At 72.1% G+C, this 55,795-nt stretch carries 54 protein-coding genes, 1 tRNA gene, 2 pseudogenes and 1 riboswitch (1 of these 58 cut by a window edge); of the genes and pseudogenes, 45 read left to right on the top strand and 12 right to left on the bottom strand.

The annotated features are described in order from the left end of the window. A protein-coding gene (locus tag ACFV9J_RS15100; RefSeq protein WP_385354198.1) for an ABC-F family ATP-binding cassette domain-containing protein crosses the window boundary here: on the top strand, positions 1 to 74 show its 3' end. 1,573 nt of this gene lie to the left of the window's left edge; the window shows 74 of its 1,647 coding nt (coding positions 1,574–1,647); its start codon lies off the left edge, out of view; it ends in the stop codon at positions 72 to 74. Positions 75 to 228: 154 nt separating this feature from the next. On the opposite strand, the gene ACFV9J_RS15095 is transcribed toward ACFV9J_RS15100, so the two are convergent. The 3 genes from ACFV9J_RS15095 to ACFV9J_RS15085 form a co-directional block, all read right to left on the bottom strand. Beyond that, positions 229 to 2,571: a Tex family protein gene (locus tag ACFV9J_RS15095; protein WP_385354196.1), complete on the bottom strand. Its 2,343-nt coding sequence runs from the start codon at positions 2,569 to 2,571 to the stop codon at positions 229 to 231. 115 nt (positions 2,572 to 2,686) lie between these two features. Further along, positions 2,687 to 2,818: an LPFR motif small protein gene (locus tag ACFV9J_RS15090; protein WP_007389050.1), complete on the bottom strand. Its 132-nt coding sequence runs from the start codon at positions 2,816 to 2,818 to the stop codon at positions 2,687 to 2,689. A 111-nt stretch (positions 2,819 to 2,929) separates the two neighbouring features. Next, positions 2,930 to 3,799 (bottom strand): hypothetical protein, encoded by an 870-nt coding sequence (locus tag ACFV9J_RS15085; RefSeq protein WP_385354194.1) that lies wholly within the window; start codon positions 3,797 to 3,799, stop codon positions 2,930 to 2,932. 115 nt (positions 3,800 to 3,914) lie between these two features. Here ACFV9J_RS15085 and ACFV9J_RS15080 point away from each other — a divergent pair, with 115 nt between their 5' ends. Both ACFV9J_RS15080 and ACFV9J_RS15075 read left to right on the top strand, forming a co-directional pair. After that, on the top strand, positions 3,915 to 4,892 hold the full coding sequence (locus ACFV9J_RS15080) for a GlxA family transcriptional regulator (RefSeq protein WP_385354192.1): 978 nt from the start codon (positions 3,915 to 3,917) through the stop codon (positions 4,890 to 4,892). A 49-nt stretch (positions 4,893 to 4,941) separates the two neighbouring features. Continuing rightward, positions 4,942 to 5,577, top strand: coding sequence for a DJ-1/PfpI family protein (locus ACFV9J_RS15075; protein WP_385354190.1), 636 nt, complete (start codon positions 4,942 to 4,944; stop codon positions 5,575 to 5,577). Here the strand turns inward: ACFV9J_RS15075 and ACFV9J_RS15070 are convergent. Further along, positions 5,564 to 6,319: an enoyl-CoA hydratase/isomerase family protein gene (locus tag ACFV9J_RS15070; RefSeq protein ID WP_385354188.1), complete on the bottom strand. Its 756-nt coding sequence runs from the start codon at positions 6,317 to 6,319 to the stop codon at positions 5,564 to 5,566. The two genes, ACFV9J_RS15075 and ACFV9J_RS15070, sit on opposite strands and share 14 nt — an antisense overlap. 195 nt (positions 6,320 to 6,514) lie before the next feature. Between ACFV9J_RS15070 and ACFV9J_RS15065 the strand changes: the two genes are divergently transcribed. After that, positions 6,515 to 6,967 (top strand): ATP-binding protein, encoded by a 453-nt coding sequence (locus ACFV9J_RS15065; RefSeq protein WP_385354511.1) that lies wholly within the window; start codon positions 6,515 to 6,517, stop codon positions 6,965 to 6,967. A gap of 29 nt (positions 6,968 to 6,996) precedes the next feature. On the opposite strand, the gene idi is transcribed toward ACFV9J_RS15065, so the two are convergent. Next, on the bottom strand, positions 6,997 to 7,590 hold the full coding sequence (gene idi, locus ACFV9J_RS15060) for an isopentenyl-diphosphate Delta-isomerase (protein ID WP_385354186.1): 594 nt from the start codon (positions 7,588 to 7,590) through the stop codon (positions 6,997 to 6,999). A gap of 274 nt (positions 7,591 to 7,864) precedes the next feature. Continuing rightward, the gene (locus tag ACFV9J_RS15055) at positions 7,865 to 8,803 is read right to left on the bottom strand and encodes a cation diffusion facilitator family transporter (protein WP_385354184.1); all 939 of its coding nucleotides are present in this window, start codon (positions 8,801 to 8,803) and stop codon (positions 7,865 to 7,867) included. 420 nt (positions 8,804 to 9,223) lie between these two features. On the opposite strand from ACFV9J_RS15055, the gene ACFV9J_RS15050 reads away from it, so the two are divergent. The 20 genes from ACFV9J_RS15050 to ACFV9J_RS14955 all read left to right on the top strand — a co-directional run bounded on the left by ACFV9J_RS15050 (position 9,224) and on the right by ACFV9J_RS14955 (position 30,428). After that, positions 9,224 to 11,056, top strand: a complete 1,833-nt coding sequence (locus ACFV9J_RS15050; RefSeq protein ID WP_385354182.1) for a DUF5941 domain-containing protein — start codon at positions 9,224 to 9,226, stop codon at positions 11,054 to 11,056. Next, the gene (locus tag ACFV9J_RS15045) at positions 11,053 to 11,805 is read left to right on the top strand and encodes a sugar phosphate nucleotidyltransferase (protein WP_385354180.1); all 753 of its coding nucleotides are present in this window, start codon (positions 11,053 to 11,055) and stop codon (positions 11,803 to 11,805) included. The genes ACFV9J_RS15050 and ACFV9J_RS15045 overlap by 4 nt, the downstream gene beginning before the upstream one ends. After that, complete coding sequence (locus ACFV9J_RS15040) at positions 11,793 to 12,854, top strand: iron-containing alcohol dehydrogenase family protein (protein ID WP_385354178.1); 1,062 nt, start codon at positions 11,793 to 11,795, stop codon at positions 12,852 to 12,854. Before ACFV9J_RS15045 ends, ACFV9J_RS15040 begins: the two co-directional genes overlap by 13 nt. Then, on the top strand, positions 12,832 to 13,611 hold the full coding sequence (locus tag ACFV9J_RS15035; RefSeq protein ID WP_198601752.1) for a CDP-alcohol phosphatidyltransferase family protein: 780 nt from the start codon (positions 12,832 to 12,834) through the stop codon (positions 13,609 to 13,611). The genes ACFV9J_RS15040 and ACFV9J_RS15035 overlap by 23 nt, the downstream gene beginning before the upstream one ends. 8 nt (positions 13,612 to 13,619) lie before the next feature. Continuing rightward, positions 13,620 to 14,492, top strand: a complete 873-nt coding sequence (locus ACFV9J_RS15030; RefSeq protein ID WP_385354509.1) for a glycosyltransferase family 2 protein — start codon at positions 13,620 to 13,622, stop codon at positions 14,490 to 14,492. Between the two features lie 98 nt (positions 14,493 to 14,590). Next, positions 14,591 to 15,520, top strand: coding sequence for an ABC transporter permease (locus ACFV9J_RS15025; protein ID WP_385354175.1), 930 nt, complete (start codon positions 14,591 to 14,593; stop codon positions 15,518 to 15,520). Then, a complete protein-coding gene (locus tag ACFV9J_RS15020) occupies positions 15,513 to 16,301 on the top strand; it encodes an ABC transporter ATP-binding protein (protein ID WP_385354173.1) in 789 nt (262 codons plus the stop codon). The genes ACFV9J_RS15025 and ACFV9J_RS15020 overlap by 8 nt, the downstream gene beginning before the upstream one ends. A gap of 359 nt (positions 16,302 to 16,660) precedes the next feature. Then, positions 16,661 to 17,581, top strand: coding sequence for a squalene synthase HpnC (gene hpnC / locus ACFV9J_RS15015; protein ID WP_385354171.1), 921 nt, complete (start codon positions 16,661 to 16,663; stop codon positions 17,579 to 17,581). Next, on the top strand, positions 17,578 to 18,528 hold the full coding sequence (hpnD, locus tag ACFV9J_RS15010) for a presqualene diphosphate synthase HpnD (RefSeq protein ID WP_385354169.1): 951 nt from the start codon (positions 17,578 to 17,580) through the stop codon (positions 18,526 to 18,528). Before hpnC ends, hpnD begins: the two co-directional genes overlap by 4 nt. After that, positions 18,528 to 18,686: a DUF6380 family protein gene (locus tag ACFV9J_RS15005; RefSeq protein WP_115745372.1), complete on the top strand. Its 159-nt coding sequence runs from the start codon at positions 18,528 to 18,530 to the stop codon at positions 18,684 to 18,686. Before hpnD ends, ACFV9J_RS15005 begins: the two co-directional genes overlap by 1 nt. Beyond that, the gene (gene hpnE, locus ACFV9J_RS15000) at positions 18,683 to 20,119 is read left to right on the top strand and encodes a hydroxysqualene dehydroxylase HpnE (protein WP_385354166.1); all 1,437 of its coding nucleotides are present in this window, start codon (positions 18,683 to 18,685) and stop codon (positions 20,117 to 20,119) included. Before ACFV9J_RS15005 ends, hpnE begins: the two co-directional genes overlap by 4 nt. 68 nt (positions 20,120 to 20,187) lie before the next feature. Continuing rightward, complete coding sequence (locus ACFV9J_RS14995; protein ID WP_385354507.1) at positions 20,188 to 21,252, top strand: polyprenyl synthetase family protein; 1,065 nt, start codon at positions 20,188 to 20,190, stop codon at positions 21,250 to 21,252. A 116-nt stretch (positions 21,253 to 21,368) separates the two neighbouring features. Next, complete coding sequence (gene shc, locus ACFV9J_RS14990) at positions 21,369 to 23,411, top strand: squalene--hopene cyclase (RefSeq protein WP_385354164.1); 2,043 nt, start codon at positions 21,369 to 21,371, stop codon at positions 23,409 to 23,411. After that, complete coding sequence (locus ACFV9J_RS14985) at positions 23,411 to 24,052, top strand: 1-hydroxy-2-methyl-2-butenyl 4-diphosphate reductase (RefSeq protein WP_385354162.1); 642 nt, start codon at positions 23,411 to 23,413, stop codon at positions 24,050 to 24,052. Before shc ends, ACFV9J_RS14985 begins: the two co-directional genes overlap by 1 nt. Before the next feature lie 6 nt (positions 24,053 to 24,058). Beyond that, the gene (gene hpnH, locus ACFV9J_RS14980) at positions 24,059 to 25,081 is read left to right on the top strand and encodes an adenosyl-hopene transferase HpnH (RefSeq protein ID WP_003972231.1); all 1,023 of its coding nucleotides are present in this window, start codon (positions 24,059 to 24,061) and stop codon (positions 25,079 to 25,081) included. Positions 25,082 to 25,085: 4 nt separating this feature from the next. Continuing rightward, complete coding sequence (gene ispG / locus ACFV9J_RS14975; RefSeq protein WP_385354159.1) at positions 25,086 to 26,240, top strand: flavodoxin-dependent (E)-4-hydroxy-3-methylbut-2-enyl-diphosphate synthase; 1,155 nt, start codon at positions 25,086 to 25,088, stop codon at positions 26,238 to 26,240. A gap of 28 nt (positions 26,241 to 26,268) precedes the next feature. Further along, the gene (dxs, locus tag ACFV9J_RS14970) at positions 26,269 to 28,242 is read left to right on the top strand and encodes a 1-deoxy-D-xylulose-5-phosphate synthase (RefSeq protein ID WP_385354157.1); all 1,974 of its coding nucleotides are present in this window, start codon (positions 26,269 to 26,271) and stop codon (positions 28,240 to 28,242) included. Continuing rightward, positions 28,239 to 29,624, top strand: coding sequence for an aspartate aminotransferase family protein (locus ACFV9J_RS14965; protein WP_385354155.1), 1,386 nt, complete (start codon positions 28,239 to 28,241; stop codon positions 29,622 to 29,624). Before dxs ends, ACFV9J_RS14965 begins: the two co-directional genes overlap by 4 nt. 73 nt (positions 29,625 to 29,697) lie before the next feature. Further along, a complete protein-coding gene (locus ACFV9J_RS14960) occupies positions 29,698 to 30,312 on the top strand; it encodes a helix-turn-helix domain-containing protein (protein WP_385354153.1) in 615 nt (204 codons plus the stop codon). Then, a complete protein-coding gene (locus tag ACFV9J_RS14955) occupies positions 30,309 to 30,428 on the top strand; it encodes a DUF6126 family protein (protein WP_356863610.1) in 120 nt (39 codons plus the stop codon). Before ACFV9J_RS14960 ends, ACFV9J_RS14955 begins: the two co-directional genes overlap by 4 nt. A 21-nt stretch (positions 30,429 to 30,449) precedes the next feature. Here the strand turns inward: ACFV9J_RS14955 and ACFV9J_RS14950 are convergent, their stop codons facing one another. Next, entirely contained in the window at positions 30,450 to 31,247 is a 798-nt protein-coding gene (locus ACFV9J_RS14950) for a tyrosine-protein phosphatase (protein WP_385354150.1), read from the bottom strand. A gap of 424 nt (positions 31,248 to 31,671) precedes the next feature. Beyond that, positions 31,672 to 31,828: riboswitch (cyclic di-AMP (ydaO/yuaA leader) on the top strand. Between the two features lie 4 nt (positions 31,829 to 31,832). On the opposite strand from ACFV9J_RS14950, the gene ACFV9J_RS14945 reads away from it, so the two are divergent. Both ACFV9J_RS14945 and ACFV9J_RS14940 read left to right on the top strand, forming a co-directional pair. After that, entirely contained in the window at positions 31,833 to 32,786 is a 954-nt protein-coding gene (locus ACFV9J_RS14945; protein WP_385354148.1) for a peptidoglycan DD-metalloendopeptidase family protein, read from the top strand. Positions 32,787 to 33,029: 243 nt separating this feature from the next. Continuing rightward, complete coding sequence (locus tag ACFV9J_RS14940; RefSeq protein ID WP_385354505.1) at positions 33,030 to 33,815, top strand: SGNH/GDSL hydrolase family protein; 786 nt, start codon at positions 33,030 to 33,032, stop codon at positions 33,813 to 33,815. A 79-nt stretch (positions 33,816 to 33,894) separates the two neighbouring features. On the opposite strand, the gene ACFV9J_RS14935 is transcribed toward ACFV9J_RS14940, so the two are convergent. Next, positions 33,895 to 34,515 (bottom strand): TetR/AcrR family transcriptional regulator, encoded by a 621-nt coding sequence (locus ACFV9J_RS14935; protein ID WP_385354146.1) that lies wholly within the window; start codon positions 34,513 to 34,515, stop codon positions 33,895 to 33,897. A 150-nt stretch (positions 34,516 to 34,665) separates the two neighbouring features. Between ACFV9J_RS14935 and ACFV9J_RS14930 the strand changes: the two genes are divergently transcribed. Next, positions 34,666 to 35,859 (top strand): MBL fold metallo-hydrolase, encoded by a 1,194-nt coding sequence (locus ACFV9J_RS14930; RefSeq protein ID WP_385354144.1) that lies wholly within the window; start codon positions 34,666 to 34,668, stop codon positions 35,857 to 35,859. Between the two features lie 190 nt (positions 35,860 to 36,049). Here ACFV9J_RS14930 and ACFV9J_RS14925 read toward each other — a convergent pair whose 3' ends face one another. Together ACFV9J_RS14925 and ACFV9J_RS14920 are read right to left on the bottom strand one after the other, a co-directional pair. Continuing rightward, positions 36,050 to 36,913, bottom strand: coding sequence for a helix-turn-helix domain-containing protein (locus tag ACFV9J_RS14925; RefSeq protein WP_385354142.1), 864 nt, complete (start codon positions 36,911 to 36,913; stop codon positions 36,050 to 36,052). Between the two features lie 32 nt (positions 36,914 to 36,945). Further along, complete coding sequence (locus ACFV9J_RS14920; protein ID WP_385354140.1) at positions 36,946 to 37,824, bottom strand: helix-turn-helix domain-containing protein; 879 nt, start codon at positions 37,822 to 37,824, stop codon at positions 36,946 to 36,948. 203 nt (positions 37,825 to 38,027) lie between these two features. Between ACFV9J_RS14920 and ACFV9J_RS14915 the strand changes: the two genes are divergently transcribed. The 4 genes from ACFV9J_RS14915 to ACFV9J_RS14900 all read left to right on the top strand — a co-directional run bounded on the left by ACFV9J_RS14915 (position 38,028) and on the right by ACFV9J_RS14900 (position 42,165). Beyond that, complete coding sequence (locus tag ACFV9J_RS14915; RefSeq protein ID WP_385354138.1) at positions 38,028 to 38,795, top strand: SDR family oxidoreductase; 768 nt, start codon at positions 38,028 to 38,030, stop codon at positions 38,793 to 38,795. Positions 38,796 to 38,843: 48 nt separating this feature from the next. Continuing rightward, on the top strand, positions 38,844 to 39,776 hold the full coding sequence (locus ACFV9J_RS14910; RefSeq protein ID WP_385354503.1) for an alpha/beta hydrolase: 933 nt from the start codon (positions 38,844 to 38,846) through the stop codon (positions 39,774 to 39,776). 116 nt (positions 39,777 to 39,892) lie between these two features. Continuing rightward, complete coding sequence (locus ACFV9J_RS14905) at positions 39,893 to 41,059, top strand: low temperature requirement protein A (protein WP_385354136.1); 1,167 nt, start codon at positions 39,893 to 39,895, stop codon at positions 41,057 to 41,059. A 188-nt stretch (positions 41,060 to 41,247) separates the two neighbouring features. Next, positions 41,248 to 42,165, top strand: coding sequence for an alpha/beta hydrolase family protein (locus tag ACFV9J_RS14900; protein WP_385354134.1), 918 nt, complete (start codon positions 41,248 to 41,250; stop codon positions 42,163 to 42,165). 160 nt (positions 42,166 to 42,325) lie between these two features. Here ACFV9J_RS14900 and ACFV9J_RS14895 read toward each other — a convergent pair. Beyond that, positions 42,326 to 42,953, bottom strand: a pseudogene (locus ACFV9J_RS14895) (acyl-CoA dehydrogenase family protein); the annotation flags it as partial. Between the two features lie 73 nt (positions 42,954 to 43,026). Here ACFV9J_RS14895 and ACFV9J_RS14890 point away from each other — a divergent pair. Continuing rightward, positions 43,027 to 43,623, top strand: coding sequence for a TetR/AcrR family transcriptional regulator (locus tag ACFV9J_RS14890; RefSeq protein WP_385354132.1), 597 nt, complete (start codon positions 43,027 to 43,029; stop codon positions 43,621 to 43,623). On the opposite strand, the pseudogene ACFV9J_RS14885 reads toward ACFV9J_RS14890, so the two are convergent. Then, a pseudogene (locus ACFV9J_RS14885) lies at positions 43,596 to 44,701 on the bottom strand (aldehyde dehydrogenase family protein); the annotation flags it as partial. The gene ACFV9J_RS14890 and the pseudogene ACFV9J_RS14885 sit on opposite strands and share 28 nt — an antisense overlap. 387 nt (positions 44,702 to 45,088) lie before the next feature. On the opposite strand from ACFV9J_RS14885, the gene ACFV9J_RS14880 reads away from it, so the two are divergent. The 13 genes from ACFV9J_RS14880 to ACFV9J_RS14820 all read left to right on the top strand — a co-directional run bounded on the left by ACFV9J_RS14880 (position 45,089) and on the right by ACFV9J_RS14820 (position 55,733). Next, positions 45,089 to 46,957 carry an ATP-binding protein gene (locus ACFV9J_RS14880; protein ID WP_385354130.1) on the top strand — a complete coding sequence of 623 codons (1,869 nt, stop codon included), beginning with the start codon at positions 45,089 to 45,091 and terminating at the stop codon, positions 46,955 to 46,957. 145 nt (positions 46,958 to 47,102) lie between these two features. Further along, entirely contained in the window at positions 47,103 to 47,537 is a 435-nt protein-coding gene (locus ACFV9J_RS14875) for a roadblock/LC7 domain-containing protein (protein ID WP_030189437.1), read from the top strand. Positions 47,538 to 47,539: 2 nt separating this feature from the next. Next, a complete protein-coding gene (locus ACFV9J_RS14870) occupies positions 47,540 to 47,914 on the top strand; it encodes a DUF742 domain-containing protein (RefSeq protein ID WP_385354501.1) in 375 nt (124 codons plus the stop codon). Beyond that, positions 47,892 to 48,521 carry an ATP/GTP-binding protein gene (locus ACFV9J_RS14865; RefSeq protein WP_385354128.1) on the top strand — a complete coding sequence of 210 codons (630 nt, stop codon included), beginning with the start codon at positions 47,892 to 47,894 and terminating at the stop codon, positions 48,519 to 48,521. The genes ACFV9J_RS14870 and ACFV9J_RS14865 overlap by 23 nt, the downstream gene beginning before the upstream one ends. After that, the gene (locus ACFV9J_RS14860) at positions 48,518 to 49,093 is read left to right on the top strand and encodes a GAF domain-containing protein (RefSeq protein WP_385354126.1); all 576 of its coding nucleotides are present in this window, start codon (positions 48,518 to 48,520) and stop codon (positions 49,091 to 49,093) included. Before ACFV9J_RS14865 ends, ACFV9J_RS14860 begins: the two co-directional genes overlap by 4 nt. A gap of 186 nt (positions 49,094 to 49,279) precedes the next feature. Next, positions 49,280 to 50,308, top strand: a complete 1,029-nt coding sequence (gene tdh, locus ACFV9J_RS14855; protein ID WP_385354124.1) for an L-threonine 3-dehydrogenase — start codon at positions 49,280 to 49,282, stop codon at positions 50,306 to 50,308. A gap of 31 nt (positions 50,309 to 50,339) precedes the next feature. Continuing rightward, positions 50,340 to 51,533 (top strand): glycine C-acetyltransferase, encoded by a 1,194-nt coding sequence (locus tag ACFV9J_RS14850; protein ID WP_385354122.1) that lies wholly within the window; start codon positions 50,340 to 50,342, stop codon positions 51,531 to 51,533. A gap of 30 nt (positions 51,534 to 51,563) precedes the next feature. Continuing rightward, on the top strand, positions 51,564 to 52,466 hold the full coding sequence (locus tag ACFV9J_RS14845; protein ID WP_385354120.1) for a LysR family transcriptional regulator: 903 nt from the start codon (positions 51,564 to 51,566) through the stop codon (positions 52,464 to 52,466). 46 nt (positions 52,467 to 52,512) lie between these two features. Then, positions 52,513 to 53,103, top strand: a complete 591-nt coding sequence (locus ACFV9J_RS14840) for a helix-turn-helix domain-containing protein (RefSeq protein WP_385354118.1) — start codon at positions 52,513 to 52,515, stop codon at positions 53,101 to 53,103. After that, positions 53,100 to 53,693, top strand: a complete 594-nt coding sequence (locus tag ACFV9J_RS14835; protein ID WP_385354116.1) for a GNAT family N-acetyltransferase — start codon at positions 53,100 to 53,102, stop codon at positions 53,691 to 53,693. Before ACFV9J_RS14840 ends, ACFV9J_RS14835 begins: the two co-directional genes overlap by 4 nt. A 30-nt stretch (positions 53,694 to 53,723) precedes the next feature. After that, positions 53,724 to 54,083 (top strand): MmcQ/YjbR family DNA-binding protein, encoded by a 360-nt coding sequence (locus ACFV9J_RS14830; RefSeq protein WP_385354114.1) that lies wholly within the window; start codon positions 53,724 to 53,726, stop codon positions 54,081 to 54,083. A gap of 151 nt (positions 54,084 to 54,234) precedes the next feature. Next, positions 54,235 to 55,539, top strand: coding sequence for an MFS transporter (locus ACFV9J_RS14825; RefSeq protein ID WP_385354112.1), 1,305 nt, complete (start codon positions 54,235 to 54,237; stop codon positions 55,537 to 55,539). Positions 55,540 to 55,659: 120 nt separating this feature from the next. Continuing rightward, a tRNA-Pro gene (locus ACFV9J_RS14820) sits at positions 55,660 to 55,733 on the top strand. Positions 55,734 to 55,795 lie beyond the last annotated feature (62 nt).

Here is a 55,795-nt window from a genome sequence, read left to right as displayed (position 1 = left end):
GCATGCTGAACGCGGTCAAGGTCACCCGCCGCCTGGAGGTAACGAACGGCAAGGTGACGGAGGCTCCCGCCTGACTGCGGGCAGCCGCCAGCCGCCGCAGCTGCGGGCAGTCGCCAGCCGCCGTAGCTGCGGGCAGTCGTGCCGCTGGGGCGGCACGGGTGGGCGCAGCGGCACCCCGCACCGCCGGGCCGCGCACCCACCCCCGCCCCGCCCCCAGCGCCGGACGGCCTACGCCAACCCGGCCCGCCGCAACGCGTCAGCCATCGCCCCGTTGGACGCGGCAGGCGCCGACGAAGGCCGCCCCTTCCCCCCACCGCCGGAGGCACCCCGCTGCTGCCGCTGCCGAGGCGGCTTCCCGCCCCGCTCCTTCTTCGGCTCCCCCTGCGGCGCGGCTTCGTCGTCCAACCGCAACGTCAACGAGATCCGCTTCCGCGGAATGTCGACGTCCATCACCTTCACCTTCACGATGTCCCCGGGCTTCACCACGTCCCGCGGATCCTTCACGAACGTCCTCGACATCGCGGACACGTGCACGAGCCCGTCCTGATGCACACCGACGTCCACGAACGCCCCGAACGCGGCGACGTTCGTGACGACACCCTCCAGCACCATCCCGGACGACAGGTCGGAGAGCTTCTCCACGCCCTCCTTGAAGGTGGCCGTCTTGAAGGCGGGCCGAGGGTCGCGCCCGGGCTTCTCCAGCTCCCGCAGAATGTCCGTGACCGTCGGCAGACCGAACGTCTCGTCCACGAACCGGTCCGGCTTCAGCGACCGCAGCACCGACGTGTTGCCGATCAGGCCGGTCACCTCCTGCCCGGCGGTGGTCACCATCCGCCGCACCACGGGATACGCCTCCGGGTGCACACTGGACGCGTCCAGGGGGTCGTCGCCGCCCCGGATCCGCAGGAAGCCCGCACACTGCTCGTACGCCTTGGGTCCGAGCCGGGACACCTTCTTCAGCGCGGTCCGCGAGGAGAACGGCCCGTTCGCGTCGCGGTGCGCCACGATGTTCTCCGCGAGCCCGGAGGTGATGCCGGAGACCCGGGCGAGCAGGGGCGCGGAGGCCGTGTTGACGTCCACCCCCACGCCGTTCACACAGTCCTCGACCACCGCGTCCAGCGAGCGGGACAGCTTCACCTCGGAGAGGTCGTGCTGGTACTGGCCGACGCCGATCGACTTCGGGTCGATCTTCACCAGCTCGGCCAGCGGGTCCTGCAGCCGCCGGGCGATCGACACCGCGCCGCGCAGCGAGACGTCCATGTCCGGCAGCTCCTGGGAGGCGAAGGCGGAGGCCGAGTACACGGAGGCGCCCGCCTCGGACACCATCACCTTGGTGAGCTGCAACTCGGGATGCCTGGTGATGAGTTCACCGGCGAGCTTGTCGGTCTCGCGGGAGGCCGTGCCGTTGCCGATGGCGATCAGGTCGACCGTGTGCTCCTTCGCCAGCCGTGCGAGCTTGGCGATGGCCTCGTCCCACCGGTTGGCCGGGACGTGCGGGTGGATCACGTCCGTGGCCACGACCTTGCCGGTCGCGTCGACCACGGCGACCTTCACACCGGTGCGGAAGCCGGGGTCGAGCCCGAGCGTCGCCCGGGTGCCCGCCGGGGCGGCCAGCAGCAGGTCGCGCAGATTGGCGGCGAACACGTCGACCGCCTCGTCCTCCGCGGCGGTGCGCAGCCGCAGCCGCAGGTCGATGCCCAGGTGCACCTGGATGCGGGTGCGCCAAGCCCAGCGGACGGTGTCGCCCAGCCACTTGTCCGCGGGCCGGCCGCGGTCCGCGATCCCGAAGCGGCTCGCGACGATCGCCTCGTACGACGACGGGCCCTCGGTTGGCTCCTCGGGCTCCAGAGCGAGGTCGAGCACGTCCTCCTTCTCGCCGCGCAGCATCGCGAGCACGCGGTGCGAGGGCAGGTCGGTGAACGGCTCGGCGAAGTCGAAGTAGTCGGCGAACTTGGCGCCGGCCTCCTCCTTGCCGTCCTTGACCCTGGCGGCGAGCCGCCCGCGCGTCCACATCCGCTCGCGCAGCTCACCGATCAGGTCGGCGTCCTCCGAGAACTTCTCCGTGAGGATCGAGCGCGCCCCGTCCAGGGCGGCCTGCGGATCGGCCACGCCCTTGCCGGCGTCGACGAACGCGGCCGCCGCGGCCTGCGGGTCCACCGACGTGTCGGCGAGCAGGCCCTCGGCCAGCGGCTCCAGACCCGCTTCGCGCGCGATCTGCGCCTTCGTCCGCCGCTTCGGCTTGAACGGCAGGTAGATGTCCTCCAGGCGCGCCTTGGTCTCCGCCGCGCGGATGCGCGCCGCCAGCTCCTCGGTGAGCTTGCCCTGCTCGCGGACCGAGTCGAGGATCGCCGCGCGCCGCTCCTCCAGCTCCCGCAGATAGCGCAGCCGCTCCTCGAGCGTGCGCAACTGCGCGTCGTCGAGCATCTCGGTCGCTTCCTTGCGGTAGCGGGCGATGAAGGGCACCGTCGAGCCGCCGTCGAGCAGCTCGACGGCGGCCTTCACCTGCCGCTCCCGTACGCCGAGCTCGTCGGCGATCCTGCTTTCGATGGACCCTACGTCGGGTGTCGTCACGATCCCGTACCGCCTTCTCACTGAGGTTGCGCGGCAATTGTGGCAGGTGGCACCGACAATCGGGGATCAGGGCACCGCCCCGGCCGGTCGGCAACCGGCGGGGAGGGGGCCGGGATCAGACCCGGCGGCCCCGGGTGGCGGACGAGGCCCCGCCGAAGAGCCGGGCCAGGGCCCGGAAGGGAAGCGTCACCACGGTGGCGACTGCGCCACCGATCTGGCGCAGTACGTCTGCGATGGCACGGAACACGAGTTGCCCCTTTCGTCTCCCGGCCGCTCCGGCCGGGAAACGAACGGGTACCTCCGTACCGGCTCCGCATGCCCGTTCGCGCACCTTCGGTGGACGCCCGGGCGTGTCGCGTCAGCGCCCGGCGAGCAGGTCCGCCGGGAAGGCGCCCGCGCCGAGCGCCGTACGCGCGAAGCCCGTCCCGAGCTCCGTGAGGCGCGCCACGCCCTCGGCCCCCAGGTGCGCGTACGGGGCCGCGTCCAGCCGGTCCGTCTCCCGTTCGATGCCCTCGCGAAGGGCCGCGCCGCCCTCGGTCAGCCCGCCGGCCGCGTCGAGCAGCCCGCGTCCCCGCAGCCGGTCGACGGCCGCGTCCCACTCCTCCTGCGTCCAGCCCCGGGTGCCGAAGACCCACTTCGGCGCCAGACCCTTGCCGGTCGCGGTGTGCGTGACCAGCGCCTCGAGCCCGTCCAGGTCGGCCGTCACGAGCGCGGTGAGGTGGCCGTCGCCGCGGTGCTCGCGCAGCAGGGTCGCCGCGTGCCAGAACGCCAGGTGCGGCGCGTCGGGCACCGGCAGGTCCGCGTGGGCCGAGTAGAGCGGGCGGGCGCCGCGCGTGCAGGCCTCGGCGGCGCGCAGCGCCAGCCCGGCCGCCTCCGCCATCCCGGCCGACGCCACGGCCTCCTCGCCCAGGAGACGGCGCAGCGTCGCGTCGACGGCGCGCAGTCGTGCCGCCAGGGCCTGCCCGGGGGTGACCTTCTCCCACACGGCGGGCACGTGCCGGGCGACCAGGTCGTGCTTGTAGTTGTAGAACGCCGCCGTCACGGCACCGGCGCCGACCGGGCCCAGCGCGGCGGCGCGGGCCGCGAAATTGACGGCCGGGGCCTCGGTGACCCCGAGGTCGCCCAGCTCCCGGCCCAGGTCGGGGGAGAAGTAGTGCGTCGAGTGCAGGGAGTTGAGCGCGTTGTGGCAGCGGCGGCCCGCGCGTGCGTCGATGGCGGCAGTTGTCATGCCACGCACGTTACCAACCGCTCAGTACGTTGCTTCGGGCCCGCGGGACGCATGGCAGGAAAGGAGGGGTTCTCGTCATTGCGGCCGTACCACGGCCGGGCGAAGAATCGACGGCATGGCGCACCGAACCGGCCGAACCGGCCGAACCGTTCTGGTCCTCCTCTTCGACGGGGTCCAGAGCCTCGATGTCACCGGCCCCGTGGAGGTCTTCGCGGGCGCCGAGCAGCACACGCCGGGGACGTACCGCATCCGCACGGCGTCGCTGGACGGCGCTCCCGTGCGCACCTCCAGCGGTCTGCACCTCGTACCGGACCAGGCACTGGGCGACGGGCCGCGGCCGGACACCCTGGTGGTCCCCGGCGGCCAGGGCACCCGCAACCCCGACCCGCGCCTGACCGAGTGGCTGCGCGAGCACGGAACGGGCGCCCGGCGCCTGGTCTCCGTCTGCACCGGGGCGATCCTGCTGGCCCGGGCGGGACTGCTGGACGGCCGCCGCGTCACCACCCACTGGGCCTGCAGCGACCGGCTCGCCCGCGACCACCCGGCCGTGCAGGTGGACCCCGACCCGATCTACATCCGGGACGGGAACGTGGCCACGTCGGCCGGTGTCACCTCCGGCATCGACCTCGCGCTCGCGCTGGTGGAGGAGGACCTGGGCCGGGACGTCGCGCTGACCGTCGCCCGGCACCTGGTGGTGTTCCTGCGCCGACCCGGGAACCAGGCCCAGTTCAGCGCCCAGCTCGCCGCCCAGACCGCCCGTCGCGAGCCGCTGCGGGAGCTGCAGCACTGGATCACAGAGCACCCCGGCGCCGACCTGAGCGTCGAGTCCCTCGCCGCCCGCGCCAGTCTCTCCCCGCGCCACTTCGCCCGCGCCTTCCAGGCCGAGACCGGCACGACGCCGGGCCGCTACGTCGACCGGGTCCGGCTGGAGCACGCCCGCCGGCTCCTGGAGGACACCGGCGACGGAGTCGAGGAGGTCTCCCGCGCCAGCGGCTACGGCACGCCGGAGGCCATGCGCCGCGCCTTCGTCAAGGCTCTCGGCACCTCACCGCTGGAGTACCGCCGCCGGTTCCGGCCCGCGCCGGTCTCCTGACCCACCGGGACACCCACCCGCCGTACCACCGAACCGAAAGAGGCAGCACGTGCGCACAGCCATCGTTCTCTTCGACCGCTTCACCGCCCTCGACGCCGTGGGCCCGTACGAGACCATGAGCCGCATCCCGGGCGCGGAGACCGTGTTCGTCGCCGAGCGGACCGGGCCGGTCCGCAACGACACGGGGAGCCTGGCGCTCACCGCCGACCGGACCCTGGCGGACGTGCCGGACCCGGACGTCGTGGTCGTGCCGGGCGGCCCCGGGCAGGACGCGCAGATGGGCAACGAGACCCTGCTGGACTGGCTCCGCGCCGCCGACGCCGCCAGTACCTGGACCGCCTCCGTCTGCTCCGGCTCGCTGCTGCTGGCCGCCGCGGGACTGCTGAGCGGCCGCCGCGCCACCTCGCACTGGCTGGCCCTGGACCTCCTGAAGCGGTACGGCGCCGAGCCGACCGGGGAGCGGGTCGTCACCGACGGCAAGTACGTCACCGCGGCCGGCGTCTCCTCCGGCATCGACATGGGCCTCACCCTGGTCGGCCGGATCGCCGGTGACGAGCACGCCCAGGCGGTCCAGCTGCTCACCGAGTACGACCCGCAGCCGCCCTACGACGCCGGGTCCCCGGACAAGGCGCCCGCGTACCTCGTCGAGGAGTTCCGCACGAGGAACCGGTTCATCCTGAAGTAGGCCCGTTCCAGCCGAACCGCGGCGGCCTGCGCTCCAGGAAGGCGGCGACCCCCTCCGCGGTGTCGCCGCTGCCCCGCGCCTGCGCGGCCCAGTGGGCGTCCCGGTCCGTGCGTCCGGCGGCGAACTCCTTCGCCGCGGCCTGCGTCAGCAGGGAACGGGACACCAGTACCCGGGTGAACTCCGCCACCCGCTTGCCGAGCTCGCCCTCCGGCAGCACCTCGTCCACCAGGCCGGTGCGCAGCGCCCGCGCGGCATCGATCAACTCGCCGCCGAACAGCAGGTACTTCGCCGTGGCGGGCCCCGTCAGCGCCACCAGCCGCCGGGTCGCGGAGGCCGGATACACGACCCCCAGCTTGGCCGGGGTCACGCCGAACAGCGCCGTCTCCTCGGCGAACCGCAGGTCGCACGCCGCCGCCAACTGCGCCCCGCCGCCCACGCAGTGACCCCGGACCGCCGCGAGCGTCGGCTTCGGAAACGCGGCGAGGGCCTCCTCGGCCCGCACCGCCAGCCCCTGCGCCTCCTCGGCCGACTCGCGCAGGGTCGAGATGTCGGCCCCGGCGCAGAAGGTCGCGCCCTCGCCGGTGAGCACCAGTGCCCGCACCCCGGGGTCGGCGGCCAGGCCGTCGAGGAGGCCGGGCAGCGCCCGCCACATCGCGGTCGTCATGGCGTTGCGCTTGGCCGGGTGGTGGACGACGACGGTGGCGACCGAGTCGGCGACCCGGTGCAGCAGCTGCGGCTCCATGGACCGGATGCTATCCACCGGCCTCGCCGCCTCGAACGGCCGGGCGGGCGGGACAGGAACGGTCGCGTCTCATGCGCCAACGGTCAGAAACCGCTCGATACATGCTGACTTGTGTTCAGTCCGTGGGGGCGGCGCGGCGCGGTACCAACACTCAGGGGTGTGGTGACAATCGAGCCCAGGGGTGGCGACCGGACGATGGACGAGACCGGGCCCGCCGGGCCGCTGCCGTACGAAGGTGTCTGGCGGTTCACCGCCCCCGCCGTGGACGCCTCGGTCCCGCAGGCCCGGCACGCCGTGCGCGACCTGCTGGTGCGCCAGGGCGTGCCGGTCTCCGACGAGGTGACGCAGGCCCTGCTGCTGATCGTCTCGGAACTGGTCACGAACGCGGTCCGGCACGCGGCCGTGCTCTCGCCGGTGCTCGCCGTGGAGGTCGCCGTCGGGCCCGAGTGGGTGCGGGTGGCCGTGGAGGACGACCACCCCTATCGCCCGACCGCCCTGGAGGCCGACCACGGCCGCACCGGTGGGCGCGGCCTGCTCCTGGTCCGCGAGACGACCCGCGAGGCGGGCGGGGCCTGCGACGTGGCCCACACCGCGAGCGGCGGCAAGGTGATCTGGGCGGCCCTGCCGCTCAAGCACGCCCCGCACTAGCTCGCGGTGGTCCGGCGCCGGGACGTCCCTCACCAGCCCGCGGAGGCGCCCGTCAGCTCGCGCACGGCCGGCCGGGCCGCGTCCAGCACCGTCATGAACCACGCCGAGAAGGTGTCCTTCGCGTGCCGCTCGGTCAGCTCGGCCGGGGACACGAAGGCCGTCCCCGCCACTTCCTCCGGGTCCGGGCGCAGCTCGGCCTGCACCAGGCCGACGAAGAGGTGGTTGTACTCCTGCTCGACCAGCCCGGAGGCCGGGTCGGGATGGTTGTAGCGCACCGTGCCCGCCTCGGCGAGCAGGGAGGGCGAGACCCCCAGCTCCTCGAACGTCCGCCGGGCCGCCGCGGCGAACGGCGCCTCGCCGGGGTAGGGGTGACCGCAGCAGGTGTTGGACCACACGCCGGGGGAGTGGTACTTGCCCAGCGCCCGCTGCTGGATCAGCAGCCGCCCCCGCTCGTCGAAGAGGAACACGGAGAAGGCGCGGTGCAGCCGCCCCGGCGGCTGGTGCGCGGAGAGCTTCTCCGCGGTGCCGATCGTCACGCCGTCCTCGTCGACCAGTTCCAGCAAAATCGCGTCTGCGGTGCCGTTCGACGAGCTGGGCGTCGCGGTGGCAGGAGTGATCGGCATACCCATCCTTCACATCGGTCCTCGCGCCCCAAGTGTGCCGTACGAATCCGGCACTCTCGGCACTTCCCGGCACACCCGCATGTCCTGCGTGCCCGTGCGGGCACCGGGGGCGGCCGGTCGGACACCGAGCAGGGGTCCGACGGTGAACCGTTCCCGGGGGCGCGCCGCGGGAACCGTCCGGTCCGCGCTTCCTCCGGTGGTGCGGCGGCGGAACGGGGCGTTCGGCGGCGCGTTCCGCTGCGTGCGCGCCCCCGGTCGTCCGCCGCGTCACGGCTCAGCGGCACAGCCGCGCCTCGTGCTCCGCGTGACCGCTGGGCTCCAGCTGGAACGTGCAGTGCTCCACGTCGAAGTGGTCGCCCAGACATCCCTGCAGCTCGTGGAGCATCTTCTCGTGGCCGATGGCGCTCAGCGCTTCGCCGTTCACCACCACGTGCGCCGACAGCACGGGCATGCCGGAGGTGATGGTCCAGGCGTGCAGGTCGTGCACGTCCTCGACCCCGTCGAGGGCCAGTATGTGGGCGCGTACCTCCGCGATGTCCACGCCCTTGGGAGCTGCCTCGAGCAGCACGTCCAGGGTCTCGCGCAGCAACCGCAAGGTACGCGGCACGATCATCAGACCGATCAGCAGGGACGCGATCGGGTCGGCGGGCTGCCAGCCCGTGCCCAGGATCACCAGCGCCGAGACGATCACCGCCAGGGAGCCCAGCGCGTCGGCCGCCACCTCCAGGAAGGCGCCCCGCACGTTCAGGCTCTCCTTCTGGCCGCGCATCAGCAGCGACAGCGACACCATGTTCGCCACCAGGCCGATCGCGCCGAAGACGACAGTCGGGCCGCCCGCGGTGTCGGCCGGCGTGACGAACCGGTCGATCGCCTCGTACAGGACGTAACCGCCGACCCCGAGCAGCAGCAGACAGTTGGCCAGCGCGGCGAGGATCTCGGCGCGGGCGTAGCCGAAGGTGCGGCGGTCGCTCGCCGGGCGGCTCGCGAAGTGCACGGCCAGCAGGGCCATGCCGAGTCCGAGGGCGTCGGTCGCCATGTGCGCGGCGTCGGCGATCAGCGCGAGGGAGTCGGCGACCAGACCGCCGACGATCTCGACCACCATGACGGTGAGGGTGATCGCCAGCGCCACCCGCAGCCTGCCCCGGTACGCGGCGGTCGCCGTCCCGCCGGCGTGCCCCCCGTGCGCGTGCCCGTGATCGTGCCCAGCCCCCATGAGAAAGCCGCCTCCCTATGTGTACCGGCGTCCGGCGACCCGGCGTCCGGATGCCAGTCAACTACGGGTAGGGGGTATCGGGCAACGCGGCACTGAAGACCGTTGTCATGTGCCTTGACCTGCGGAAACGTTCCGCAGGTCAAGGCACATCCTGACCCTGTGCGAACAAGCGCGGACACTGTGCGATGTCCGCGATGCCCGGTCTGGGGGCGCGGTTTGTCGGGCGGGCCCCGAATCCACGATGATGATCGCGGCAAAGGCGGGAGCAAGTGGCGTCGACCGACCGTCAAACGGGCGGTGAACACGGCGTTCCCGGCATCCGATACCCTCTGCCGACATGCCGCCCGGGTGCCCCAGGCACGGGCGTCCCACCATGCACAGGCCCGGCGTTCAGGCGCCGGCACCAGGGAGTGAGTTCGGTTGCCGACCGCCATCCTCACCGGTCAGCCGGTCCCGGGTTCGTCGATCGAGAGCGAGCTGCGGTCCCTGGGCTTCGACGTGCACCTCGCAGCCGGCGCCGCCGAGACCGAGACCCTCCTCGCCCGGGTCCCCGGCGCGGAGCGGGTCGCCGTCGTCGACGCCCGTTTCGTGGGCCACCCGCACGCGCTGCGCCTCGGCCTCACCGATCCCCGCTTCCCGCTCGCCGCGATCCCGGGCGCGGTGACCGCCCAGCCGGCCGCCCGCCAGACGCTGACCCGCGCGATGGCGCGCGAGAACTCCGCGGGCGGCGGCATCGCCGTGGACGTCGACAGCCTCGCCGACCGGATCACCGCCGCCCTCGACGCCGACGGCGCCGAGGTGCACCGGCCCGAACTCGGCAGCCTCGTAGCCGCCGTCCCGGCCGACCCGCAGGCCCGCAACGAGGCACGGCAGGCCGTCGCCGCCGTCGACGACGAGGCCGTACGCCTGAAGTCGGCGGTCAAGGCCCGCGACGGCTTCGTCACCACCCACTTCATCAGCCCCTACTCCCGCTACATCGCCCGCTGGTGCGCGCGCCGCGGCCTGACCCCCAACCAGGTCACCACCGCCTCGCTGATCACCGCGCTCATAGCGGCCGGCTGCGCCGCCACCGGCACCCGCGGCGGCTTCGTCGCCGCCGGCGTCCTGCTCATCGCCTCCTTCGTCCTCGACTGCACCGACGGACAGCTCGCCCGGTACTCCCTTCAGTACTCCACGCTCGGTGCCTGGCTCGACGCCACCTTCGACCGGGCCAAGGAGTACGCCTACTACGCGGGCCTCGCCCTCGGGGCGGCCCGCGGCGGCGACGACGTGTGGGCCCTGGCCCTCGGCGCGATGGTGCTCCAGACCTGCCGGCACGTCGTCGACTTCTCCTTCAACGAGGCCAATCACGACGCCTCGGCGCTCGGTGGATTGTCGCTGGCCAGCCCCACCGCCGCCCTCTCCGACAAGCTCGACGGCGTCGGCTGGACGGTGTGGCTGCGCCGCATGATCGTGCTGCCCATCGGCGAACGCTGGGCCATGATCGCCGTCCTGACCGCGCTCACCACGCCCCGGATCACCTTCTACGCGCTGCTGATCGGCTGTGCGTTCGCCGCGACGTACACCACCGCGGGCCGCGTCCTGCGCTCGCTGACCCGAAGGGCCACCCGCACCGACCGGGCGGCGAAAGCGCTGGCCGACCTCGCCGACTCCGGCCCGCTCGCCGAGGCCGGTGCCAAGGGCCTGCGCACCGCCGCCCGCCGGCTGCCCGGCTTCACCGCCCCCGCCGTCGCCCTCCTCGGCGGAGCGGCCGTCGTCGCCGCCGCCGCGCTCACCGACTTCGGCGGACCCTGGCCGCTGGTCGCCGCGCTCGGGTACGTGCTGACCTCCGCGCTCGCCGTCGCCCGCCCCCTCAAGGGCGCCCTCGACTGGATGGTCCCCCCGTTCTTCCGGGCCGCCGAGTACCTCACCGTCCTGTTCCTGGCCGCGAAAGCGGACGTGAACGGGGCCCTTCCGGCGGCTTTCGGGCTGGTGGCCGCGGTCGCCTACCATCACTACGACACGGTCTACCGCATCCGCGGCGACGCGGGCGCGCCGCCGCAGTGGCTGGTGCGGACGGTCGGGGGGCACGAGGGCCGCACGCTGGTGATCACCCTGCTGGCCGTGCTCCTCACCGCCACACAGTTCAAGGTCGCGCTCACGGCCCTCGCCGTGGTTGTGGCACTCGTGGTGCTCGTCGAGAGCATCCGCTTCTGGGTCGCCGCCCACCAGGTCGGCGCACCCGCCGTACACGACGAAGGAGAACCCGCATGATCGGCCTCGTGCTGGCGGCCGGCGCCGGACGCCGTCTGCGCCCCTACACCGACACCCTGCCCAAGGCACTGGTCCCGGTCGGCCCCGAGGGCACGGAGGACAGCATCACGGTCCTCGACCTGACGCTGGCGAACTTCGCCGAGGTCGGCCTGACGGAGGTCGGCATCATCGTCGGCTACCGCAAGGAGGCGGTGTACGACCGCCAGGCGGAGCTGGAGCAGAAGTACGGCGTCAAGCTCACCCTCATCGACAACGACAAGGCCGAGGAGTGGAACAACGCCTACTCCCTGTGGTGCGGCCGTGACGCCCTCAAGGACGGCGTGATCCTCGCCAACGGCGACACCGTGCACCCGGTCTCCGTCGAGAAGACCCTGCTCGCCGCCCGTGGCGACGGCAAGAAGATCATCCTCGCCCTCGACACGGTGAAGAACCTCGCCGACGAGGAGATGAAGGTCGTCGTCGACCCCGACAAGGGCGTGCAGCGCATCACCAAGCTCATGGACCCGGCCGAGGCGACCGGCGAGTACATCGGCGTCACCCTCATCGAGGGCGAGGCCGCCGCGGAGCTGGCCGACGCCCTGAAGACCACCTTCGAGCGCGACCCGCAGCTCTACTACGAGGACGGCTACCAGGAGCTGGTCAACCGCGGCTTCAAGGTCGACGTGGCGCCGATCGGCGACGTCAAGTGGGTCGAGATCGACAACCACGACGACCTCGCCAAGGGCAGGGAGATCGCGTGCCAGTACTGACGAGGCTCATCCCGTCGCCGGTCGTCGTCGACATCCGCGCGGGTGCCCTCGACGACCTGGGGGGTGTGCTCGCCGACGAGCGCATCTCCCACTCGGGCAAGCTCGCGGTCGCCGTCAGCGGCGGCTCCGGTGCCCGGCTGCGCGACCGCGTCGCCCCGTCCCTACCCGGCGCCGACTGGTACGAGGTCGGCGGCGGCACCCTCGACGACGCGATCAAGCTGGCCGGAGCCATGAAGGGCGGCCACTACGACGCGGTCGTCGGCCTCGGCGGCGGCAAGATCATCGACTGCGCCAAGTTCGCGGCCGCGCGCATCGGCCTCCCGCTGGTCGCCGTGCCCACCAACCTCGCGCACGACGGACTGTGCTCCCCGGTCGCCACCCTCGACAACGACGCGGGCCGCGGCTCCTACGGTGTGCCGAACCCGATCGCCGTCGTCATCGACCTGGACGTCATCCGCGCGGCACCGGCCCGCTTCGTACGCGCCGGAATCGGCGACGCCGTCTCCAACGTCTCCGCGATCGCGGACTGGGAGCTGGCCAACCGGATCAAGGGCGAGCGGATCGACGGCCTGGCCGCCGCGATGGCCCGCCAGGCCGGCGAGGCCGTCCTGCGCCACCCCGGCGGCATCGGCGACAACGACTTCCTCCAGGTGCTGGCCGAGGCGCTCGTCCTCAGCGGCATCGCCATGTCGGTCTCCGGCGACTCGCGGCCCTCCTCGGGCGCCTGCCACGAGATCAACCACGCCTTCGACCTGCTCTTCCCCGAGCGCGCGGCCGCCCACGGCGAGCAGTGCGGCCTGGGCGCGGCCTTCGCGATGTATCTGCGCGGTGCTCACGAGGAGTCCGCCCACATGGCCGAGGTCCTGCGGCGGCACGGGCTGCCGGTGCTGCCCGAGGAGATCGGGTTCACGCCGGAGGAGTTCTTCCGGGCCGTGGAGTTCGCCCCCCAGACGCGGCCCGGCCGCTACACGATCCTCGAGCACCTCGACCTCACCACCGACCAGATCAAGGACCTGTACGCCGACTATGTCAAGGCCATCGGTAGCTGAACTACGCCCGGTCGTCCATCCCGCGGGGGTCAAGGACCGGCGCAGCGGTGAGCACTGGGCGGGACGCCTCTACATGCGCGAGGTCTCGCTGCGGATCGACCGCTATCTGGTGAACACCAGGATCACGCCCAACCAGCTCACGTACCTGATGACCGTCTGCGGCGTGCTGGCGGCCCCGGCGCTGCTCGTGCCGGGCATCTGGGGCGCCGTGCTCGGCGTGGTCGCGGTCCAGCTGTACCTGCTCCTCGACTGCGTCGACGGCGAGATCGCGCGCTGGCGCAAGCAGTACTCGCTCGGCGGCGTCTACCTGGACCGGGTCGGCGCCTACCTGACCGACGCCGCGGTCCTGGTCGGCCTCGGCCTGCGCGCCGCCGACCTCTGGGGCACCGGACGCATCGACTGGCTGTGGGCCTTCCTCGGCACCCTGGCCGCGCTCGGCGCCATCCTGATCAAGGCCGAGACGGACCTGGTGGGCGTCGCCCGGCACCAGAACGGGATGCCGCCGGTCAAGGAGGCCGCCTCCGAGATCCGCTCCTCCGGCATGGCGCTGGCCCGCCGGGCCGCCGGCGCGCTCAAGTTCCACCGGCTGATCCTCGGCATCGAGGCGTCGCTGCTGATCCTGGTCCTCGCCATCGTCGACCAGGCGCGCGGCGACCTGTTCTTCACCCGCCTCGGCACCGCCGTACTCGCCGGCATCGCGCTGCTGCAGACCCTGCTGCACCTGGTGTCCATCCTCGCCTCCAGCAGGCTGAAGTGAGCGCGCCCGTGAAGGTCGGCGCGGTCGTCATCACGATGGGCAACCGCCCCGAGGAGCTGCGCGCCCTGCTCGACTCGGTCGCGGGGCAGGACGGCGACCAGGTCGAGGTGGTCGTGGTCGGCAACGGCTCGCCCGTCCCGGAGGTGCCCGAAGGTGTGCGCACCGTCGAGCTGCCCGAGAACCTGGGCATCCCCGGCGGCCGCAACGTCGGCATCGAGGCCTTCGGACCGGGCGGCAGCGACGTCGACATCCTGCTCTTCCTCGACGACGACGGCCTGCTCGCCCGCACCGACACCGCCGAGCTGTGCCGCGAGGCGTTCGCGGCCGACGACGAGCTGGGCATCATCAGCTTCCGCATCGCCGACCCGGACACCGGCGAGACCCAGCGCCGGCACGTCCCGCGGCTGCGCGCCGCCGACCCGATGCGCTCCTCCCGGGTCACCACCTTCCTCGGCGGCGCCAACGCGGTGCGCACCCGCGTCCTCACCCAGGTCGGCGGGCTGCCGGACGCCTTCTTCTACGCCCACGAGGAGACCGACCTGGCCTGGCGGGCCCTCGACGCGGGCTGGATGATCGACTACCGGTCCGACATGGTGCTGAACCACCCCACGACCGCGCCGTCCCGGCACGCGGTCTACCACCGCATGGTCGCCCGCAACCGCGTCTGGCTCGCCCGCCGCAACCTCCCCGCGCTGCTGGTCCCGGTCTACCTCGGCGTCTGGATGGCCCTCACGCTGCTGCGCCGGCCGTCGCGACCCGCGCTGAAGGCCTGGTTCGGCGGCTTCCGCGAGGGCTGGGCCACCCCGTGCGGTCCCCGTCGGCCCATGCGGTGGCGTACGGTGTGGCGCCTGACCCGGCTGGGCCGCCCCCCGGTGATCTGACAAGCTCGTACCCGAGAGTGTTCCGGCCCCGAACGGGGCCACCAGGTCCATGCCAGGCCCGCGCGGCCGAGCATTTTCGAAGACGAAAGTTTCCACCAGTGAGTGAGACAACGCACGACGGCACGGTCGCCATGACCAAGCCCGTGTCGCCCGACGAGGGCCTCACGCCGGCCCGGCTCGCCGCCAAGTACGGGCTGTCCGTGAGCGGTGCCCGACCGAGCCTCAAGGAGTACGTCCGTCAGCTCTGGGGGCGGCGGCACTTCATCCTCGCCTTCTCCCAGGCGAAGCTGACCGCCCAGTACAGCCAGGCCAAGCTCGGTCAGCTGTGGCAGGTGGTCACGCCGCTGCTGAACGCGCTCGTCTACTTCCTGATCTTCGGCCTGATCCTGAACGCGGGCAAGGGCATGCCGAAGGACGTCTACATCCCGTTCCTGGTGACCGGTGTGTTCGTCTTCACCTTCACCCAGTCCTCGGCGATGGCGGGCGTGCGCGCCATCTCCGGCAACCTCGGGCTGGTCCGGGCGCTGCACTTCCCGCGCGCCTCGCTGCCCGTCTCCTTCGCGCTCCAGCAGCTCCAGCAGCTGCTGGCCTCGATGATCGTGCTGTTCCTGGTGGTCGTCGGTTTCGGCAGCTACCCCTCGTTGTCCTGGCTGCTGGTCCTCCCGGTGCTGGTCCTGCAGTTCCTCTTCAACGTGGGTCTCGCGCTGGTCGTGGCGCGGATGGGGGCCAAGACGCCGGACCTGGCCCAGCTGATGCCGTTCATCATGCGCACCTGGATGTACGCCTCGGGCGTGATGTTCTCCATCCCGATCATGCTGGAGGACAAGCCGGCCTGGATCGCCGACGTGCTCCAGTGGAACCCGACCGCCGTCTACATGGACCTGATGCGCTTCGCGCTGATCGACGGCTACGGCTCCGAGAACCTGCCCCCGCACGTGTGGGCGGTCGCGCTCGGCTGGGCCGCGGTCCTCGCCGTGGGCGGCTTCGTGTACTTCTGGAAGGCGGAGGAGAGGTACGGTCGTGGCTGATCAGCAGCAGGACCAGCGGGTGCCGACGGTCATCGCGGACGAGGTGCACATCGTCTACCGCGTCAACGGCGCCAAGACCGGCAAGGGCAGCGCGACGGCCGCCCTGAGCCGGATACTCAAGAAGGGCTCCGACGACGCGAAGCGGGGTGTGCGCAAGGTGCACGCCGTGCGCGGCGTCTCCTTCACCGCCTACCGGGGCGAGGCCATCGGCCTGATCGGTTCCAACGGTTCCGGCAAGTCGACCCTGCTGCGGGCCATCGCCGGGCTGCTGCCCGCCGAGCGCGGCAAGGTTTACACCGACGGCCAGCCCTCCCTGCTCGGTGTGAACGCGGCCCTGATGAACGACCTGACCGGTGAGCGGAACGTCATCCTCGGCGGCCTGGCCATGGGCATGACCCGCGAGCAGATCAAGGAGCGCTACCAGGACATCGTCGACTTCTCCGGCATCAACGAGAAGGGCGACTTCATCACCCTGCCGATGCGCACGTACTCCTCCGGCATGGCCGCCCGGCTGCGGTTCTCCATCGCCGCCGCCAAGGACCACGACGTCCTGATGATCGACGAGGCGCTGGCCACCGGCGACCGCAAGTTCCAGACCCGCTCCGAGGCGCGCATCCGGGAGCTGAAGAAGGAGGCCGGCACCGTCTTCCTGGTCAGCCACAACAACAAGTCCATCCGTGACACCTGCAACCGGGTCCTGTGGCTGGAGCGCGGCGAGCTGCGCATGGACGGCCCGACCGACGAGGTGCTCAAGGAGTACGAGAAGTTCACGGGCAAGTAGCCCGACACGCCGGGGCCTGGCCGGAACTGTTCCGGCCAGGCCCCGCGTCTGCAAAGGAAACGTCAACTCCTGGCGTTCTCAGGAATCTTGAAGTCAATCGGTGTGTTGTTGTGATGCACCGTGCACCCCGACGGACGGCCGTGAGTTGTACAACGTAAGCTGTACCGGTCCCGAAACGCGGCACATGGGGCGATAATGCCCGACACCCTGGGGCGGGCCTGCCGCGCGGGTGGCGGGGCGGCGTGTCCGAAATAGTGTGTATTGGGTCGGCAGTGTAGAACGGGAGATGTGACGGCAATGGCGACGGAAACTCCCCAGCTCCGCGAAGCGTGCGCCGTCCCCGCCCAGGGCAGCCCGCGATGACGGTCACCGACACGGCGCACGCCGTCGACCCGGAGCGCGGCACCCTCGCCAAGGCCGCCGACGAGAACTTCCCCGTCGCCCCCTTCTTCCTGCCCCGCGCCTGGCGCACCGACCTCATGGCCGTCTACGGCTTCGCCCGTCTCGTCGACGACATCGGCGACGGCGACCTCGCCCCGGGCGGAGCCGACGCCCGCCTGCTCGGCGTCCCCGACGACCGCGCCGACGACCGACTGCTGATGCTGGACGCCTTCGAGGCGGACCTGCGTCGTGTCTTCGACGGCTCCGACGGCTCCGACGGTGCGCCCCGTCACCCGCTGCTGCGCCGTCTGCTGCCCACCGTGCGCCGCCGCGCGCTGACCCCCGAGCCCTTCCTCGGCCTGATCGCCGCCAACCGCCAGGACCAGCTGGTCGCACGGTACGAGACCTACGACGACCTCCTCGCCTACTGCGAGCTGTCCGCCAACCCCGTCGGCCGTCTCGTCCTCGCCGTCACCGGCACTTCCACCCCCGAACGGATCCGCCGCTCCGACGAGATCTGCACCGCCCTGCAGATCGTCGAGCACCTCCAGGACGTCGCCGAGGACCTCCAACGGGACCGTGTCTACCTGCCCGCCGAGGACATGAAGCGCTTCCACGTCCAGGAGACGGACCTCGCCGCGCCCAGCGCGAACGCCTCGGTGCGCGCACTGATCGCCTACGAGGCCGCCCGCGCCCGCGACCTGCTGAATGAAGGCGCCCCCCTGGTGGGTAGCGTCCACGGCAGACTGCGACTGCTCCTCGCGGGCTTCGTGGCGGGTGGCAGGGCGGCGCTGAACGCGATCGCCGCGGCGGATCACGACGTACTTCCCGGCCCGCCCAAGTCAGGCAAGGTCCACTTGCTGCGCGAGGCGGGCGTGGTCCTGCGAGGAGAGGGGTGATCGGGTCCGTGGAGTCGTCAGCGAACATGTCGGCACCGGTGCTCGCCGCCTACAGCTACTGCGAGGCCGTCACCGGTCAGCAGGCACGCAACTTCGCCTACGGCATCCGGCTGCTGCCCACGCCCAAGCGGCGGGCGATGTCCGCGCTGTACGCGTTCTCGCGCCGGGTCGACGACATCGGCGACGGCGTGCTGGCGGACGACGTCAAGGTCGCCCGGCTGGACGAGACCCGGGCCGTGCTCGCCCGGATCCAGGACGGCGCGGTCGACGAGGACGACACCGACCCGGTCGCCGTCGCCCTCGCCGACGCGGCCCGGCGGTTTCCCATCCCGCTGGGCGGCCTCGACGAGCTGATCGACGGCGTCCAGATGGACCTGCGCGGCGAGACCTACGAGACCTGGGACGACCTGAAGGTCTACTGCCGCTGCGTGGCGGGTGCCATCGGACGCCTCTCGCTCGGCGTGTTCGGCACCGAACCGGGGGCGCGTGGCACCGAGCGCGCGCCCGAGTACGCCGACACGCTCGGTCTCGCACTCCAGCTCACCAACATCCTGCGCGACGTCCGGGAGGACGCCGAGGGCGGGCGCACCTACCTGCCCGCCGACGACCTCGCCAAGTTCGGCTGCTCGGCCGGGTTCAACGGGCCCACCCCACCCGAGGGCTCCGACTTCGCGGGCCTCGTGCACTTCGAAGTGCGTCGGGCCCGCGCCCTTTTCGCCGAGGGCTACCGGCTGCTGCCCATGCTCGACCGGCGCAGCGGCGCCTGCGTGGCCGCCATGGCCGGCATCTACCGCCGTCTGCTGGACCGCATCGAGCGCGACCCCGAGGCCGTACTGCGCGGACGGGTCTCCCTGCCGGGACGCGAGAAGGCGTACGTCGCCGTGCGCGGCCTGTCCGGTCTCGACGCCCGGCACGTCACCCGGCGGGCCGTCAGGAGGCGCGCCTGATGGACACACCGGGCACACTCGACACCCGGGACCCGCACAAAACCGGCGGCGGGCAGCGGCGGGCAACCCTGCGGTGGCGGTCGGCGTCCCTGACTGAGACGGTCAGCCGTACGCCGTTCAAACACCGCGGCGGCCGGACAGGGAAGGGCGCACCATGACGCAGGGCAAGGGCACGCGCGAGGGCGGAGTGCTCGCGGACGTCTCGGCCCTCGGCCCCGGCGGGCATGCCGTCGTGGTCGGCGGCGGACTCGCGGGGGTCACCACGGCGCTGGCACTGGCGGACGCCGGCGTGCGCGTCACCCTGCTCGAAGGACGCCCCCGGCTCGGCGGGCTCGCCTTCTCCTTCCAGCGCGGCGACCTCACCGTCGACAACGGCCAGCACGTGTACCTGCGCTGCTGCACCGCCTACCGGTGGTTCCTCGACCGGATCGGCGGAGCCGCGCTCGCACCGGTGCAGGAACGTCTCGACGTGCCCGTGGTCGACCTGGCGCGGACCGAGGGCAACCGGCTCGGCAGACTGCGGCGCGACGCGCTGCCCGTCCCCCTGCATCTGGGGCGCAGCCTGGCGACCTACCCGCACCTCTCCCTCGCCGAACGCGCCTCGGTGGGGCGCGCCGCGCTCGCGCTCAAGGGGCTCGACCTCGCCGATCCGAGCCTGGACACCCAGGACTTCGGCAGCTGGCTGACCGCGCACGGTCAGTCGGCGCGTGCCATCGAGGCCCTGTGGGACCTGGTCGGGGTCGCCACCCTCAACGCGGTCGCGGGCGACGCCTCGCTGGGGCTCGCCGCGATGGTGTTCAAGACCGGTCTGCTGTCCGACCCGGGAGCGGCCGACATCGGGTGGGCCCGTGTCCCGCTGGGCGAACTGCACGACCGGCTGGCCCGCAAGGCGCTCGACTCCGCGGGCGTCCGTACCGAGGTCCGTACACGCGTCACCTCCGTCTCTGTAAACGAGAACGGCGGCTGGAGCGTTCAGGTTCCCGGCGAGACGCTCGAAGCCGACGCCGTCGTCCTCGCCGTACCCCAGCGCGAGGCCCACGACCTGCTGCCCGACGGTGCGCTGGACGCACCGGAAAATCTTCTGCGGATCGGCACCGCGCCGATCCTCAACATCCACGTGATCTACGACCGCAAGGTGCTCGCCACGCCGTTCCTCACGGCCCTCGGCACCCCGGTCCAGTGGGTGTTCGACCGCACCGAGGCCTCCGGGCTGAAGGACGGTCAGTACCTGGCGCTGTCCCAGTCGACCGCGCAGAACGACATCGACGAGCCCGTGACCGTGCTGCGCGAGCGGTACCTGCCCGAACTGGAGCGGCTGCTGCCGCGCACCCGGGGTGCCGAGGTGAAGGACTTCTTCGTGACCCGGGAGCGCACCGCCACCTTCGCCCCCGCCCCCGGCGTCGGCCGCCTGCGGCCCGGCGCCCGCACCAAGGCCCCCGGCCTCTACCTGGCCGGAGCGTGGACCGCCACCGGGTGGCCCGCGACCATGGAGAGTGCGGTTCGCAGCGGTGTCGGGGCGGCGGCCGCCGCGCTCGGCGCCCTGGGCCGGTCCCGCGGCCTCCTTCCCGATTTCTTCGAGGAGGCGGCGTGAAGGCCGATCCGCGCGGGACCGGCTCCCGCACTCCCGGCACCGCAACTGGAGGAATGACTGTGCCCACTGTGCCCCCGGCCCCGAAGGCCGATCGACGGACCACGGTGGACGTGACCGCGCTTCTGGAGCGCGGCCGGACCCTGGCCACGCCGGTCCTGCGGGCGGCGGTCGACCGCCTGGCCCCTCCCATGGACACCGTCGCCGCCTACCACTTCGGCTGGATCGACGCCCAGGGCAACCCCGCGGACGGCGACGGCGGCAAGGCCGTCCGCCCCGCGCTCGCCGTACTCTCCGCCGAGGTCACCGGCGCCGCGCCCGAGGCCGGCGTGCCCGGCGCGGTGGCCGTGGAACTGGTCCACAACTTCTCCCTCCTGCACGACGACCTGATGGACGGCGACGAGCAGCGCCGCCACCGCGACACCGTCTGGAAGGTGCACGGCCCCGCCCAGGCCATCCTGGTCGGCGACGCCCTGTTCGCCCTGGCCAACGAGGTGCTGCTCGAACTGGGCACCGCCGAGGCCGGGCGGGCCACCCGCCGCCTGACCAGGGCAAGCCGCTCTCTGATCGACGGCCAGGCCCAGGACATCTCCTACGAGCACCGCGACCGCGTCGGCGTCGAGGAGTGCCTGGAGATGGAGGGCAACAAGACCGGCGCCCTGATCGCCTGCGCCAGCTCCATCGGAGCGGTGCTCGGCGGTGCCGACGAACACACCGCCGACACCCTCGAGAAGTACGGCTACCACCTCGGTCTCGCCTTCCAGGCCGTCGACGACCTGCTCGGCATCTGGGGCGACCCGGACGCCACCGGCAAGCAGACCTGGAGCGACCTGCGCCAGCGCAAGAAGTCGCTGCCGGTCGTCGCCGCCCTCGCGGCCGGCGGGCCCGCCTCCGAGCGGCTCGGCGAGATCCTCACGGCCGACGCCAAGGCCAGCGACTTCGCGAACTTCTCCGAGGAGGAGTTCGCGGCCCGTGCCGCCCTCATCGAGGAAGCGGGCGGGCGGGAGTGGACCGCCGACGAGGCGCGTCGCCAGCACACCATCGCCATCGAAGCCCTCGACGCCGTCGACATGCCCGACCGGGTGCGGGACCGGTTCACGGCACTCGCGGACTTCGTCGTCGTACGAAAGAGATGATCATTATCGGTCGAATAGCCCTCGCGTAGTCGCCGGCCGGTGTCGTGGAGACACGAGCACCGGCCGACGGCGGACCCAGCAGACGCACCACATGCACACTGCACGAAGGGGAAGCCATGACAGCGACGACCGACGGAAGCACCGGAGCCTCCCTGCGGCCCCTGGCAGCCTCGGCCAGCGACACCGACATCACGATCCCCGCCGCGGCGGCCGGGGTACCCGAAGCCGCCGCCCGCGCCACCCGGCGTGCCACCGACTTCCTGCTCGCCCAACAGGACGCCGAGGGCTGGTGGAAGGGCGACCTCGAGACGAACGTCACGATGGACGCCGAGGACCTGCTCCTGCGTCAGTTCCTGGGCATCCAGGACGAGGCGACCACCCGCGCCGCCGCGCTGTTCATCCGCGGCGAGCAGCGCGAGGACGGCACCTGGGCCACCTTCTACGGCGGCCCCGGCGAACTGTCCACGACCATCGAGGCCTACGTCGCCCTCCGGCTGGCCGGGGACTCACCCGACGCGCCCCACATGACGCGGGCCGCCGAGTGGATCAGGTCCCGCGGCGGCATCGCCTCCGCCCGGGTCTTCACCCGGATCTGGCTGGCCCTGTTCGGCTGGTGGAAGTGGGACGACCTGCCCGAACTCCCGCCGGAGCTCATCTACTTCCCCACCTGGGTCCCGCTCAACATCTACGACTTCGGCTGCTGGGCCCGGCAGACCATCGTGCCGCTCACCATCGTCTCCGCGAAGCGGCCGGTGCGTCCCGCGCCGTTCCCGCTGGACGAACTGCACACCGACCCGGTCCGCCCCAACCCGGCGCGCCCCCTGGCCCCGGCGGCCAGCTGGGACGGCGCCTTCCAGCGCATCGACAAGGCCCTGCACGCCTACCGCAAGGTCGCCCCGCGCCGGCTGCGGAAGGCCGCGATGAACAGCGCCGCCCGCTGGATCATCGAGCGGCAGGAGAACGACGGCTGCTGGGGCGGCATCCAGCCCCCGGCCGTCTACTCGGTCATCGCCCTCTACCTGCTCGGTTACGACCTCGAACACCCCGTGATGCGCGCGGGCCTGGAGTCGCTGGACCGTTTCGCCGTGTGGCGCGAGGACGGCGCCCGGATGATCGAGGCCTGCCAGTCCCCGGTGTGGGACACCTGCCTGGCCACCATCGCGCTGGCCGACGCGGGCGTGCCCGAGGACCACCCGCAGTTGGTGAAGGCCTCGGACTGGATGCTCGGCGAGCAGATCGTGCGCCCCGGCGACTGGTCGGTGAAGCGCCCCGGACTCCCGCCCGGCGGCTGGGCGTTCGAGTTCCACAACGACAACTACCCCGACATCGACGACACCGCCGAGGTCGTCCTCGCCCTGCGCCGGGTCAGGCACCACGACCCGGAGCGGGTGGAGAAGGCGATCGGGCGCGGGGTGCGCTGGAACCTCGGCATGCAGTCGAAGAACGGCGCCTGGGGCGCCTTCGACGTCGACAACACCAGCGCCTTCCCCAACCGGCTGCCGTTCTGCGACTTCGGCGAGGTCATCGACCCGCCGTCCGCGGACGTCACCGCGCACGTCGTCGAGATGCTCGCCGTCGAGGGACTCGCCCACGACCCGCGCACCCGCCGCGGCATCCAGTGGCTGCTCGACGCCCAGGAGGCGGACGGCTCGTGGTTCGGCCGCTGGGGCGTCAACTACGTCTACGGCACCGGCTCCGTGATCCCCGCGCTGACCGCCGCCGGACTGCCCACCTCGCACCCGGCCATCCGCCGGGCGGTGCGCTGGCTGGAGTCCGTCCAGAACGAGGACGGCGGCTGGGGCGAGGACCTGCGCTCCTACCGCTACGTCCGGGAGTGGAGCGGCCGGGGCGCCTCGACCGCCTCGCAGACCGGCTGGGCGCTGATGGCCCTGCTGGCGGCGGGGGAGCGGGAGTCCAAGGCCGTGGCGCGCGGCATCGAGTGGCTGGCGGCCACCCAGCGGGAGGACGGCTCCTGGGACGAGCCCTACTTCACGGGCACCGGCTTCCCGTGGGACTTCTCCATCAACTACAACCTCTACCGCCAGGTCTTCCCGCTCACCGCTCTCGGCCGGTACGTCCACGGGGAGCCCTTCGCCAAGAAGTCCCGTACGGCCGAGGCCCTCACCGAGTCCGCACCGGCCGAGGTGAAGGGCAGCTGATGACCCCGCAGACCGGCCCGTCCCCGCTGCTGATCGCCTGCGCGCTCGGCATCGAGCACCTCGCCCTGCGCACCGGCGACCGCGCCGGCGCCGGCGGGCCGGTCACCGTCCTGCGCACCGGCATGGGCCCCAATGCGGCCGAAGGCTCGGTCACCCGGGTCCTCGCCGACCCGGCGCTCGAGGGCGCCGCCGTGCTCGCCACGGGCTTCTGCGCCGGACTCTCGCCCGGCATGCACCCCGGTGACCTGGTCGTCGCCGAGGAGACCCGGGACCCCCGCTCCACCGTCCCCTGCGTCGCGACCGACCGGCTCGTCAAGGAACTCGCGCGAGCCGTCCCCGGGCGCACCGTCCACACCGGGCCACTGACCGGCTCGGACCACGTCGTCCGCGGCCCCGAACGGGCCGACCTGCGCTCGACCGGCGCGATCGCCGTGGACATGGAGTCCGCGGCCACGCTCCTGAGCGCCGTCCGCACGGGCCCGCGCCCGGTTGCGGCCGTCCGGGTGGTCGTGGACGCTCCAGAACACGAACTCGTCCGGATCGGCACCGTGCGCGGTGGAATATCGGCTTTCCGCGTTCTTCGATCCGTTCTTCCCGCATTTTTCGAATGGCACCGTTCTTTGTTGCTTCCCCGGAGGTGAGCCCAGATGGCCATGCCGCTGCGCCAGTCCATCAAGGTCGCTACATACCTGGCCGAACAGAAGATTCGCCGACGGGACAAGTTCCCGCTCATCGTGGAACTGGAACCGCTCTTCGCCTGCAACCTGGCGTGCGAGGGATGCGGCAAGATCCAGCACCCCGCCGGTGTGCTCAAGCAGCGCATGCCGGTGGCGCAGGCCGTCGGGGCGGTGCTGGAATCGGGCGCGCCGATGGTCTCCATCGCCGGCGGCGAGCCCCTGATGCACCCGCAGATCGACGAGATCGTGCGGCAGTTGGTGGCCAAGCGGAAGTACGTCTTCCTCTGCACCAACGCCATGCTCATGCGCAAGAAGATGGACAAGTTCAAGCCCTCGCCGTACTTCGCCTTCGCGGTGCACATCGACGGACTGCGCGAGCGGCACGACGAGTCCGTGGCCAAGGAGGGCGTGTTCGACGAGGCCGTGGAGGCCATCAAGGAGGCCAAGCGGCGCGGCTTCCGGGTGACCACCAACTCGACCTTCTTCAACACCGACACCCCGCAGACCATCGTCGAGGTGCTCAACTTCCTCAACGACGACCTCAAGGTCGACGAGATGATGATCTCGCCCGCCTACGCCTACGAGAAGGCACCCGACCAGGAGCACTTCCTGGGCGTGGAGCAGACCCGCGAGCTGTTCAAGAAGGCCTTCTCGGGCGGCAACCGGGCCCGCTGGCGGCTCAACCACTCCCCGCTCTTCCTCGACTTCCTCGAGGGCAAGGTCGACTTCCCGTGCACCGCCTGGGCGATCCCGAACTACTCCCTCTTCGGCTGGCAGCGCCCCTGCTACCTGATGAGCGACGGCTACGTCCCGACGTACCGGGAGCTGATCGAGAAGACCGACTGGGACAAGTACGGCCGCGGCAAGGACCCGCGCTGCGACAACTGCATGGCGCACTGCGGCTACGAGCCCACCGCCGTCCTGGCCACCATGGGCTCGCTCAAGGAGTCCCTGCGCGCCATGCGGGAGACGGTCTCCGGGAACCGGGAGTGACGTCATGACCGCCATCCCCTTGGGGCTCCCCGGGGTACCGGTCCGGCCGATCGCCGAGCGGCGCGTGTCGCGGCGGATCCAGGTCGGGCCGGTGGCGGTCGGGGGCGGGGCCCCGGTGTCGGTGCAGTCGATGACGACGACCCGTACGTCCGACATCGGGGCGACGCTCCAGCAGATCGCCGAGCTGACGGCGTCGGGCTGCCAGATCGTCCGGGTGGCCTGCCCCACTCAAGACGACGCCGACGCGCTGCCCGTCATCGCGCGGAAGTCGCAGATCCCGGTGATCGCGGACATCCACTTCCAGCCCAAGTACGTCTTCGCCGCGATCGAGGCGGGCTGCGCGGCGGTCCGGGTGAACCCGGGCAACATCAAGCAGTTCGACGACAAGGTCAAGGAGATCGCCAAGGCGGCCCGCGATCACGGCACGCCCATCCGCATCGGGGTCAACGCCGGTTCCCTGGACCGGCGGCTGCTCCAGAAGTACGGCAGGGCGACGCCCGAGGCGCTCGCCGAGTCCGCCCTGTGGGAGGCCTCGCTCTTCGAGGAGCACGACTTCCGGGACATCAAGATCTCGGTCAAGCACAACGACCCGGTCGTGATGGTCGAGGCCTACCGGCAACTCGCCGCCCAGTGCGACTACCCGCTGCACCTGGGTGTGACGGAGGCGGGCCCGGCCTTCCAGGGCACCATCAAGTCGGCCGTCGCCTTCGGCGCGCTCCTCTCCCAGGGCATCGGCGACACCATCCGGGTGTCGCTCAGCGCGCCGCCGGTCGAGGAGATCAAGGTCGGCATCCAGATCCTCCAGTCGCTCGGACTCAGGGAACGCCGGCTGGAGATCGTCTCCTGCCCGTCCTGCGGCCGCGCCCAGGTCGACGTCTACAAGCTGGCCGAGGAGGTCACCGCCGGTCTGGAAGGCATGGAGGTCCCCCTCCGCGTCGCCGTCATGGGCTGCGTCGTCAACGGCCCCGGCGAGGCCCGCGAGGCCGACCTCGGCGTCGCCTCCGGCAACGGCAAGGGGCAGATCTTCGTCAAGGGCGAGGTCGTCAAGACCGTGCCCGAGTCGAAGATCGTGGAGACCCTCATCGAGGAGGCGATGAGGATCGCGGAGCAGATGGAGAAGGACGGCGCGTCGGGGGAGCCGGCCGTCACCGTGAGCTGACACACCACGGACCGAAGGGGGCCCGAGCGTGACGATTCTGGAGAACATCCGGGGACCACGCGACCTGAAGGCGCTGTCCGAGGCGGAACTCGGTGAACTGTCCGACGAGATACGTGACTTCCTGGTGCACGCGGTCGCCCGCACCGGCGGTCACCTCGGACCCAACCTCGGCGTGGTGGAACTCACCGTCGCCCTGCACCGGGTCTTCGAGTCGCCGGACGACCGCATCCTGTGGGACACCGGCCACCAGAGCTACGTGCACAAACTCCTGACCGGGCGGCAGGACTTCTCCAAGCTGCGGAGCAAGGGCGGCCTGTCCGGCTACCCCTCGCGCGAGGAGTCCGAGCACGACGTCATCGAGAACAGCCACGCCTCCACCGTCCTCGGCTGGGCCGACGGCCTCGCCAAGGCCCGCCAGGTGCGGGGGGAGCGCAGCCACGTCGTCGCCGTCATCGGTGACGGCGCGCTCACCGGCGGCATGGCCTGGGAGGCGCTGAACAACATCGCGGCGGCCAGGGACCGGCCGCTGATCATCGTCGTCAACGACAACGAACGCTCGTACGCCCCGACCATCGGCGGCCTCGCCAACCACCTGGCGACCCTGCGCACCACCGACGGCTACGAGCGCGCCCTGGCCTGGGGCAAGGACGTGCTCCAGCGCACGCCCGTGGTCGGCAACACCGTCTACGAGGCCCTGCACGGCGCCAAGAAGGGCTTCAAGGACGCCTTCGCCCCGCAGGGGCTCTTCGAGGACCTGGGACTGAAGTACCTCGGCCCGATCGACGGGCACGACATCGGCGCCGTCGAGTCGGCGCTGCGCCGCGCGAAGCGCTTCCACGGCCCGGTGCTCGTGCACTGCCTCACCGAGAAGGGCCGCGGCTACGAGCCGGCCCTGCGCGACGAGGAGGACCACTTCCACACGGTCGGCGTGATGGACCCGCTCACCTGCGAGCCGCTCAGCCCGGCGGGCGGCCCGTCCTGGACCTCCGTGTTCGGTGAGGAGATCGTCCGGATCGGCGAGGAGCGCGCGGACGTGGTGGCGATCACCGCGGCCATGCTGCACCCGGTCGGCCTCGCCCCCTTCGCCGAACGGTTCCCCGACCGGGTCTGGGACGTCGGCATCGCCGAACAGCACGCCGCCGTGTCCGCCGCGGGCCTCGCCACCGGCGGACTGCACCCGGTCGTCGCCGTCTACGCCACCTTCCTCAACCGCGCCTTCGACCAGCTCCTCATGGACGTGGCACTGCACCGCTGCGGCGTCACCTTCGTCCTGGACCGGGCCGGCGTCACCGGTGTCGACGGGGCCTCGCACAACGGCATGTGGGACATGTCCGTCCTCCAGGTCGTCCCCGGGCTGCGGATCGCCGCCCCGCGCGACGCCGACCAGCTGCGCGCCCAGCTGCGCGAGGCGGTCGCCGTGGACGACGCGCCGACGCTGCTGCGCTTCCCGAAGGAGTCCGTCGGTCCCGTCGTACCCGCCGTCGACCGGATCGGCGGCCTGGACGTCCTGCACGCCGCGGACCGGCCCGAGGTGCTGCTCGTGGCGGTGGGCGTGATGGCACCCGTCTGCCTCGGGGCCGCCGAACTCCTGGAGGCCCGCGGCATCGGCTGCACCGTCGTCGACCCGCGCTGGGTCAAGCCGGTCGACCCGGCGCTCGCACCGCTCGCCGCCCGGCACCGGCTGGTGGCCGTGGTCGAGGACAACAGCCGGGCCGCCGGGGCCGGTTCCGCGGTGGCGCTGGCGCTCGGCGACGCCGAGGTCGACGTCCCCGTACGCCGCTTCGGCATCCCCGAGCAGTTCCTCGCGCACGCCAAGCGCGCCGAGGTGCTCGCGGACATCGGCCTCACCCCGGTCGACGTCGCCGGCCGGATCGCCGCGAGCCTGGCCCTCGCCGAACCGGCCGGGGACCGGGGGGGGGACCGGCAGTGGAACAGCCCGGCGACGGACGGATGTCCGGCGACGGACGGATCGTCATGCCAGCGCAAGGAGAGAACTGAATGACCAAGGAGTTCGACCTCGCCGCGCTCTTGGCCGAGCGCGGGGCCGAGCGGTACGAGCTGCACGCCAAGCACCTCAACCACCAGCTGCCGCGCATGCTGCACACCATCGGCTTCGACAAGGTCTACGAGCGTGCCGAGGGCGCGCACTTCTGGGACGCGGACGGCAACGACTACCTGGACATGCTCGCCGGGTTCGCGGTGATGGGCCTGGGCCGCCACCACCCCGTCGTCCGCAAGGCGCTGCACGACGTCCTCGACGCCTCGCTCGCCGACCTGACCCGCTTCGACTGCCCGCCGCTGCCCGGCCTGCTGGCGGAGAAGCTGCTCTCCTACAGCCCGCACCTGGACCGCGTCTTCTTCGGCAACAGCGGCACCGAGGCCGTCGAGACCGCGCTGAAGTTCGCCCGGTACGCGACCGGCAGACAGCGGATCCTGTACTGCTCGCACGCCTTCCACGGACTGACCACCGGCTCCCTCTCCGTCAACGGCGAGGACGGCTTCCGCAAGGGCTTCGCGCCGCTGCTGCCCGACACCGCCGTCCCGCTCGGCGACCTGGACGCCCTGGCGCGGGAGCTGAGGAAGGGCGACGTGGCGGCCCTGATCGTGGAGCCGGTCCAGGGCAAGGGCGTGCACGAGGCCCCGCCCGGCTACCTGCTCGCCGCGCAGGAGCTGCTGCACCGGCACAAGGCGCTGCTGATCGCCGACGAGGTGCAGACGGGCCTCGGCCGGACCGGCAAGTTCTACGCCTACCAGCACTCGGACGGGGTGGAGCCCGACCTGGTCTGCGTGGCCAAGGCGCTGTCCGGCGGATACGTGCCGGTGGGGGCCACCCTGGGCAAGGACTGGATCTTCCAGAAGGTGTACTCCTCGATGGACCGCGTACAGGTCCACTCGGCCAGCTTCGGGTCCAACGCACAGGCCATGGCCGCCGGACTCGCGGTGCTGTCGGTGATGGAGAACGAGGAGATCGTCGCGAACGCCGCCGCGGTGGGGGAGCGGCTGAAGTCCCGGCTCGCGGAGCTGGTGGACCGCTACGAGCTGCTCGCCGACGTCCGGGGCCGCGGACTGATGATCGGCATCGAGTTCGGCCGGCCCAGGTCCCTGAAGCTGCGCAGCCGCTGGACGATGCTGCAGGCGGCGCGGAAGGGACTGTTCGCGCAGATGGTGGTCGTGCCGCTGCTGCAACGGCACCGGATCCTGACCCAGGTGTCCGGCGACCACCTGGAAGTGATCAAGCTGATCCCGCCGCTGATCGTCGACACCGACGACGCCGACCGGTTCGTCGACGCCTTCACGGAGGTGATGGAGGACGCGCACAATGGCGGTGGCCTGATGTGGGACTTCGGGAAGATCCTTGTCAAGCAGGCGGTGGCCAACCGCTGAGCGTGCGCAGCAAACTTTTTGCCTCTGAGGCAAGAAGTTTGCCTGACGGGCAAGACTCGGGCTGAATGGAGCCATGAGCTCCTCCGAGACCGGCCCCGCCGAGGGGGCGGTCGCCGCCGTCGCGCCCCAGCTGCGTGAGCTGCGGCGGCGGGCCGCCCTCACCCTGGAGGCCGCGGCCCGCGACGCAGGGCTCTCGCCCGCCCACCTCTCCCGCCTGGAGACCGGGCAGCGCCAGCCCTCGCTGCCGATGCTGCTCTCCCTCGCCCGGGTCTACGGTACGACCGTCGCCGAGCTGCTGGGGGAGACGGCCGCGGACCGGGACGCCGTCGTGCGCGCCGCCGGCATGGAACCCACCGCCGCGGGCGGCTGGACGTACTGGCGGGCCGGAGCGCCGGGCCGCGGCATGCAGGCCCTGCGCGTCCAGGTTCCGTACGGCTCCCAGGGCGACGTGGTGCGGGTGCACCCCGGTGAGGAGTGGCTGCACGTCCTGCGGGGCCGGCTGCGACTGCGCCTCGGGGACACCGAGCACCGGCTCACCGCGGGGGACAGCGCCCACTTCGACTCGATGACCCCGCACCGGATCGCCGCGCAGGACCCCGACGGGGTCGAGCTGCTGTTCGTACACACCCTGCTGCAGAGCCCGACGGCCGCCCTGTGCCTCGGCCCGACCCCCGGAGAGACGCCATGAGTGCCACGGAGGAGAAGCTCCCGCGCGCCCTGTGGGTGCGACTGATCATCTACATCGCCCTGGGGCACGTCTTCGGCGGCTTCCTCTACCTGCTGTTCGAGGTGGGCGCCAAGTAGCGCCGTCCGCGGGCGGGTGGCTCAGTCCAGCATCCGCTCGCGCAGCCGCTCCCGGGTCCCGGCAGTGAGCCGCAGGCCCTGCTCCAGGTAGGCGTCGACGCCGCCCCAGGTCTCCTCGACGGTCTCGAAGGCCGCCGCCAGGTACTCGGCGCGCGCGTCGAACAGGGGACTGAGCAGCTCCATGACCTCGGGGGAGTAGGCCGAGGCCGCGGAACCGCTGCGGCGCACCTTGTAGCGGCGGTGCGCGGCGTTCGACTTCAGGTAGTCCTCGACGACGGCCTCGCGCTCGACGCCCAGGGCGAGCAGGGTGACGGCGATCGACAGGCCCGCGCGGTCCTTTCCGGCGGCGCAGTGCATCAGGGCCGGGACGCTGTCCTCGGCGAGCGCGTGCAGGATGCGGGAGTGCTCCGCAGTGCGCTCCGTGACGATCGCGCGGTAGGAGCCGATCATCCGGTCCGCGCCCTTGCCGTCGGCCAGGATCTCGCGCAGCTGGTCGAGGTCGCCGTCACGGACCATCTTCCAGAACTCGGCGCCGTCGGCCGGGTCGCTCAGCGGCAGGTTCACATTGCGCACGCCCGGCAGGTCGACGTCCGGGCCCTCGAGCTTCTGGTCGGCCGCGTTGCGGAAGTCGAAGATCGTGTGCAGGCCCAGCGAGGCCAGGAACGCGGCGTCCTCCCCGGTGGCGTGAGCCAGGTGACCGCTGCGGAACAGCACCCCCTGCCGCACCCGCCGCCCGTCCACGGTGGGCAGTCCGCCCACGTCCCGGAAGTTGCGCACACCGGTCAGCTCGGGTTCGGTCGACGGGACCTGCTGCGTCACGGGGGCTCCTCCCACTCCGCCCCGCCGCCGCTGCTCGCCGACGGGCTCCACCAGACGATACGGCATCACCTGGGCGCGAAATGGCGCCCCGAGGGATATTCCGAGCCGATAAGAGCCTTCTGTCCGAATTGGTGCCTTAATAGCAACTGGCCCTGAAATGGCGGAAGGTGAATGCGAGGCGCGTGAGCAGCGTCATATCCGTGACCGTGCGTTGCCCGTCATGTTCACGTAATTCAACTGTTTCTCAAGGGGCTTTAGGCAAAAGCGCGCGGCGGAAATCGACGCAGGGTTACCGGATATTCCCGTAAAGGATCAATCGGAACACCCGCCGGGGGAACCCCTCGCTTGTCCGTGTGCGTCTTGGTCCCTTACGTTCACCACCGATCCGGACGGACGCCTAATCCTGCCGCCGACCGGAGCCCGCACTCATCGACCACCCGTACACGGCAGGAGCGGGGGACCCACAGGTAGAACTGCCTGTTCCGGTTCCCGGAACGGCTTGGGGTAAAGCCGCGTTCTGCGCGGCCGGGCATCTCCAGCCCGCACCCGACAGCTCACCTCGCAGGCGCCGGAGAGGAATTCGCCATGCCCGCGAAGGGTAAGCACCGCCGTACCAGGGCCATGCGCCTGACCCGCACCATCGCCGTCGCCGGAACCGGCGGCGCCGCGCTCGCGCTCCCGCTGATGGGTGCCGCCGCCGCCAACGCCGCTCCCGCGCACTCCGTTTCCGAGCAGGCCGCGCAGTCCGTTCCGGCCTCGGCCAAGAAGGCCGCCGCCGAGAAGAACTCCGACTCGCGCACCTACACCGTGAAGAGCGGCGACTACCTTTCGAAGATCGCCGACGAGCAGGACGTCGACGGCGGCTGGAAGAAGCTCTACACGGACAACCGCGAGGCCGTCGGTTCCGACCCGTCGCTGATCCACCCCGGCCTGAAGCTCTCGATCGGCGGCCAGGCCGCCAAGTCGTCGGCGCCGTCCTCCGCGCAGTCGCAGAAGCCCGCGCAGAAGTCCGCCGAGAAGCCCGCCGAGAAGCCCGCCGAGAAGTCCGCCGCCGCGAAGCCGGCCCAGAAGTCGGCGGACGCCGAGAAGGCCTCCTCCTCGGACACCGGCAGCCAGTCCACGGGCACCACCAGCGGCTACACCTCCCCCGTCGCGGGCGGCACCGTCGGCACCCCGTACCACCAGTCCGGCAGCATGTGGTCCAGCGGCTACCACACCGGCACCGACTTCGTCGTCCCGACCGGCACCTCCCTCAAGGCCGTCGGCGCGGGCACCGTCGTCTCCGCCGGCTGGGGCGGCGCGTACGGCAACCAGGTCGTCATCCAGCTCGCCGACGGCCACTACGCCCAGTACGCTCACCTCTCCTCGCTCTCCGTCTCCGCCGGTCAGTCGGTGACGGCGGGTCAGCAGGTCGGCCTCTCGGGTGCCACCGGCAACGTGACCGGCCCGCACCTGCACTTCGAGATCCGCACCACGCCGGACTACGGCTCGGACATCGACCCGCTGGCATTCCTGCGCTCGCACGGCGTCTCCGTCTGACGACCGGTTCCGCGCGGCCCCCGCGCCCCGAAGGCCGGACCCCGATCCCCGGGTCCGGCCTTCGGCGTGTCCGGACCCCGGTGTGCGCGCCGTGCAGGGCCCTCGCGTATTCCGGAATTGACGAATACTTTAGGCGTGGCCTTTCTCACCGCCCGTCAATCCCGCCCTACGGTCGCGTAGGTCACATTCCAAGGTGAATCATGGGCCGATGTGGCAGACGATTCGAAGAGTGACAGCAGAGCAGTGATCGGGTCGTACGTGGCGGTGGGGGACAGCTTCACCGAGGGCGTCGGCGACCCCGGCCCCGACGGGGCGTTCGTCGGCTGGGCCGACCGGCTGGCCGTACTGCTCGCGGACCGGCGCCCCGAGGGCGACTTCACGTACACGAACCTCGCCGTGCGCGGCAGGCTCCTCGACCAGATCGTGGCGGAGCAGGTACCGCGGGTCGTCGGACTCGCGCCGGACCTCGTCTCGTTCGCGGCGGGCGGCAACGACATCATCCGGCCCGGCACCGATCCCGACGAGGTCGCCGAGCGGTTCGAGCTGGCGGTGGCCGCGCTGACCGCCGCGGCCGGAACCGTCCTGGTGACCACCGGGTTCGACACCCGTGGGGTGCCGGTCCTCAAGCACCTGCGCGGCAAGATCGCCACGTACAACGGGCACGTCCGCGCCGTCGCCGACCGCTACGGCTGCCCGGTGCTCGACCTGTGGTCGCTGCGGAGCGTCCAGGACCGCAGGGCGTGGGACGCCGACCGGCTGCACCTGTCGCCGGAGGGTCACACCCGGGTGGCGCTGCGCGCGGGGCAGGCCCTGGGCCTGCGCGTTCCGGCCGACCCGGACCAGCCCTGGCCGCCCCTGCCGCCGCGCGGCACGCTCGACGTCCGGCGCGACGACGTGCACTGGGCGCGCGAGTACCTGGTGCCGTGGATCGGGCGCAGGCTGCGGGGCGAGTCGTCGGGCGACCACGTGACGGCCAAGGGGACGCTGTCGCCGGACGACATCAAGACGTGGATCGCGTCGGTGGCCTGACGCGGACGGGGGTCGGTGGTGTCCCGGCGGCCGGCGTCCGACGGGCCGGTGCACCGACGGGCCGGTGCCCCGTTGGGTGCTAGCGCCGCGTCGGTGTCAACGCCGCCCGCTCCAGGCCCAGTTCCCGGGCCAGGGCGTCGTCCACCCACTCCTGCGCCCGGGCCCGCGACACCGTGCCCGTGTACGAGGTGAGCTGCACGGCCAGCCCGTCCAGCAACGCCGTCAGCCGCAGGGCAGCGGCGTCCGGCTCGGGGCAGGAGAACTCACCGGCGGCCACGCCCTCGGCGATGACCTCGGCGATCGCCGCCTTCCACTGGCGGTCCAGCTCGCGCGTGACCTCCCGCAGCGCGGGCTCGCGCGGCGCCGCCGCCCAGCCCTCGATCCACAGCCGCCAGCCCTTGGCCGGCCCGGTCGGCGCGTACCACCGCACGGCCGCCCGCAGCCGGCGCAGCGCCGACGTGCGACGGGCGAGCAGCCCCCGCAGACGGGCGAGGTCGTCCTCGGCGGCATGCGTGAACGCGGCGGCGACCAGGCGCTCCTTCGTGGAGAAGTGGTAGAGCACCAGGGCGTTGCTGACGCCGAGCGCCGCGGCCACGTCGGCGATCCGCAACGCCGCCACGCCCCGCGCCGATATCTGCTCGATGGCGGCGCCCAGCAGCTCCTCGCGCCGCTCCGCCACGCTCAACCGCACTCTCCCCACGCACGTCACCCTATACAGGCGCCGGGACGTGCGCCGACGCCCTTCCCGGTCGCGACGGACCGGGGGAACACGGATGTCACATCCGTCGTTCGAGGTGCGTAGGACGAGACGACCATAATGAGAGCCTGAACCACTCCACCTGGAGGTACCGTGGCCGCTTTCCGTTCCCCGAGTCCCGGGTTCAGCGTGCCCCGGCCCGCGGCCTTCGGCGCCGACCCGAGCGGTGAGCGCATGGCGCGCATCCGCAGATCGCCGCACTTCAGCGACGGCGTCTTCCAGAACCCCGGGGGCACGGCACGGACCCGGCCCTCCGGATCGGCCGCCGAATTCGCCAAGATCTACTTCAACAAGGAGGCGCGGCTGCGCCGGTCCCCGCAGGGTCCGGTCCCGGTGCACGCCACCACCCTGGCCGACCTCGCCCGGCCGCCCGCCACCGGGCTCCGGCTGACCTGGATGGGCCACTCCAGCGTGCTCGCCGAGATCGACGGGCAGCGCGTGCTCTTCGACCCGGTGTGGGGCGAGCGCTGCTCCCCCTTCCCCTTCGCCGGCCCCAAGCGCCTGCATCCGGTCCCGCTGCCACTTGCCGCCCTGGGCCCGGTCGACGTGGTCGTCATCTCCCACGACCACTACGACCACCTGGACATGCCCACCATCAAGGCGCTGGCCGGCACGGACACCGTGTTCGCCGTGCCGCTCGGCGTCGGCGGCCACCTCGAACACTGGGGTGTCTCCCCCGACCGGCTGCGCGAGCTGGACTGGCACGAGTCGACGGGCGTCGGCGGCCTCACCCTCACCGCCACCCCGGCCCGGCACTTCTGCGGGCGCGGGCTGCGCAACACCCAGCACACCCTCTGGGCGTCCTGGGTGGTCGCCGGTTCCGAACACCGCGTGTACCACAGCGGGGACACCGGCTATTTCGACGGATTCCGCGAGATCGGCGCCGCGCACGGCCCGTTCGACGCCACGATGATCCAGCTGGGGGCGTACGCCGAGTTCTGGCCGGACATCCACATGACCCCCGAGGAGGGCGTCCGTGCCCACCTCGACCTCCAGGGCGGCCGTCCGCACGGCGCCCTGCTGCCGATCCACTGGGGCACCTTCAACCTGGCGCCGCACCCGTGGGCGGAGCCGGGGGAGTGGACGAAGGAGGCGGCTGAGGAGGTCGGCCAGGCGGTGGCGTTCCCGCGGCCGGGGGAGCCGTTCGAGCCGGCGGGGGAGCTGCCGGTGGAGGCGTGGTGGCGGGCGGTGTCGGGTCCGATCGCGCATCCGTGGCGGCGCCCCCGGATCGTCGAAGGCGTGGCCGGGACGAGCAGGGGTGATCTCGACCTCGCGGGGGAGCGGTGAGGCCGGTCGGGGACAAGATGGGGGAGATGGCCCAGATGCTGGAGCGTCTCCCTGCTGACGAACGGCGTCGTCTGCTGCGAACCTCGGACGGAGCGCCCCGCGCGGAGCGCGGCCCAGATTCGTCCAGGGCTGCGGTTCCATGGAGCCGGTGCATGGTCTCGCCGAGCTGATGGGAACGGTCTCCCGGCATTCAGAGATGTCTCACCGAATCGAATCGAACCGCCGTCGTGGTGGCCAGGTGGCGGAGAGCTTGCTCGGACGGGCTGTCGGGTGGTGCGGTCCAGATGACGATGTGCTGGTCGGGGACGTTGGTGCTGGTCAGGGTGTCCCAGTCGAGCGTGAGGGTGCCGGCGACGGGGTGGTGGAAGATTTTGTTGCCGGTGCTTTGGACGGCGACTTCGCGCGCCTGCCACCAGTGCTGGAAGTCGGTGTGCGGTGTCATCCGTGTCACGAGGGCCTGGAGGCGGGGGTCGTCCGGGCGGTGTGCGGTGTGCATGCGGAGGTAGGCCACGCAGGCGTGGGCTCCGGTCTCCCAGTCGTCGTAGAGGGCGCGCAGTGCGGGGTCGTTGAACAGGAGCCAGACGTAGTTGCGGTCCTGCTCGGGGATCTGTCCGAAGTCGGTGAGGAGGGCTGCGGCGAGTCGGTTCCAGGCCAGGACGTCCATGGTGTCGGACAGGACCAGCGCGGGGGACTGGGTGAGCTGGTCGAGGAGGCGCCGGGTGTGTGCGGTGACGGCGCTGTCGGGCCGGGTGGGCGGCTGGACCGGTGGGTGGCCGGCGAGGCCGAAGAGGTAGGCGCGCTGGTCGTCGGTGAGGCGTAGTGCCTGGGCGATGGCGTGCAGGACGGGGAGGGATGCCTGCATGCGGCCCTGCTCGACGCGCGTGTAGTAGTCGGTGCTGATCGAAGCGAGCTCCGCCACTTCCTCACGGCGCAGACCCGGCACCTTGCGGTGGGGGCCGGTGTCGGGCAGGCCGACCTGTCCGGGTTCCAGGCCGGCCCGGCGGGTCTTGAGGAAGGTGCCCAGTTCCTTCTGGTCCCGGTGGGAGCTGCTCATGGTTCCAGTGTGGCAGTGAGCCCGTGCGGGGGTCAGCGGGGCAGCGACTGGTCGGTGTCGGGGGTGCGCTGGGTGGTGTCGGCCCAGGAGGCGAGGATGCACAGGGCGTCGTGGGAGGGGGTGCCGGGTTCGGCGGTCCAGATGACGAGCTGCTGGTCGGTGTGGGTGGTGGAGGCGAGGGTGTCCCAGTCGAGGGTCAGTTCGCCGACGAGGGGGTGGTTGAGGGTTTTGGTGCCGACGCCGCGTACGGCGACGTGGTGGGCGGCCCACCAGGTGCGGAAATCGGCGTCCTGCACCGACAGCTCTCCGACGAGGGCGGCCAGACGCGGGCTGTCGGGGTCGCGGGCGGCTTCCATACGCAGCTGAGCCACGCAGGTGTGGGCCACGTTCTTCCAGTCGGTGTACAGCTTCCGCATGGCCGGGTCGGTGAAGAGCAGGCGCAGATAGTTCCGGTGCTTTTCCGGAATTCTCGCGAAGTCCGTGACGAGGGCCGCTGCAAGTGGATTCCAGGCGAGAATGTCCATACGGCGGCCGAGGACAATTCCCGGTGTGGTGCCCAGGTCGTCGAGGAGTCGTTGCAGCCGGGGCTGCACCTGCTGCGGTGCGCGGCGCGTCGGCCGGTCGGGCAGGCGGCCGGCGAGGCCGAAGAGGTAGGCCCGCTGATCGGCATCAAGCCGCAGGACTCGGGCGAGCGTGTTCAGCACGGGCGCAGAGCCCTGGATGCGTCCCTGTTCCAGGCGGGTGTAGTAGTCGGTGCTGATCGACGCCAGCCGGGCAACCTCTTCGCGCCTGAGCCCCGTGACCCGGCGGCGGCCCCCGGTGTCGGGCAGGCCGGCCGCGGAGGGGCTCAGCTCGGCACGGCGAGCTTTGAGGAAGGCCCCGAGCTCGCCGGGGCGTGCATGACTGCTCATGCTGCCCAGGGTCGCTCGGGACGCAACCGTAGTGCCAGGGATATTTCTCTCCCTGGATGGATTCATCCCAGGATGAAAGTCTCCTCTCACAGCGACGTTGAATGCGTGCGAGTGTGAAGTCGTCAGGAAATGACGACGGGGGCGATGAGCCGGAACACGCCGCCCCCCGAATGCCCTACTCCGCAGAATTCTGGGAACTGCTTATGTCCTCCATCGACCGCGTACTTGTCGTCGGAGCCACGGGCCGCACCGGCCGACATGTCGTCGACGCAGCCGCCGGCCACGGTCTGTCCCCGCTCGCCCTGGCCCGCAACGAAGCCCGGGCCCGCGAGATCCTGCCCGGCACCGAGATCGTCACCGGCGACCTCACCAGCGTGCAGAGCCTGGCGGACGCCGTCCGCGACATCGACGCCGTGATCTTCGTCCACGGGTCCGACGACGATGCGCGCCCCGAGTCCTTCGAGCGCATCGACTACGGCGGCGTCGCCAACGTCCTGCGCGCCCTGGGCACACGGCGGCCCCGGATCGTCCTCCAGACGACGATCTTCGTCACCCGCCGGGAGCACTACTTCAACGACGGCGGGCACGCCCTGGACTTCAAGCGCCGCTCCGAACGCCTTGTCCGGCTCAGCGGCGCCCCGTACACGATTGTCCGTCCGGGCTGGCTGGATGCCGGACCGGACGGGGAGCACCTGCGGATCGAGCAGGGCGACACCGGCGAGGACGGTGTCAGCCGCGAAGCACTCGGTGCCCTCCTGGTCGAGGCGCTGCTCGACGATCAGGCGATCGGGAAGACCTTCGAGGTCTTCTCCGGCCCCGGCCCGGCCACCACCGACTTCACCTCCCTGTTCGGTATGGCCCAGCCGGACCGTTCGGGCGCCCTGGACGCGGTCAAGGACACGGCCAACCTCCCGCTCGACGCCGAACCCGACCGCATCCGGGACGACCTCGCGCAACTGCGCACCCACTGAGACCCCCCTTTCACGACCGCACCACACGAAAACTTTCAGGAGCAGATGATGGACGCCGTCACCTTCCCCAACGGCCAGGTCACCATGGCCGGCACCCTCTACACGCCCGAGGACTTCGACCCCGGCCGCCGGTACGCGGCGATCGTGGTCGTCCACCCCGGCGGCGGTGTGAAGGAACAGGCAGCCGGCCTGTACGCCGGCAAACTGGCCGAGCAGGGCTTCGTGGCGCTCGCCTTCGACGCCTCCTTCCAGGGCGACAGCGGCGGCGAGCCGCACCACCTGGAAGACCCCTACGCCCGCGTCGAGGACGTCCGCGCGGCCGTCGACCACCTGCAGACCCTCGACTACGTCGACCCGGAGCGCATCGGAGCCCTCGGCATCTGCGCCGGAGGCGGATACGCGGTGAACGCCGCCATGACCGACTACCGCATCAAGGCCCTCACCACCGTCAGCGCCGTCAACATCGGCACCAGCTTCCGCCGCGGCTGGTACGGCACCGACTCCGACGCCGCCGCCGTCCCCACCCTCCAGTCCCTGGCCCAGCAGCGCACCGCCGAGGCCGCGAAGGGCGCCGACCCGGCCTACCTGCCCTATGTCCCGCCGGAGCCGGACGAGAACACCCCGCGCGACCTGGTCGAGGCCGGCGACTACTACCTCACGCCGCGAGCCCAGCACCCCAACGCCAAGAACAAGTTCCTGTTCACCAAGAGCGTCTCGCGGATCTTCACCTTCGACGCCTTCCACATGGTCGAGGACCTGCTCACCCAGCCCCTCCTCATCGTCGCAGGCAGCGAAGCCGGATCCCTGTGGATGTCCACCGAACTCCACGGCCGCGCCCGCAGCACCAAGGAACTGAAGGTCGTCGAGGGCGGCACGCACATGGACTTCTACGACGTCCCCAAGTACGTCGACCAGGCCATCGCCACCGCCACTCCCTTCTTCACCGAGCACCTGACGGCCCGGCCCGCCCGGCAGGACTGACCGCCCCCGCGTTACACGGCCGCGGCGGTCGGGCACACATGCGCACGACCGCCGCCCACGGGCCGAAGAGCCCACCCCGGCGCCGGCCGTCACCACGGCAGAGGAGACTTCCGATCATGAGCAGCGTGCCCGAGTCACTCCGGCTGCGCCGGCCGGTGTCCCCGCTGGAGCTGTTCTACGACCTCGTCTTCGTCTTCGCGGTCTCCCAGCTCTCCCACCACCTGCTCGAGCACCAGGACTGGCGCGGCGCCGCCGAGACCGCCGTGCTCCTGGTCGCGGTGTTCGGAACGTGGGCCTACACCAGCTACGAGGCCACCCTCCTGGACATCCAGCGCGACGTCACCCGGTGGATGGTCGTCATCGTCATGGGCCTGGGCCTGTTCATGAACGCAGCCATCACCCACGCCTTCGACGACCGCGCCTGGCTCTTCGTCGTCCCCCTGCTGCTGATCCTCTTCTTCGCAAGCGCCGTGACCGCGGCGGCCGGCCGCACGGACGTGCTGCGCGAGCACTTCCGGCGCACCCTCGTGTGGATCGCGGCCTCCGCACCCTTGTGGATCACCGGCGCCGCCGTGGGCTCGGGCGCCCGCTTGTGGTGGTGGGCCGCAGCCGCCCTGGTTGACCTCACCGGCACCTGGCTGGCCCACCCCCTGCCGCAACGCGCGCTCAGCAGCCGGGAGCTGCCCTTCGACGCCGAGCACATGATCGAACGCCTCCGCCTGTTCTTCATCGTCCTGCTCGGCGAGACCGTCCTGACCGCCGGACGCGTGATGGCCGACGCCCCCGTCGACGTGCCCAGCATCGTCGCGACCGCCGGTGTGTTCACCGCCCTGGTGTGCCTGTGGGCGTTGTACTTCGGCGGCGGCGAGGACGTCTTCCGTACCGCCGTGGAAACCACCGCCGACCCCGTCCGGTCCGTCCGCCTCGGCGTCAACAGCGCCTACCTCGTCCTGGCCGCCCTGGTCGCCCTGGCGGTGGGCAGCGAACTCGTCATCGCGCACTCCCTCGGCCACGGCTCCGTCACACTCGCACTGCTCCTCTTCGGCGGCCCCGCGCTCTATCTGGCCGCCACCGGCTGGTTCTTCCACGCCACCGCCCACGGAGCCTGGACTCAACGACTCGCCGCCTGCGCCGCCTGCATCGCGGCCGGCACCGCCGCAATCTGGCTGCCCCCGCTCGCCTCCCTCGCCCTCCTCGACGTCATCCTCACCGCCACCGCCATCGCCGTCACCCGCGCCCACCACACCCTCACGCGCTCGCTGCAAGCCACTGCGGACGCGTGACCTGCCCGCCCGAACCCGTCGGACGGACACCACAAGAGAACACGGCGAACACGGACAGCAGCTCCGCTTCAACAGCTCACAGGAGCCCGTCCGTATCGAAGCCGGAGAGCTGGAGACCCGCGCAAGGACCAGCCGCCGGCACCTCCAGAACACAACCGGAACCCACGCACGACAAGGAGATGGCCGTCATGGCCAACGACACTCAGGCCCAGGCCGCGTTCGACCAGTTCGTCCAGCTGTGGACCACAGGAACAACCGCAGGCCGCCGCGCCCCCGTACTGCGCCGCCCCGACGAGGTCGGGCTGGAGTACGAGGACGTCACCTTCCCGTCCATGGACGGCGTGCCGCTGGAGGGCTGGTTCATGCCCGCCGACTCCGACCGGCTCGTCATCCACAACCACTTCCTGCCGGGCAACCGCTACGGCTACCCCGGCCACCTGCCGGAGTTCGGCGGACTCGGCGGCTTCGAGGTCAGCTTCCTGCCCGAGTACAAGGCTCTGCACGACGCCGGCTACAACATCCTGGCCTACGACATCCGCAACCACGGACTCAGCGGCCAGGGCAACGGCGGCATCGCCGGCATCGGCCTGCTCGAATACCGCGACGTCATCGGCTCCCTGCGATACGCCGCCACCCGCCCGGACACCAAGGACATGACCAAGGTCCTGCTCTCGGTCTGCCTCGGTGCGGACTCCACTGCCGTCGCCTGGTCCAAGCATCCAGAAGAGTTCGCCGAGATCCAGGCCATGGTCATGCTCCAACCCGTCTCGGCACGCCCCATCGTCGAAGAGTTCGTCAAGGCCATCGGCATGCCCGACGGCTACGACAAGTTCGACAAGGCCGTCCACGAACGCACCGGCTTCCACCTCGCCGAGCAGTCCCCCGTCGAACACGTCAAGGCCGTCACCGTGCCCACCCTCGTGGCGCAAGTCCACGACGACAGCATGACCCGGCCCGAAGACGTGCAGTCGATCTACGACGCCCTGCCCATGGCAGACAAGGAACTGCACTGGATCAGGGGCACGACGCGACGCTTCGACGGGTACAACTACTTCGGAGAACACCCCGAAGTCCCCATCGACTGGTTCAACCAGCACCTCAAGTGACCCCGCGCAACCTCAACGGCACCCCGCGACCAGGCACGACACCGGGCGCGGGATGCCCCATGCGACACCCCGGCCCCCGAGGAGCCGGCTACAGAGTCCAGACCACCCAGCACCCCGACGGTGCGCCTGATGCCGTACGTCTTGCCGATCGCCGTAGACCGGTGGCGAGGTCGGCCACCCGGTGCCGCAGCGCCTGGAAGGACCCGACGGGGCGGCCGAACTGCTCGCGCTCGCGGACGTAGCCGAGCGCGTCGTCGAAGGCGCGGCGGGCCAGGCCCAGCATGTTCGAGGCGAGGAAGAGACGCTCGTGGTTGAGTCCGGCCATCAGCTGCCGCCAGCCGTCGTCGACCTGTCCCACCACGGCGTCGGCGGGCAGCCGGACGCCGGTCAGGAAGACGTCGTTGACTTCCCGGCCGCCCATGGTGTCGATGCCCCGCACCTCCACGCCCGGGGTGTCGGCGGGCAGGTGGAACATGGTCAGTCCGCCGTGCTTGTCCTCGCCGGTGCGGGCCACCAGCAGGATGCTCCGCGCGCAGTGGGCGTTGGATATCCAGGTCTTCTGCCCATCGATCAGCCACGTCCCGTCGGCCGCCCGCCGGGCCCGGTGAAACCCCCGGCCGGGACCATCCCGTAGGAGGTCTCCTCCAGGAAGAGGCAGGCGTCGGCGAGCCCGCCGCCGGCACCCCGTACTCCTCGGGCAGGCACACCCCGAGCCAGCCCAGTTCGGCGAGCCTGCCGTACAGCCCGGGGTGGAACGCGGACTGCTCTTCGGTGAGACGACTTCCCATCAAGTCCCCCAGGATGCGTGTGACAAAGTGGTGGCAGTTGTTTCTCGATCGCCCGGGACGGAGGTGCCGCTTCGTGACCACGGCCGCGAAGACCGAGACGGAGGATCCGACGGCGCGGCGCATCCTCGACGCGGCGCTGGAGCAGTTCACCGTCTTCGGCCTGCGCCGTTCCTCCATGGACGACGTCGCCAAACGGGCCGGTGTCTCCCGTGTCACCGTCTACCGGCGCTTCGGGACCAAGGACACGCTGGTCGAGCAGACCCTGCTGCGCGAGAACAGCCGGTTCTTCCAGCGACTGGACCAAGCGGTGGCCGCGCTGCCGACCATGGGGGAACGGGTCGTCGAGGGGTTCGTGGTCGCCCTGCGCCACACCCGCGCCCACCCCCTCTTCGGAGGACTGCTGCGGCTGGAGCCCGAGGTGGTGCTGCCGTACCTGACCGTGCACGGCGGTTCCTCGCTCGCCGCCACCGTCGACTACGTGACGGGCCACCTGCGCCGGGCGCAGCAGGCCGAGGGACGGCCCGGCGACGACCCGCGACCCGTCGCCGAACTCATGGTGCGGGTGGCCGTCTCCTTCCTGCTCAACCCCGCCAGCTGTATCGAGATGGACGACGAGGACCAGGCCCGCGCCTTCGCCCGCCGCTACCTGGCCCCGCTCCTCAACGCCTGAACGACCGTGCACCGAGCGGCGGCCGGCACCTCGAAGGAGGTCAGCGCGACCGGCGGGGCGAAGCGCTGCACGGTCGTCGACTGCACCGCCGTGAACGCCCGCACCCCCTCCGCGCCGTGGATCCGCCCGAACCCGGAGCCCCGCGAGCCGCCGAACGGCAGCGTCGGCACGGCCGCGAAACCCAGCACCGAGTTCACCGACACCGCTCCCGCGCGCAGCCGCGCCGCGATCGCGGCCCCGGTGCGCCGGCTGCCGCAGAACGCCGCGGCCCCCAGGGCGTACCGGGAGTCGTTGGCGCGGGCCACCGCCACGACGGGCGCGACGTAGGGCGCCCGGACCGACTCGGGGCCGCCCAGCAGGGCCCGCGCGCCCGACGACACCGCCTCGGTCACCTGCCGCTCCACGGTCTCGAGCTGGCCCGGCAGGGTCATCGGACCGTAGTGCGCGTCCCCGCCGGGGCCCGGCCGCAGCGCGCCGGCGCGCCGCACCACCCGTTCGCACAGCGCCTCGTGGATCTCGCGCACGGCGTAGACGCGCTCCACTCCCGCACAGGCCTGCCCGGCGTTGCTGAACGCGCCCCACACGAGCGCGTCGGCGGCGGCGTCCAGGTCCGCGTCCGCGGTGACGATCACGGCGTCCTTGCCGCCGCACTCGGCGAGGAAAGGGGTCAGCGTCTCGGCGCAGACCGCCGTCACCTTGCGCGCCGTCCCGGGCGACCCGGTGAACGCCAGCTTGTCGACCCCGGCGCGGGCCAGCGCCTCCCCGGTGGCCGCGGCGCCGGTGACGGCGGTGAACAGCCCGGCGTGCGGGGGCACGGCCTCGTCGAACAGTGCGGCGAGCAGGACACCGGCGCCCGGGGTCGGTTCGGACGGCTTGAGGACCACCGCGTTCCCCGCCGCCAGGGCGTACCCGACGGAGCCCATCGGGGTGTAGCAGGGGTAGTTCCACGGGCCGAGCACGCCGACCACCCCCAGCGGCCGGTGCACCAGCGAGGCCCGTTGAGGACCACCTCCAGTTCGGCGTCACCGGCCGGCTTGCCGGTCTCCTCGGCGACGGTCCGGGCGACGGTGCCCAACTCGCGGCGTCCGGGGCGGTGTCGGTCATCGGGTCCCCCAGTGAATCGAAGATACAAAATCCATATACTTGTTTCACGGGGGTGTGGGGGGCAATGGGTTCGTCGATACTCGCCGGGGTCGTCTGGTCGTACCTCCGGCGGTACTCGGCGCCCCGTCAGCCGTCACCGACAGTGACTGTTTCTGATCGGGTCCGACTGGTTCTGGGTCATGCCGGAACGGTTGTGTATCCGGCTTATCGGTCTGTCGTACGAGGCCTCATACCAGAGCGGGACGTTGTCCGAGGGACTTTGGCAACTGCCCACCGCACATGAGGGGCAGCCGACTACTGTCAGTGTCCGTCGGGCGACGTAGGGCCGACGGACCAGTCACGGACCAGTACGAGGACACCGATGTCTCACCTCCGCGCCCCGGCCGCGCGAGCAGACCGCCGCGAGGGCGGACGGCACGGCCGGCCGGCCCCACGTACCACCGCCGCGCTGCCCGAGACCCACATACGGCCCCAACTCCTGAGGCTCGCCGTCCTGCCACCGGTCGCGGTCGCCCTCGGCGCCTGCGCGGTCGTCCTGTTCACCGTCCGGTCCACCGGGGTGCGACCCGGCCCCGTCCTGTGGGGCGTACTGGCCGGGGCGGTCTCGGTGACCGTCGCCGCCGTCGTCATCGCCGCGGTCGCCGCCGACCGCGCCGCGCGGTCCGTGCACGAGCGCGTCGGCGCACTGCGCCGCAGCACCGCGCGCCAGGAAGGCGACCTGCGCGCCGTCGTGGAGGCGTTGCGCCGGGGCGAGTCCCCGGCCCCGCGCACCCCGCGCGGCGGACCGCCGGACGACGCCGACGACTTCGAACTGCTCGCCGCCGACCTCTCCCGCGCCCACGACGGCGCCGTCACCGCCGTCGTCCGCGCCGCCCAGCTCTCCAGCCAGGCGGGCAGCGAACAGAAGCTGGAGGTCTTCGTCAACCTCGCGCGGCGTCTGCAGTCCCTGGTGCACCGGGAGATCTCCATCCTGGACGAGCTGGAGAACGAGATCGAGGACCCCGACCTCCTCAAGGGCCTCTTCCACGTCGACCACCTCGCCACCCGCATCCGGCGCCACGCCGAGAACCTCGCCGTGCTCGGCGGTGCCGTCTCCCGCCGCCAGTGGAGCAACCCGGTCGACATGACCGAGGTGCTGCGCTCGGCCATCGCCGAGGTCGAGCAGTACTCCCGGGTCCGGCTGGTCCCGCCGATCGACGGCACCCTGCGCGGCCACGCGGTCGCCGACGTCATCCACCTGCTGGCCGAACTCGTCGAGAACGCCACCCTGTTCTCCGCGCCGCAGACCCAGGTGCTGATGCGCGCCAACCTCGTCACCTCGGGCCTCGCCGTCGAGGTCGAGGACCGCGGACTGGGCATGCCCGTCGGTGAGCAGGACCGGATGAACGCCCTGCTCGCCGACCCCGACCAGGTCAACGTCGCCCGCCTGCTCGCGGACGGGCGCATCGGACTGTTCGTCGTCTCCCAGCTCGCCAAGCGGCACGGGATCACCGTGCGGCTGCAGACCAACATCTACGGCGGTGTCCAGGCCGTCCTGGTCGTGCCGCAGGCGCTGCTGGGCACGGAGCCGGGTGCGCTCCCCGGGGGTGCCGCCCACCCGGCCACGGTCACCGGTGCCGGACCGGTGGACGTGGCGTCGCCCCGGCAGCCGTTGCGGGCCGTGTCGCCCGCGGTGCCACCGGCTCCGGACGTGTCCGCCACGGCGCACGTACCGTCCCTGGGCACACGGGACTTCGCCGCACCGGCCTTCGGCGCAGCGGCCTTCGGCACACCGACTCCGGCCGCACCGGCCGCACCGCTGCCGGTTGTCCCCGCTTCCGAGGCACTCGGCCCGGTCGAGGCCCGCCGGGACGCCGGCGAACCCGTGCCGCTGCCCGTGCGCGGCACGCACCGGAACCGCGCCACCCCGGCCGCCGCCGTGCCCGGAGTACGGCCCGAGGACCGGGGCGTCCTCGCCGAACACGCGAACACCCCGCCCGTCCCGCGGCACAGTGCGGTGCGCGGCACCATGGGGAAGCCCCAACTGCCGCGCCGCCGTGCCCAGGAGCACATCGTGCCCCAGTTGCGCGGTGGCCCCGCGCCCCGCCAGGAACCCGAGCAGTACACCGGGCACGACCCGGGCCTGATGGCGGCCTTTCAGCGCGGCGTCGGCCTCGCGGAGGCCCAGCAGCACGGCGAACCCGCGCCCCTGACACCGGCCCAGGGCGATCCGGGCGTGACGGCCGAATGACCATCCCCGCCCCCACGACGACCCCCGTCTCCCCGCACGCCCCCGTGACCATCCCCACCCCCGTGACCATCCCCACCCCCGCGACCACCCCCACCCCCTGACCCGCGCTCCCGCAGACCTTCGTACCCCAAGGAGTCGATCCACCATGGCGAGCGATGCGCCGACCGGCCAAGTGTCCGACCTCGACTGGCTGATGAGCGGCCTCGTCCAGCGCGTGCCGCACACCAGCAGCGCGGTGCTCCTGTCCGCCGACGGACTGGTGAAGTCCGTCCACGGACTCGACGCCGACAGCGCCGACCACATGGCGGCCCTGGCCTCCGGCCTGTACTCCCTCGGCCGCAGCGCCGGCGTCCGCTTCGGCGACGGCGGGGACGTGCGGCAGGTCGTCGTCGAACTCGACTCGACCCTGCTCTTCGTCACCACCGCGGGCTCCGGCACCTGCCTCGCCGTGCTGGCCGGCCGCGAGGCCGACGCGGCCGTCCTCGGCTACGAGATGGCGATGCTGGTCAAGAGCGTCCGCCCCTATCTGGTCACCGCGCCCCGGCAGCACGCCGTCGAACCCCCGGCGATGAGGCCTTGACGGTGGCCGCGGCCGGCGACGGGCCCTGGCTCGACGACGCCGCCGGACGGCTGGTGCGCCCTTTCACCGTCAGCAACGGCCGTACCCGGCCCACCGTCGCGCTCGACCTGATGTCCCAGGTCATGGCCACCGGGGCGACCCCCCTCGGCTACCTGGGACCCGAGCACACGCAGGCACTCGACCTGTGCCGGGCGCCCCTCCCGGTCGCCGAACTCGCCGCCCACATGCGGCTTCCGGTGGCGGTCACCAAGGTGCTGCTCTCGGACCTCGTCGACTGCGGCGCGCTGACCACCAAACCCCCCGCCGCGTTCCACCACCACCCCACGGACCGGGCCCTTCTGGAGGCAGTGCTCGATGGACTACGACGACAGCTCTGACCACACGCACGGCGAAGGCGCCGACCCGTTCCCCACCGCCCTGAAGATCCTCGTGGCGGGCGGATTCGGCGTCGGCAAGACGACCTTCGTCGGCGCGGTCAGCGAGATCGCGCCGCTGAGCACGGAGGAACTGCTCACCACGGTCAGCGCCGCGACCGACAACCTCGACGGAATCGAGAACAAACTCGAAACGACCGTGGCCATGGACTTCGGCCGCCTCACCCTCGACGCCGAACACGTCCTGTACCTGTTCGGGACACCCGGCCAGGAACGCTTCTGGTTCATGTGGGACGAACTGTGCGAGGGCGCGCTCGGGGCGGTGATCATCGCGGACACCCGCCGCCTGGAGGAGTCCTTCGCCGCCGTCGACTTCTTCGAGGAACGCGGACTCGGCTTCGTCGTCGCGATCAACGAGTTCGACGGCTCCTACCGCTACGACCCCGAGGAGGTGCGCGCGGCCATGGACCTGCACCCCGAGATCCCGATCGTGCGCTGCGACGCCCGGATCTCCAGCTCCGGCGTACAGACGCTGCTGACCCTCGTACGCCACCTCATCGCCCACACCCCGGCCCCGACGCCGGGGTTCGGCGCCGGAGTCCGCCCATGAGCTACGACCCGCCGCGGCCGGCCGGACGTCTGCTGCTCACCCCCGAGGACCGGGAGGCCCCCGAGCGGGTACGACGGCTGCGCCGGCTCGGGCTCGCGGAACGCGCCGACCCGGCCCTCGACGCCTTCGCCACGCACCTCGCCGGCCTCGCCGAGGCGCCGTACGCGATGGTCAACTTCCTGGTCGAGGGCGGGCAGTTCTTCGCGGGCCTGCGGGTGCCGGACGTTCCTCCGGTGACGCGCGGGGACGGGACCAGTCCCGAGTTCGGCCGGGTCCAGCCCCGCGACCACGGCTTCTGCCCCCATGTGGTGGTCCGGCGCAAGGCGCTGGTTCTGGAGGACGTGCGCGACTACCCGCGCTTCGCGGGCAACCCCGTCGTCGACACGTTCGGCATCCGGTCCTACCTCGGAGCCCCGCTCATCGACAGTACGGGGACGGTCCTCGGCACCGTGTCCGCCGCCGACGTACGGCCCCGGACCTGGGGGACCGAGGGCCTGGCGACGATCAAGTCGACGGCCACCGACCTCGTACGGCGCATCGAGCGCAGCGCGGAGGACGGGTTCCCCCTGTGAGCGGCGGGCGCGTGCGGGCCCTCGCCGGGCGCGTGAAGCAAAGCTGCGGCCGGGCTTAAGAAAGGCTCGATGGACCGGGGACGGTGTCGTACGGCAGATTGCTGTGCGATTCCCCTCCCCTCCCCGGACGCGGGCCGCTTCGGCATGCCCACGGCCGGGACCTCACCCCCGTCAGGAGCCGTAGCGTTGAAGGCGCTGGTCAAGGAGAAGGCGGAGCCCGGGCTGTGGCTCGCGGACGTCCCGGAGCCCACCATCGGGTCCGGTGACGTCCTCATCAAGGTGCTGCGCACCGGCATCTGCGGCACCGACCTGCACATCCGGGCCTGGGACGGCTGGGCGCGGCAGGCCATCCGCACCCCGCTCGTCGTCGGCCACGAGTTCGTCGGCGAGGTCGTCGACACGGGGCGCGACGTCACCGACATCAAGGCCGGCGACCGGGTCAGCGGCGAGGGCCACCTGGTCTGCGGCAAGTGCCGCAACTGCCTGGCCGGCCGGCGCCACCTGTGCCGCGCCACCGTCGGCCTCGGCGTCGGCCGGGACGGGGCCTTCGCCGAGTACGTGGCCCTGCCCGCGTCCAACGTCTGGGTGCACCGCGTCCCCGTCGACCTCGACGTCGCCGCGATCTTCGACCCGTTCGGCAACGCCGTGCACACCGCGCTGTCCTTCCCGCTGGTCGGCGAGGACGTCCTCATCACCGGCGCCGGACCGATCGGCCTGATGGCCGCCGCCGTGGCCCGGCACGCCGGCGCCCGCAACGTCGTCATCACGGACGTGAGCGAGGAGCGGCTGGAACTGGCCCGCAAGGTCGGCGTCAGCCTCGCCCTGAACGTCTCGCACGCCACCATCGCCGACGGACAGCGCGAACTGGGCCTGCGCGAGGGCTTCGACATCGGCCTGGAGATGTCCGGCCGCCCCGAGGCCGTGCGCGACATGATCGCCAACATGACGCACGGCGGCCGGATCGCCATGCTCGGCCTGCCCGCCGAGGAGTTCCCGGTCGACTGGGCCCGTGTCGTCACCTCCATGATCACCATCAAGGGCATCTACGGCCGCGAGATGTTCGAGACCTGGTACGCCATGTCCGTGCTGCTCGAAGGCGGCCTCGACCTCGCCCCCGTGATCACCGGCCGCTACTCCCACCGCGACTTCGAGGCCGCCTTCGCCGACGCCGCGAGCGGCCGCGGCGGCAAGGTCATCCTCGACTGGACCGCGTGAAGACGTACGTATCCTCTTAGGAGCTTGTGAGATGTTCGACTCCGTGCGCGACGATCTGCGCGCCACCCTCGACGAGATCCGCGCCGCCGGGCTGCACAAGCCCGAGCGCGTCATCGGCACCCCGCAGTCCGCGACCGTCAACGTCACCGCGGGCGGCCGCCCCGGCGAGGTCCTCAACTTCTGCGCCAACAACTACCTCGGTCTCGCCGACCACCCCGAGGTCGTCTCCGCCGCCCACGAGGCGCTGGACCGCTGGGGCTACGGCATGGCGTCCGTGCGCTTCATCTGCGGCACCCAGGAGGTGCACAAGGAGCTGGAGGCCCGGCTCTCCGCGTTCCTCGGCCAGGAGGACACGATCCTCTACTCCTCCTGCTTCGACGCCAACGGCGGCGTCTTCGAGACCCTCCTCGGCCCCGAGGACGCGGTGATCTCCGACGCCCTCAACCACGCCTCGATCATCGACGGCATCCGCCTGTCCAAGGCCAAGCGCCTGCGCTACGCCAACCGCGACATGGCCGACCTGGAGGCACAGCTCAAGGCCGCGGGCGAGGCCCGCCGCAAGCTGATCGTCACCGACGGCGTCTTCTCCATGGACGGCTACGTCGCCCCGCTCGACGAGATCTGCGACCTCGCCGACCGCTACGACGCCATGGTCATGGTCGACGACTCGCACGCCGTGGGCTTCGTCGGCCCCGGCGGCCGCGGCACCCCCGAGCTGCACGGCGTCATGGACCGCGTCGACATCATCACCGGTACCCTCGGCAAGGCCCTCGGCGGCGCCTCCGGCGGCTACGTCGCCGCCCGCGCCGAGATCGTCGCCCTGCTGCGCCAGCGCTCCCGGCCCTACCTCTTCTCCAACACCCTCGCCCCGGTGATCGCCGCCGCCTCCCTCAAGGTGCTCGACCTGCTGGAGTCGGCCGACGACCTGCGCGTACGGCTCGCCGAGAACACCGCCCTGTTCCGCCGCCGGATGACCGAGGAGGGCTTCGACATCCTCCCCGGCGACCACCCCATCGCGCCCGTCATGATCGGCGACGCGACGAAGGCGGGCCGCATGGCGGAGCTGCTCCTGGAGCGCGGCGTGTACGTGATCGGCTTCTCCTACCCGGTCGTCCCGCAGGACAAGGCCCGCATCCGCGTCCAGCTGTCCGCCGCCCACTCCACCGACGACGTCAACCGCGCGGTGGACGCCTTCGTGGCCGCCCGGGGGCAGCTCGCGGCCTGATGCCCCCGGTGACCTGAGAGAATCGATCCCATGATCGAGGCGCGGCGGCTGCACATCCTGCGAGCGGTGGCGGACCACCGCACCGTGACGGCGGCTGCCGCCGCGCTGTACCTCACCCCGTCGGCGGTCTCCCAGCAGCTCGCCGCGCTGGAGCAGGAGACCGGGCACCGCCTGGTCGAGCGCGGTGCCAAGGGCGTACGGCTCACCGCGGCGGGCGAAATCCTGCTCAGCCACACCAACGCCGTCCTCGCCCAGCTGGAGCGGGCCGAGGCCGAGCTGGCCGCCTACGGCTCGGGCGAGGCGGGCACGGTCACGGTCGCCTCCTTCGCGACCGGCATCGCCCTCGTCGTCGCGCCCGCCCTGGCCCGCCTCGCCGACTCGGCTCCCGGCATCCGGGTCCGCGTCCAGGACGCCGAGGGCGACGCCAGCCTGCCGATGGTCCTCGACCGGCAGGTCGACGTCGCCGTCGCCGTCGAGTACCGCGGGGCACCGGCCGCCGACGACCCGCGCCTGACCCACGTCCCCCTGTACGCCGAGCCCTTCGACGCGGTCGTCCCGGTCGCCCACCGCCTCGCCGACGCCGACGAGGTGCCGCTCGCGGAGCTGGCCAAGGACACCTGGATCGGCCCCTACCCCGGCAACCCGTGCCACGACGTGGTCGTGCTGGCCTGTGAGAGCGCCGGGTTCCAGCCCCGCCTCGAACACTCCTCGGACGACTTCCGCGCCGTGGTGTCCCTCGCCGCGGCCGACGCCGGGGTGGCGCTCGTCCCGCGCTCGGCACTGCTCGGCACCGACCTGACCGGCGTGGTCGTCCGCCCGGTCGACGGGGTGGCGCCCACCCGCCGCGTCTTCGCGGCCGTACGGCGGGGAGCGGAGGAACACCCGCTGATCCGCCCGGTCCTCGACGCACTCGGCGACGCGGCCCGGGCGTGAGCCTTCCGTAACACGGACGTCTCACCAGCGGGATAGCGTCCCGGATATGAGAGAAGACGACGTCGCCGCAGACCCGGTGGACGCCCGCCTCGCCGCCCGCCTCGCCGCCCGGCTGGCCGAACTGCGGGCCGAACACGGCTGGTCACTGGGGGAGCTGGCGGAGCGCAGCGGGGTGAGCCGGTCCACGCTGTCCCGGGCCGAGCGGGCCGAGACCAGCCCCACCGCCGCCGTACTGAACCGCCTGTGCGCGGTCTACGGACGGACCATGTCCCGGCTGCTCAGCGAGGTCGAGGCGGAACCCGTGCTGCTGGTGCGGGCCGCCGAGCAACCCGTGTGGGAGGACCGCCCGGCCGGGTTCGTACGCCGCTCGGTGTCCCCGCCGCACGCGGGACTGCGCGGCGAACTCGTCGAGGGACGGCTCGCGGCGGGCGCCGACATCGCCTACGACCGGCCGCCGGTGCCCGGCCTGGAGCAGCACGTCTGGCTTCTCGAAGGGGTCCTGGAGATCACGGCGCAGGACGTGGAGCACCACCTCGCCGCCGGTGACTGCCTGCGGATGCGCGTGTGGGGGCCGACGCGGTTCCGGAGCCCCGGGCCCGGCGGGGCACGCTACGCGCTCGCGGTGGTGCTGCCGTGAACGTGGCCCGGGTCGACGAGCACGGGGTGACGGCGCTGCTGGACGGCTTGGCCGCGCTGCTCACCGACACCGTCGCGGGCGGCGCCTCCGTCGGCTTCCTCGCCCCGCTCACTCGCGCGCAGGCCGCGCACTGGTGGCGGGAGCGCGCCGCCGCGGTCGCCGCCGGTCGACTCGCCGTCTGGGTGGCACGGGACGGGCACCGGGTGACCGGGACCGTGAGTCTCGCCCTGCCGGACAAGCCCAACAGCCGCCACCGCGCGGAGCTGGTCAAGCTCATGGTGTCCCGCGCGGCCCGCGGCCGGGGAGTGGGCCGTCTGCTGCTGGCCACCGCCGAGGAGGCGGCCGCGGCGGCCGGAATCACCCTCCTCCACCTGGACACCGAGACCGGCAGCCCGGCCGAGCACCTGTACCGGTCCGCCGGGTGGACCCGGGCCGGCAGCATCCCGGACTACGCGGCGGACCCGCGCGGGGAACTGCGGCCGACGACGCTCTACTTCAAGCGGCTCGCGGGGCAGGTCGCGAAGGACGCCGCGGGGCAGGTCGCGGGGCAGGCCGGCGAGCGGACGGGCCCGCCCGCCGTCGCCGGGTGAATGTCAGTGGCGGCGGATACCGTGCCTGTCATGCCGGACGCAGAAGACGTACGCCGTATCGCCCTGTCCCTGCCGGACACGACGGAGAAGACCGCCTGGAGCATGCCGACCTTCCGGGTCGCGGGCAAGATGTTCGCGACGCTGCCCGAGGACGAGACCTCCCTCGCGGTGCGCTGCCCGAAGGAGGAGCGCGGCGAACTGGTGCTGGCCGAGCCGGAGAAGTTCTGGATCGCCGGACACGAGGCCCAGTTCGCCTGGGTGCGGGCCCGGCTCGCCGCGCTGGAGGGCGAGGACGAGCTGCGCGACATCCTCGCCGACTCCTGGCGCCAGGCGGCCCCGACCCGGCTGCTGGAGGCCCACCCCCGGCTGGGGCTGCCCGCCGGGAGCTGAAAACCCCTCGGGCGTTGTCAGTGCCCCGTGGCATGATCCGAAGACGTGCGTGACAGCCGGGACCGGAGGGGGGTCCCGGCCGTCGGACGAACGGTGCCACGGGAGGGCAAGGCGGGCGCAGGGGGAGCGCAAGGGGAGGGGAGAGCACGGGATGGCCGGTACGTCATGGCGGCCGACGGCGGCGCGAGCCGTCTGGTCGCGGGACTTCGCGCTGTTCTTCGCGGCCCGGGCCATCGCCCGCCTCGGCGACACCATGCTGCCCGTCGCGCTCGCCGCCGGCCTCCTCCAGCACGGGTACGGAGCGGGCGCGGTGGGCCTCGCCATGGCCGCGACGGCCGCCGCCTTCGCCGGTCTGGTCGTCTTCGGCGGAGTCCTCGCCGACCGCTTCAGCACCCGCAAGCTCATGATCGGCGCCGACCTGGTACGGCTCGGCACCCAGGCCCTGGCCGCCGCGCTCTTCTTCTCCGGGCACGTCGTGCTCTGGCAGATCTGCGCCATCGGCTTCGCCAACGGCGTCGCGGGCGCCGTCTTCCAGCCCGGCGTCGCCAGCACCGTGCCCCGGCTCGCCTCCGACGTCCAGGGGGCCAACGGCGCGATACGCGTCGCCGAGTCCGCCGCCCAGCTCGCCGGCCCCGCGGTGGCGGGCCTCCTGGTCGGCTTCGCCTCACCGGGCGGGGTCTTCGCCGCCCACGCCACCACCTACGCGATCAGCGCCCTGTGCCTCCTGCTGCTCCGGCTGCCCCCGCTCGCGCCGGGGAGCCGCGCGGTGTCCGGCCGCGGGAGCAAGGCCTTCCGCGCCGACCTGGTCCAGGGGTGGCGGGAGTTCCTCGCGCGGCGGTGGCTGTGGAGCGTCATAGCCGTCTGGTGCGTCTACATGATCGCCGTCTGGGGCCCGACCGTGCCGCTGGTCGCCACCGAGGTGGTGGGGGAGCACGGCCCGCGCGCCTACGGGCTGGTCAACTCCGCCCTGGGCGCGGGCACCGTCGTGGGCGGCCTCCTCGCCCTGCGGCTGCGGCCGGTACGCATGCTCCGGGCCGGCGCGATCGCCCTGGTCGGCTTCGCCGCCTTCCCCGCGAGCGTCGGCGCCGGGCTCGGCGTCCCCGCCATGGCGGCCGGCGCCGCCGTCGCCGGGGCCGGCATGTCCTTCTGGGGCGTGATGTGGGCGACCAGCGTGCAGACCCAGGTCCCGTCGGACGTCCTCAACCGCATCCACGCCTACGACGTGGCGGGCTCCCTCGCGATGATGCCGGTCGGCCAGGCGCTCGCGGGTCCGGCCGCCGCCGCCCTCGGCGCCGACCACGTACTGCTCGTCGCGGCTGTCACCAGCTTCGCCGTGTGCGCCGCCCTGCTGCTGATACCGGCGGTGCGCGGGCTGGTGCGGGTGGACGCGGCCGCGGCGGGACCGGGCGCGACCGCGGCCGCCGCGGCCGAGCCGTCCCGCGCACAGAAGTGCTGAAGCCGCCGCAGCGGGCGCCGGCGGACCACGCCCCGGAAAAGCGGTGCGCGACCACCGGCCCGAGTGCGGTATGGTTTTCCTGCACGTTCGGCCGGGGGAAACCCCAGGTCAGGCGGGCAGCGGGACGTGGCGCAGCTTGGTAGCGCACTTGACTGGGGGTCAAGGGGTCGCAGGTTCAAATCCTGTCGTCCCGACTGGAGACAGTCGTTGTTAGTGGGGGGGGGGGTGGTTGTTTAGAAAAAACCCCCCCCACAAT

Source organism: Streptomyces sp. NPDC059906 (assembly GCF_042730645.1).
Classification (GTDB): Bacteria; Actinomycetota; Actinomycetes; order Streptomycetales; family Streptomycetaceae; genus Streptomyces; species Streptomyces rubrogriseus.
Note: the sequence above shows the minus strand (reverse complement) of the source record. Positions and strands in the feature narration are given on the sequence as shown.

Excerpts from the sequence above, each read along its gene's own strand:
- ACFV9J_RS15085 (WP_385354194.1), bottom strand. The coding sequence starts at position 3,799 with ATGACAACTGCCGCCATCGACGCACGCGCGGGCCGCCGCTGCCACAAC.
- ACFV9J_RS15080 (WP_385354192.1), top strand. The coding sequence starts at position 3,915 with ATGGCGCACCGAACCGGCCGAACCGGCCGAACCGTTCTGGTCCTCCTC.
- ACFV9J_RS15070 (WP_385354188.1), bottom strand. The coding sequence starts at position 6,319 with ATGGAGCCGCAGCTGCTGCACCGGGTCGCCGACTCGGTCGCCACCGTC.
- ACFV9J_RS15065 (WP_385354511.1), top strand. The coding sequence starts at position 6,515 with ATGGACGAGACCGGGCCCGCCGGGCCGCTGCCGTACGAAGGTGTCTGG.
- idi (WP_385354186.1), bottom strand. The coding sequence starts at position 7,590 with ATGCCGATCACTCCTGCCACCGCGACGCCCAGCTCGTCGAACGGCACC.
- ACFV9J_RS15055 (WP_385354184.1), bottom strand. The coding sequence starts at position 8,803 with ATGGGGGCTGGGCACGATCACGGGCACGCGCACGGGGGGCACGCCGGC.
- ACFV9J_RS15045 (WP_385354180.1), top strand. The coding sequence starts at position 11,053 with ATGATCGGCCTCGTGCTGGCGGCCGGCGCCGGACGCCGTCTGCGCCCC.
- ACFV9J_RS15035 (WP_198601752.1), top strand. The coding sequence starts at position 12,832 with ATGTCAAGGCCATCGGTAGCTGAACTACGCCCGGTCGTCCATCCCGCG.
- hpnC (WP_385354171.1), top strand. The coding sequence starts at position 16,661 with ATGACGGTCACCGACACGGCGCACGCCGTCGACCCGGAGCGCGGCACC.
- ACFV9J_RS15005 (WP_115745372.1), top strand. The coding sequence starts at position 18,528 with ATGGACACACCGGGCACACTCGACACCCGGGACCCGCACAAAACCGGC.
- hpnE (WP_385354166.1), top strand. The coding sequence starts at position 18,683 with ATGACGCAGGGCAAGGGCACGCGCGAGGGCGGAGTGCTCGCGGACGTC.
- shc (WP_385354164.1), top strand. The coding sequence starts at position 21,369 with ATGACAGCGACGACCGACGGAAGCACCGGAGCCTCCCTGCGGCCCCTG.
- ACFV9J_RS14985 (WP_385354162.1), top strand. The coding sequence starts at position 23,411 with ATGACCCCGCAGACCGGCCCGTCCCCGCTGCTGATCGCCTGCGCGCTC.
- hpnH (WP_003972231.1), top strand. The coding sequence starts at position 24,059 with ATGGCCATGCCGCTGCGCCAGTCCATCAAGGTCGCTACATACCTGGCC.
- ispG (WP_385354159.1), top strand. The coding sequence starts at position 25,086 with ATGACCGCCATCCCCTTGGGGCTCCCCGGGGTACCGGTCCGGCCGATC.
- ACFV9J_RS14965 (WP_385354155.1), top strand. The coding sequence starts at position 28,239 with ATGACCAAGGAGTTCGACCTCGCCGCGCTCTTGGCCGAGCGCGGGGCC.
- ACFV9J_RS14960 (WP_385354153.1), top strand. The coding sequence starts at position 29,698 with ATGAGCTCCTCCGAGACCGGCCCCGCCGAGGGGGCGGTCGCCGCCGTC.
- ACFV9J_RS14955 (WP_356863610.1), top strand. The coding sequence starts at position 30,309 with ATGAGTGCCACGGAGGAGAAGCTCCCGCGCGCCCTGTGGGTGCGACTG.
- ACFV9J_RS14945 (WP_385354148.1), top strand. The coding sequence starts at position 31,833 with ATGCCCGCGAAGGGTAAGCACCGCCGTACCAGGGCCATGCGCCTGACC.
- ACFV9J_RS14925 (WP_385354142.1), bottom strand. The coding sequence starts at position 36,913 with ATGAGCAGCTCCCACCGGGACCAGAAGGAACTGGGCACCTTCCTCAAG.
- ACFV9J_RS14920 (WP_385354140.1), bottom strand. The coding sequence starts at position 37,824 with ATGAGCAGTCATGCACGCCCCGGCGAGCTCGGGGCCTTCCTCAAAGCT.
- ACFV9J_RS14915 (WP_385354138.1), top strand. The coding sequence starts at position 38,028 with ATGTCCTCCATCGACCGCGTACTTGTCGTCGGAGCCACGGGCCGCACC.
- ACFV9J_RS14910 (WP_385354503.1), top strand. The coding sequence starts at position 38,844 with ATGGACGCCGTCACCTTCCCCAACGGCCAGGTCACCATGGCCGGCACC.
- ACFV9J_RS14905 (WP_385354136.1), top strand. The coding sequence starts at position 39,893 with ATGAGCAGCGTGCCCGAGTCACTCCGGCTGCGCCGGCCGGTGTCCCCG.
- ACFV9J_RS14900 (WP_385354134.1), top strand. The coding sequence starts at position 41,248 with ATGGCCAACGACACTCAGGCCCAGGCCGCGTTCGACCAGTTCGTCCAG.
- ACFV9J_RS14880 (WP_385354130.1), top strand. The coding sequence starts at position 45,089 with ATGTCTCACCTCCGCGCCCCGGCCGCGCGAGCAGACCGCCGCGAGGGC.
- ACFV9J_RS14875 (WP_030189437.1), top strand. The coding sequence starts at position 47,103 with ATGGCGAGCGATGCGCCGACCGGCCAAGTGTCCGACCTCGACTGGCTG.
- ACFV9J_RS14865 (WP_385354128.1), top strand. The coding sequence starts at position 47,892 with ATGGACTACGACGACAGCTCTGACCACACGCACGGCGAAGGCGCCGAC.
- ACFV9J_RS14860 (WP_385354126.1), top strand. The coding sequence starts at position 48,518 with ATGAGCTACGACCCGCCGCGGCCGGCCGGACGTCTGCTGCTCACCCCC.
- ACFV9J_RS14850 (WP_385354122.1), top strand. The coding sequence starts at position 50,340 with ATGTTCGACTCCGTGCGCGACGATCTGCGCGCCACCCTCGACGAGATC.
- ACFV9J_RS14845 (WP_385354120.1), top strand. The coding sequence starts at position 51,564 with ATGATCGAGGCGCGGCGGCTGCACATCCTGCGAGCGGTGGCGGACCAC.
- ACFV9J_RS14840 (WP_385354118.1), top strand. The coding sequence starts at position 52,513 with ATGAGAGAAGACGACGTCGCCGCAGACCCGGTGGACGCCCGCCTCGCC.
- ACFV9J_RS14830 (WP_385354114.1), top strand. The coding sequence starts at position 53,724 with ATGCCGGACGCAGAAGACGTACGCCGTATCGCCCTGTCCCTGCCGGAC.
- ACFV9J_RS14825 (WP_385354112.1), top strand. The coding sequence starts at position 54,235 with ATGGCCGGTACGTCATGGCGGCCGACGGCGGCGCGAGCCGTCTGGTCG.